Raw genomic sequence first — 57,671 nt, 5'->3', positions numbered from 1 at the left:
TCTATCAAATGGTGTTTCTCGTGGATGAATTTCCGTGAAGGAGACAGTGCTATGTCGCTCAGGTCCGAATCGTTAGTTCTAGCCGCGGAGAGCGACCAACTCTCAGAAGCGCTTTACGTCGAAGGCGAGACGCCTGACGACGGACGAATCGTCCTCGAAGTCGGGCTCCCCCGCGGCGGAGCAACCGTTATCCACGACCATTGCAGATACCGACGAAATCGTCGCCGGGAACGAACAGCGAGGCGAGATCAGGTTAGCTCGGAGTCAGCAGGTCGTCGCGTTTCTGTTCCCGATACCGGTTGATGATGATCGCGACGATCACGAGGATCCCGAAAAAGATGAAGACCTGATTCCCGCTCGCGCCGGACTGGACGAGTCCGGTCTGCAAGACGCCGATGAGCAGGGCCCCGCCGATCATGTTGACAACGGATCCGCGGCCGCCCGAGAGGCTCGCACCGCCAATCACGGCGCCGGCGAAGGCCATGAAAACGTCACCGTCGGCCATCCCGGGTGTCGCCGAATTGAGGTAGCCGGTATAGAGCAGGCCAGCGAACGCGCTGAGCATGCCCGAGAGGACGAACACGAGAAAGATCGTCCGAGTGGTGTTGATACCGACACGGCTTGCAGCCTCCTGATCGCCGCCGACGGAGTAGACGTTGCTCCCGAACCGCGAGTGACGCATGAGCACGTGGATGATCACCCCCGCGATCGCCAGAAGGAAGATGGCAATCGGGACGCCGGCGATCGAGTCACCGCCGATCGCCAAGTAGGCGTCCGGCAGGTCGCTGACGGGATTGAGACTGAGTTCAAAGGTCGCGTACTGGAGAATGAAGAACGTTCCCAGCGTCACCAGAAACGGGTTGAGATCCATGTAAGCGATGAAGTAACCGTTGACGGCGCCGATCACAGCGCCGACCAGCAGGATCGTCGCTACGCCCAGATACCACGGCATCCACGGCGCCCAGACGCTCAGGAGCATCGCGTTGAACATCCCCGCGAAGCCGGCCGCCTGGCCGACCGAGAGGTCGAAGTTCCCCGACACCAGACAGATACCCTCCGCGATCACCAGGAAACCGAGCATGACACTCGAGAAGACGATGAACTGGAGGTTAGACACGTTGAAGAACTGGGTTCCGTTGATGATGCCAAAGAGGACAGTCGTCGCGACGAGCAACACCCAGATGAAATTGTCGACGAGGAACAGCTGGGTTCGTGTAGATGTTTCTCCGTCCGTCAGTGAGCTGAGCCCGCGCAAATCAAATTGCATCTTTGGACCTATGGTATGGATTCACAAGTATCGTCAATAAACGTTTCCATCAAAGTTCCCAGACGTTCCCGTTGCTGAACTGACCGGGCGTCACTGAGACCTGACGAGATGCTGGCCGACCGTCGGACGGCGAAGTCCGGAGGCGAATTCAATGTGGCGTGGAAGGACAAGCCAATCCCCGTCCGCCCAGCGACTGCCAGCGATCGGGGCCGAACCATGGATACCGGGATCGGCATCACGAGGCGACTGTGGCACGGTTGCGTATCGAGCGCCCGCGGCCGGTCAGTCGTCGGCGAAGATGTTGCCCCAGTTGGCCTCGTCGTCGTAGTTGTCCGGCGTCAGCAGTCGGCCGTTGGTCTGGAACCAACGGTGGCCGTGTGACTCCCGAACTTCGGCCGGTGCCCAGTCCTGTTCGGCCCAGATGTCCGTCCCGAGGTGCTCCTCACCGGTGATCTCGAGGTCGTCGGTCGTAATTTCCTCCCCGATCTCCGGAAGGGCGTCATCGCCGTCGTCTCGGGCGACCTCGAGGTAGTGCATAGCGATAGGCAAATAGTACTGGGTCGGCTGGGAGAATCCGCGCTGGATCCAGCCCTCCTCCATCTGCTCGATCACGTTCGGTCCGCCGTCCATCGCAGCGACGAAGATGTCGCCTGGGTCCCCTCCGTAGTTATCGATGGCGTTGGTCGCACCGATGGCCATCTCGCTGTTGGCGGCGAAGATGGCGTCGACCTCGCCGCCCTCGGACTGGAGCACCGAGTACGTGTCGTCCTGAGCGTCTTCCCGACTAAACTCGGCCGTCTGCTCGATCACGTCGATGCCGGCTTCGTCCTCGACGGCGTTCTGGAACCCTTCCTCGCGTTCGATCCCGATGCTCATCCCAAGATCCCCCTGCAGGTTGAGGACTGTCCCGTCGCCGTCGAGTTCGGCAACGATCTCCTCGCCCAACTCTTCACAGGCCTGCTCGTTCCCGATGTAGACGCTCATCGTGAGCTCCTCGGTCTCGATATCGGAGTTGGCCGCGATCACCGGAATGTCGTCGGCGGCGGCATTTTCGACGGCGCTGGCCGGCGCCGTCGCGGAGACGGGCCCAACCAGGATACCGGCGGCGTCCTGCTGGACGAAGTTCTGAATGTGGTTGATCTGTTCGTCCTCCGCATCTTGGGCGTTCTGATTCTCGAACTGATAGCCGTGATCCTCGGCGTAGAACTCGCCGCCCTGAACGTACGCCTCTTCCCAGGCGCCGTACATTCCCCAGACCGTATGTGGATAGAACGGGCCGTCACCGTTACCGCCGAGGCAGCCTGCCATTCCAGCGAGTCCCGCCGCACCGACCCCCTTCAGGAGGTCTCGGCGCTCTACGCAAGGGGTGCTATTATCTGTCATAGACGTATATCGACTATCCGAACAGAAGCGTAAAAACTTAACGGTCGGTTAGGGCTATCTCCGGACCAAAATTTGTACATTAGAGACAGGGAATAGACGATAGGTCGGACGACTGAACTACTCGGGGAGCCCGGCCTGCATGTTCTCGAGATCGTTGACGTCCGTCTCCGCCTTCTTGACGTCACCGACCTTCTCGCCGCGAGAAAAGACCGTGAATCGGTCGCAGATATCGTAAGCGTGGGGAAGGTTGTGCGAGATGAAGATAACGGCCGTCCCCGACTCAGCCAGTTGCTCGATGAAGTCGAGGACTTTGCGCACGCCGGAGATGGCCAGCGCAGTCGTCGGCTCGTCCATGATGACGAGTTCCGCGTCGAAGTACATTGCGCGGGCGATTGCGACGCCCTGTTTCTCTCCGCCGGAGCAAAACCGAACCTCCTGTTCAGGAGAGGCGATGTCCAAGCCGAGACTCTGCGTGACTTCTTCCGCCTCTTCACGCATCCGTTCTTTGTCCAGTAACTGGACCGGTCCGACACCGGTGGCCAGTTCCCTGCCGAGAAAGACGTTCTGGGCGACACTTCGGTCTTCGACCACCGCCTGATCCTGGAAGACCGTCTCGATGTTCAGCGCTCGAGCGTCCCTCACCGACGTGATCTCGGTGCGCTCTCCCTTCCAGAACACGTCGCCCTCCGTAGGCTCGTGGACGCCCGCAATCATCTCGATTAGTGTCGACTTCCCCGCCCCGTTATCCCCGAGCAGGCCGAGAATCTCTCCCGGGTACACGTGCAGATCGACGCCCTTCAGCGCGTGAACAGAGCCGTACCACTTGTGGACGTCCTCCATCCGCAAAATCGGTTCGTCGGTGTCGAGTGCTGTGGCCATTGTAAACGTTCTCGTCATGAAGTCTGCCACCTCGTCTAATAAATATTTCGTCGTGTGGTATCACGTGACTATGTTCGGCGCGGCTGCCCCTCGAGCGCTTCGGTTGCATAGTCACAGTTCTAAATGAGTCCGCAAGCGCGTCGAAGCGGTCTCGACTGACAAATATCGGCAGTTCGGATGAAGAAACCGCAGCCTCGAGTGAGCTATCGGACCCGAGCGGCGACCTCGTCGGCGTTCAGTTCTATCCGGTCATATCCGGAACGTCGACGAACAAGCACCGGACCTTCGTTACGCCGTACTCGATTCGACGGTTGATCGCTTCCGCACACTCCTCGGGGTCGCCATCGAAGAGGGCGGTGTTCCATATATCGGCGTGGAACCTCGGACCTACTACCGGTCAACATTCTGTTCGAGCACCCAATTTATATGTAGATCCGCAATAGAGTGATTGGTACCTCACTCGAGACGTGGGATTGATCGATATATGAAAGCGATAGTCCAGACCGGCCCCCGGTCAGTAGAGCTGCAGAGCCGCGAGAAACCGTCGCCACAAGATCATGAAGTCCTGATTCGCGTCCACGCGGCGGGACTTTGCGGGAGCGACGCACATGCATACAAGTACGAAGACGGTTACGAGTGGATCCCGATGCCGCGAATCATGGGCCACGAGTACGCGGGCGAAGTCGCCGATGTCGGTGCTTGCATAACCCAGTTTGAACCGGGCGACAACGTCATCGAAGAGCCGATTCACCACTGCGGATCCTGTTTCCAGTGCAAGAACGGACAGTCGAACGTCTGTCAGAACTTCTCGATCACAGGAATGCACGGCGACGGCGCGTACGCTGAGTACACCACGGTGAAACCGGAACATCTTCACTCGCTTCCCGATTCAATCCCACTCGAGCACGCGAGTATCACGGAACCGACGAGCATCGCGACGCGAGCGGTGTTTACTCAATCGAACACGCAGCCGGGCGATACAGTCCTCGTCGAAGGACCAGGTCCGATCGGCGTCCTCGTCGCCGCAGTCGCAGACTCGATGGGCGCGGACGTGGTCGTTTCGGGCCTGGGGAAAGACACGAGCTATCGATTGCCGCTGGTCGAAGAGCTCGGAATCGATACGGTGGCCGTTTCTGACGACGACCTAGAGGACGTCGTCGACCGGCGAACCGATGGCGTCGGATTCGACATCGTCTTCGATACGACGGGTCACGAGAGCGGCGTCGAGACGGCCGTCGATCAGGTTCGCAAGGGCGGCCAAATCGTCGTCGTCGGTCTGCCGGGTGCACCGAGCGAACTATTCATGACGCCCGTAGTTCGCGGCGAGATCGATCTGAACACATCGTACGGCTCGACGTGGCGGAACTTCGAGCAGGCTATTCGTCTCATCGACGGGAACAAGATCGATGTCGAGACCATCATTGATACGTCCTATAGCATCGAGGATCCCGAAACCGCGTTCGAGAGCTTTCTAGCGTCGGAAACGTGTAAACCGATCTTCTCCTTCCACGACGTCTAAATGATCCCGATCAGCGGACTACACATCACCGACGCGCCATTTCCATTCACTCCCGTCTCGAAGTGATACCCTCGAGTACGGCCGTTTCACTGCAACTGAATAGTGCATACGTGGCAGTCATACGATCGAATAGTGCTAGACACCCCACATGCTCGCTTGGAGTTATCCGAACGATAAACACCCGTGGATGAACGATTCTGCGTCCGACAAGGCCGGACAAGTTGTGTGGATGTCTTCCATGGGAGTTGTTATGAAACAGCAGTGAATAAACCCGGTCGAGGCGGCCGCGACGACGTTCCGGATTATCAAAGCGCTTCACGAACGCAACGGTGCTGGAGTCTCCGAACTCGCTTGGGAACTTGATACGCCGAAGAGCACGGACGAGGGATCTTCATCAATAAGGCCAAAGGAGAAGACGCCATAACGCCGGATATCATATCGAAATGCGAGTTTCCCTCCCTGCGACAGCTCCGGGAAAAACCGATCCTGTCTCCTCCACGGAATCCGGGGTTACCGGAATTGTCGACCATCCGAGCTTTCGAGTGCGAGCGAATGAGCAATCACAGACAGGGGCGGGCCGAAAAGGCAACTCGAGCCGCTCGAGGAACAGGTTCGGGATACGCTGCCTAACACTCCGATCTGTGGCGAGGGCGGGCGCTCTTCTTAAAGCGATTAGCGTCTCCGAACCGACGGGTAGATTGTTCGAAGACATGTTCATAGAAGAAATTCCGGGGAGCGTCTTGAACTCCGCGAATGAACTCGAAGTCACTATGACGCACTCGTAGTTCGTCCGTTCCTACCGGACACCGGACAGGCGGCTCAAGTTTAGCGGGTCATCTCGGAAGCGCTGATATGCACTGTATTAAGAAACTATTACGGAAGTATGTTTGTAAATATACTTGGTTCGTTCTCCGGGAGTTCGTCCAGTTCGTGAAGCTATGGGCTATCACCCGCTATCGAAGATCATACAATCAGTAATCAGATCTCGATCAGCATTCGATGAAATCGTTCTGCAAAAATCGTCCGGTCACGCCGTACGTTAGTGCTATAATCCGATTAATGAATAATGGGAACAGATGAATAAACTAGTGGGAAGTGTGTAGTGGCGATCCAAGCCTGAACTGATGAGTGGATTCGGTAGCGGTCGACCGGCTTTACTCATCAGTCGACGTTTGGAGCGGTACTAATTAGGCCAGTTCGAGAAGCGAGCAGGTCGTAGAGTTGGTTTGCATAAAACTTACAGACCTGCTCAGCGAGTGTTACGCGGCGGAATTTGATGAATCTTAAGAGCGTGAGCGGAGTGGTGTTCAGATAAGGTTGAAGGAGTGAGGCGTGGCGTTTTCAAAGTGATTCGTGCCCGAAAACGCACGCCTCAGTTCTAGTATCGGCCAGATTGACTTGGATTTTGTGGAGCGAGAGACAACACCGCGACTGTTGATGAAGCTCAGTATTCAGCTTCATCTCGCTTATCTCTCGCTTTCAAATACTGTTTATATTCTCGAGAATTTTGGTGTTGAACGCGCTCGATCCACCGTCCATAACTGGGTTCACAAAGCCGATCTACAGCCAGATTCTGGTCGGAATCCTGATCAGGTTGCGGTTGACGAAACCGTGATCCGACTCAACGACGAGCAGTACTGGCTGTATGCTGCGGTTGATCCCGAATCGAGCGGATTACTCCGCACACACACACAGCTTGAACCGACCAGAAACAAAGTAATAGCAATTTCATTCATTGCGGAATTGTGCGAGAAACACGGCGTCGTCGACGTCGTGTTTCTCGTCGACGGCGACAAAGCACTGAACTACGCCTGCCAACGACATGATCTCGATTTCAGATACGAACGCCACGGAAATCGGAACAGCGTCGAACATGTCTTTCGAGAGGTGAAACGACAAACTTCTTTGTTTTTAAACTGTTTTAGTAATGCATACGCGGAAACAGCTGACGAGTGGCTCAGATCATTCGCCTTTGCATGGAATCAGCTTATCTGAACACGATACTTACCATCGATCGAATCTTCACGTAACCCGGTCGCAATATAGTCAATATTCTGGATGTATTTCACTTCCCAAAGAAACACCTGGCCGACTTCCCAACCTCCTGACCCATCCCCATAAATATATCCACTAAGAATTGTCCACTGAATCCCATCTTCAGAGCCTTTGAGCACCACTTAAGCGGCTCTATTTTCGCTCCTCTCGAGTGCTCCTTTCGCTCTGCCTACGGCTCGTCGTCACAATCACCAACTACGAGCAAGGGGACGATCCGATCCGTGGAAATTTTAATCGATGAGATGGGTTCTATGACACATTCTTTAGGTTGCCATCCTCTCCACCCTGAACAGTAGACACCGAACCTAGTTCACGACATTGCTGGTGAGATTGTTTATGGTCACAACAACTGAAGCAAAATAGGCCGTCATGCCGCGTCAACCCTTGTCTGTCCAGAACTCGGCTTAGATATTAAATTCTGAGGAGTGGGTACGAGAGAGGATTTTCTAGTACTCAAGATACCATCCGGTCACTTGTTTGAAGTTGGTCGGCTAGACTCGCATAGAACGAGGCACAGCTCTCGTCGGGTGATCGGTGCGGAGCGACTGTTCCCAGCGTCTCCCAATTACCGATTAGCACCAGCCGTTTTCGGGCTCGAGTGAGTGCAACGTTCAGTCGGCGAGGGCCTTCATCCGGGAATTCGAGAAAGCCGCTGTGTCCCTCGTCGTTGCTCCGGACGAACGAGACGATAATCGCTTCGCGTTCCCCGCCCTGGAAGGAATCAACCGTATCGACATCAACGCGTCTCGAGTTGTCGATCTCGAGCTGATTGACTCGATTGATTACTTCTCCGACTTGTCCACTGTAGGCAGTGATAACGCCGACATCACTGGGGTCCACACCGTTCTGAACCAAGAGTTTCACTTGTTTCGCGACCGCTCGTGCCTCCTCGAGATTATAGAGGGAGTTACCGTTCGTCTGGCGTTGCTCCGCTCCGGCGATGTCGATACCCATGATGGGGTTTAGCTCATCAACGGTCCACTCACGACATCGGTCGGCCGTTTGCAACTCACCGTTGTAGAACGCTTCGTTCGGAAACGTCGCGATCTCCTCGTTCATTCGATACTGTTTCCGGAGGAGAACGGAGATCTCATCCTCGTATCGGTTGAGGAGGTATTCGAAGAGGGAGATATGCATCTCCTCCTCTTGCATCGACTCGTCCGCGCAGTACGGCGGGAGTTGCTTGTGGTCACCCGCAAGGACGAGTTTGCGAGCGCAGTTGAGGACGATCGCCGTTGCCGGTCGGCTCGCCTGCGTCGCCTCGTCGACGACTGCCACGTCGAAGGCGTTCTGGTCAAACTGCGACGCCCCACTGGTCGTTGCGGCGACGACGTCGGCGGCCCCCGGCGATCGGTCGATGTAGTGCTCGTCCACGACCGGATTCCGGGTATTGTTCCCGACCCGTGCAATCGACAGCTCCGTCTCCGAATCCTGTGCCATCGCGTGCAGCGTGTCCGTCTCCGGCGCGTCTCGAGTGCTATCGCCGACCAGTAGATTGTCGACGGCCTGATTCGAGTGGGCCGTTACCAGTACCGACTGTCCCTTGTCGACGGCGTGTTGGACGTATGCAGTCAGGGTCCGCGTTTTCCCCGTCCCCGGTGGACCGTGAATACAGACGACATCGTTCGCTCCATCCGCCCAGAGTAACGCCTGATACTGATACTCGTTCAGTTCGATGTCGGGCGCTGGAAGCGCGTACTTGGTAACGTCGAATGCGACGGAACGGTTTCCGGTGAGAAGATCTCGCTTCGAATCGTTGGCCTCCACCTGGGTGATCGCTTTGAGACGCCGGTTAAACGGGATCGGGTTCAGCAGTTCTTGTACCCAGCATTCGATCTCGTCGCTAGCCAGGATCTTCTCGACGACAGCGCGATCACCGACGGAATCCCAAACCGGCTGGATAGTGACGTTCGGTCCGTCGATATCGAGGATCTCACCCTCGAGCGGGAACTGCTCGTCGTTCGCGTCGGTATCTACGATACAGAAGTTCCTTTCGAAGAGCCCCTCGTCGTCACGAAGGTCGATATCGCCGTCTCTATCGTCGTCCTCATCATCCGCGATCTGAAAGACGTAGGCCATATCTTTGGTTTTGCCACGTCTTGTGCGGAGAGGGAGAAACGGCCCGGAGACGTAATTCCGACGCACTGCGGTATCAAGACCGATTTCGGAATACGTCTTCCAGTTTGACTCGCGTTGCGTTTCGCGTTCGGTGCGAACGAATTCCTTCAGTTCTTCGAAGAACCCCGCTCGATCGTCAGTACTCAATCGATCGGACGGCTGGATCCGCTCCGGTGGGAATTTCGATTCGTCGATCGGTAGTTCCGGTTCCTCCCGATGTTCGGGAAGCCAGAACCGGAGACGATGACCGATCTCTTTCGTCCGCAATTTCTCGCAGGAGGTGAACCGTTCGGTTCCAGAGATACCGAATCCGCTGTCGAACCATCCGATGTGGTCCTGCTCCGGGCGATAGAGAACGTACTCGTTCGTCGGTACCGGGTCGTCAACCGCGAACAGGGGAACGACGTACTTGTCCCCATCCGGGGTTTTGATGTCGAGTAGCTCTTTTGCACGCTTTGCCGCTGTAGACACATCGACTGGGTCGTACTCGGTTCCACGAATGTCCGCGTGAAGGAGATTGGTATCCGCGTAGCGCCAATCGTTGAATAAATCGTTCATAAATTCACAAATTCTGATGGGTATTTAGTTTAAATGGTTGTGCAACTTGTGCTGTCAAATTTTGCCAGTGCCGTTAGCGAGGACAGTGGGACTGAATTTGACCGCGATAGACATATCAAAATACGACTCAATAGCGTGATGGATTTCTGCCTCATGACTGTATCCGTTCTAGGAACAAGAGACGATTCGCCTATCCTACGTTTCAGGTACCTAGAGGAATTCACCGCCTTCTAGCACACACCCAAAAAAGATGCTTTCGGTCGCCTCAATCGAGGTCTCGAGCACAACACTCAGATATCAGATAAAACGACCTGATAGCTGTAGGTGATGAGTCGGTTAGATCTGATGGCTAAGGTCTCCGATCCACTATTCACAACTAGGTGCAAAAGGCTGATCTACAGCCCTCCAGTGAAAAATCACCGGCTCACGTTGCCATCGTGGGGCAGTGATCCAACTCACCGACCAGCGCTATTGGCTGTCCGCTACGGTTCATCCACACACCAACGAGTTCTTGTACGTCAGCTCTTTCCCACTCGAAATAGGACTGGGCTCAACGCGAGCACGCCGATACCGACGGGGACGTTGACGTAGAAAATCCACTCCCAGCCGGGTCCGTCGGTGAGGAGTCCGCCGATGATATAGCCAATGACGCCGCCAACGGTGCCGGTAGCGAGCCAGAACCCAAGCGCTTTATTTCGTGCTGGTCCCTCTTCAAAGGTACTCATCAGAATAGAGAGCGCGGCTGGGAGCGCGATCGCCGCGCCCACACCTTGGAGGAAGCGACCCGCAATGAGCACGTCGCTGGACCAGGCGAGGCCACAGAGCGCCGACGTCGCGATAAAGACCACGGTGCCGATCATGAACACGCGACGGCGCCCGAAGAGGTCAGCTAACCGGCCGCCCAACAGCATCAATCCACCGAAGGTTAGCACGTAGGAGGTTGCCACCCAGTGCAGACTGCTGGCCGAGAATCCGAGATCCGTCTGAATCGTCGGGAGTGCGGTGACGACAGTCGATGAATCGAGGACGATCATGAAGGCCGCCGTGCACAGCAACAACAGGGCCGACCACTGGCCGGCGTCGAAGCTCTCGGCGGACGGATTTCCGCCCGTGAACTCGCTGGGCTCGGTCACGACTCCGACCACCTCTCGTACACGGCGGCGTCACTGTCATTGGTCGTTCGTGCTTCCTCGTCCCGTTCGATGAAGCTCGAGGCGTCGGTGGGCGGGGACGTTCGATCGGCTCCGACTTCCATCCGCCCCGATCAGTGTTGCGTTCCGCTCAAGCGGGGCGTCTCCGTCACGGATATCATCGACCGCGTGGAAGCCGCGACCCCGTCTCCGATCACGTCCTCGAACCGGAAGCAGTGGCTACTGATCGATCGCGCCAAGATTCTGATCACTCTCGAAGGACGCCGGGTCTGGTTCGATATGCGCGTATTGGACGGCCTGTCGACCGAGGGTCGCGACTCGCTCCTCGGTGCCGGGATCGACGAACGCGTTCTCTTCGAACGGGGTGTAGGAGTCACCCACCGCAGCCTGGTGTGGAATCACCCAGGCGTTGAGCGCCCGACACACCGAGCGCAGGTGCTCGAGGGTCGTCACCGGAAACGAGCCGCCGGCGACGGCGAGTAAGCCGACGGTCTTTCCCTCGAACTCGTCGAACCCGCAGTAGTCGAGCGCCGTCTTCAACGACGACGAGTACGAGCCGTGGTACATCGGTGAGCCGAGCAAGATGGCGTCGGCGTCACGGACCCGTTCGGCGAGCTCCGCGGCGTCGCCAGCCTCGGCCGGGTCGACGTCGGCGTCGTAGATCGGCAACTCGAATTCTCGAAGGTCGATCAGATCCGTCGTCGCGCCGACGTGGGCGGCTTCCTCGAGCGCTCTGTGCAGGGCGATCTGCGTGCAACTTCCCTCCCTGAGGCTACCACAGACCGCTGCCACTCGAATCGATTCAGCGGGACGTCGAACGGTCCTCGGTTCGTCCATACGCGGACCGAAGGGCCGTGTGCGAATCACAACAACCCCGCATAGTTCGGGACTTAATACAGATCGTCGTAGAAGTAGTGCTCGATGAGATGAGCCTGGCCGCGGTGTAACCGCTCGGCGAGTGCGGAGCGGGAGATCTCGAGCGACGTGGCGACCTCCTCGAGTGGCGCGCGCCGAGGAACGTCGAAGTAGCCCAATTCGTACGCGGCGAGGAGTGCCTCGCGTTGTTTTTCCGACACTCCAGGGACCCATCCGGTGTTCTTGTCTGCCTCGTAGAGTCGATCGAGGCGGAACTCGACACCCATGCTGACGCAGCTGTCGCGATAGGCTGCGAGTTCCTCGCGATTTGCGAACTGGTGTTTTAGATAATAGCCATCCGGGCCGACGCGTTGCCGTTCGATCAGCGTTTTGTTCAACGTGAGCTCGTCTACTTCCTTCTCGAACGGCCCATCCATAACGACGTGGTACGACCGCACCTGATCGACGTCGCTGATGAGCGTGAACCCCTCGACGTTCGCTGCGTCCTCGAGGGCGGCCTCGAACGCGTCGAACGATCCGCACGTGACGCGAATGACGCGCACAACTGGCCCGGAAACGGTCTGTTCGTCGTGTTCGATAATGAGCGTACAATCTGGCACCGCACGGACAACGTCGACCAGCTCCATCTCCTCCGACAGCAGTCGGAACTCCGCGGTCAGGCCCATACGTCTCACTCAGGAGCCGCCACCATAATCTGAACGGGTGGTCGTTCGCTCGAGGTTCGCACCCGACGGGAGAAAGCAACGCGTGGAGTGTGCCAGTTCCGAGATAGCACCGTCGCTTTCGTCCTTCGGGTTCTCGACTTCACCTCGAATGCAGTGCGCGCTCGTACTGATGGACGGACGGCCAATTCGGACACTACGTCTGGTTGCGAAAGAAGTACATCGTCGCAGTACCGAACACGGCGATGAGTCCCGCGGACGTAAGCAGGACGACGCCGACCTCCCCGCTCGTCGCAGTGCCGTGCATTAGCCCGCGCATCGCCGTAACGAGGTGGCTAAACGGATTGAGGTCGACGAACATCTCGAGCCAACCTGGCATCGTCGACGGATCGACGAAGGCGTTGCTGACGAACGTCAGCGGAAACATGATCATCATGCTCACGCCCATGAGCGACTCAGACGAACGCATGACGAAGCCGAGGGCGGTCCAGATCCACGAGAGGCTGAACGCGAACACCAGCAGGAGCGTTACCGCCGACAGCACGCCGATCACGCCACCGTCCGGACGGAAGCCGAGCAACAATCCGAGGGCGATCACCAGCGTGGCGGCGATCGTATAGCGGACGGCGTCGCCCAACAGCGCGCCGACGATCACCGAGGGTTGCCATACGGGTAACGTCCGGAAGCGATCGAAGACGCCCTCGTCGATGTCGTCGTTGAGGGTGATCCCGGTGTAGATGGTGATGAAGATAACGCTCATCGCCAGGATTCCCGGCAGGAGTTCCTGTAAGTAGACGCTCGTTGACCCCGCGAGCGCACCTCCGAACAGGTAGGTGAACATCAGCAGAAACATGATCGGGATGGCAGTCACGTCGAGCAGTTGCTCGGGGACGTGCTTGATCTTCAACAGCGCCCGCCAGCCGAACGTGATCGACGCCGAGAGGGCGGAAGGCGGCACGGGTCGGTCGCCGGTTCCAACGGCTGTTTGGATACGCTCGACATCGGGATCCGTCGGCGAGTCCGTCATCGGCGGTCACCCCCGGAGGGACCGCCACGTGCAGGCCGATCGGTCAGCGCGAGAAACACCTCGTCGAGGCTGGGCTGACCAAGCGCGAATTCGGACGTTTCGACGCCGGACTGAGACAGTTTCACGAAAGCGTGGGAAGCGCGCTCGGCGTCCAACACCCTCGCAGACAGCGACAACGGGTCGGAGCGGCGCTCGATGGGCGCCTCGAGCACGGACTCGAGTACCCGTTCGGCTTCCGCTCGCTGTTCCGGAGTCCGAACTCGAACGTTCAACACGCCTGAACCGACGGACGCTTTCAGTTCATCGGGCGTCCCTTTGGCGATGATCCGGCCCTCGTCGATGACGGCGATCAGGTCGGCCAACTGATCAGCCTCCTCGAGGTACTGCGTCGTCAGGAGCACGGTCGTCCCGTTGGCGACGAGCGCTCGGATGATCTCCCACACTTGATTCCGGTTGCGCGGGTCGAGTCCGGTCGTGGGTTCGTCCAGAAACAGCAGATCGGGTGTGACGACGATGCTCGCCGCAATATCGAGGCGGCGACGCATTCCGCCGGAATACGTCTTCACTTGACGTGTTGCGGCCTCAGTCAGTCCGAACACCTTGAGGAGATCGGCGCTTCGCGCTTTTGCCCCCGTCTGCGAGTAGCCGAGTAATCTCGCCAGGAAAATGAGATTCTCGCGACCGGTCAGATCCTCGTCGACTGAGGCGAACTGGCCGGTCAGACTCACTCGGCCCCGAACTTCGTCTCCCGCTTCCACAACGTCGTGGCCGAACACGCGCGTCGTTCCCGCGTCGGGTCGCAGGAGCGTTGCGAGCATGCGGATGATGGTGGTCTTGCCGGCACCGTTGGGACCGAGCAGTCCGTAGATTCCGCCGGTCGGGACAGAGAGGTCGACGCCATCGACCGCTTTCGTGTCGCCGAAATGTTTGACGAGTCCCTGGGTTTCGACCGCGTAGGTCGGTTCCGTGCCGGTGTTCTCGTCGGTGGATTTGTGTTGTTTTTGCATCTGATTCACATGTTACACAAAGCGAAGGAATCGAATCAGAACGACCCCGAATTCGCCGGGGTTTGATATAGGTCTGGTAGCAAAATACACGGAGAGATGGGATGTGCTCGCCGTAAGCGCTCGGCAAGCGCGGAACGGGAGAGTGTCGAGGAAGCAGCAACGTCGTCAAGCGGCAGTTCCTCCGATCAAAGCTGAAATTCGGCGGTTAAGGCCATACCGCCCACTCGGTGAAAACGCCGGTAAAATTTCGTAGCATCTCACGGCGTCAACGGCCGGTTCGGCGTGACCGCTTAATAGTGAACGACGCCGTCGAACCAATCTGCAAGCGACTCGTTCAACTTCCCAAGGCCTGTCGGTCGCTTTCGGGTGCAGATCAACTGCTGACTGATGGCTACTACACGCTGACGTCGAAGCAGCGTTCACGTCAATCGAGAAGACGTTCATGTTTTGGGTAATTCACGAGCATCGCATCACCATTATCGCTCAGAGATCACAGAGCGGAACCCCGCATCTTCAGGTACGAGAAGGAACCGATACTGCCGGATCTACCTACGTAGATCGATTGACATGGAATCACGCAGAAATTTCTACAGCGAAGTGCCATCGCCATCGAACCGATCGATCGTATCACCGTTAGAATTGATTGCTCGAAACCCCAGACACCATCGCCGAGGTAGAGGATGCCACCGTCGGGATCCGGTTCGCCGTCTCGAAGGCGACGCGTTCGTTTGTATTCGTGATCGTCGTGTTCGAACACGGTATTGACGTTGTACGCCTCAAACAGCGGTGTCCAGTGCTGACGAATATCGCCCCGCTCTTCGGCTTCGATCGGCTTTGCACAGGGATAGGCGAGAATATGGCTCACAGTCATCACGTGGGCGCGGTCGGTACGCTCGGACAGCGCGCGCTCGAGTCACTCGGTTTGGGCTCCCGCGACAGTGGTCGTGTGATTCGAATAAAGGAGCAGTATCGGGAGATCAGTCCCGATAAACTCCATCAGCGTACGCCAAGTCGCCGCCAACGAGCCCGAATAACGAATCCCACGACGACGCCGGTTTGTGCAGTGGCGGGACGCTCAACGACGTTCCGATATCACCGCCTTCGGCGAACGTCATGGTCTCCGTGATCTCCTCGGGAGCAGTTTAAACGCCGAGGCCGGTCGTCCGTTCGCTCGAGAAAGCGTCGCTATTTTTGGCCGAAACTTCGGCAGTCACCGGATCTGACTGTTCCGCTGTCGGTACGAGCCATTGTAGCGTGACTGAACTGGTTGGGTCGTTTCCCCGCCACGTCGCGATGAGCGTTGATAGCTCGGTCATTGGCGTCTTGTTGGTAAAGCCAAAGCTGGTACACCCAGCGAGACCAACAGTTCCAACACTGGCGACTTGGAGGAATCTCCGACGTGTCTTCCGTCGACGCACAGACGCACCCCGGTTGCTTTGGCAAGTATTCTGACCCATCAGTACTACTGTCCCTCCAAATCCTACCCAGACACACGAATCTGCTGATTATGAGCTTCGAACCGCATAGGCAAAGCCAAAAGATAGCGATCACTAACTGGCACCTCCGGAGTCAACTCACCGTTCGATCGGGGGATATTCTTAACCGAGTCGAACCTGAATATGGGAGTACGAACTGAGATGACCGACCTCACTGATCCACGACCACCGCTTCCAGCGTGGATTGTAGACGCCTACGAAATCCTCTCTACTCACAGTCACAACACAGCGGAGGATCAAGGCGGGCAGCCGATTCCACGTGAGCAAGCTCTCGAGGTCCTTCGTGACGCTGAGCAGTTGGATCTTGAAGCGGGGGATGCGACCCATGCACTGTCCCGGCTGATCGACCGCGGCTATCTCTACGAAGTAAACGGCGAACTCCGCATAACGATACCTGAAAACTAACGAGCAGGCGACCTGCGCTGATTCTGTCGAGCGGATCTAAAGCTTCTCTGAGATAGCTGTCTCCTCGAGCAATCCACGTCTTTCTCCGACGAGTTCTGACTGGGAACAACCGACTGGATCAAGGTCTGGCGACCGGTCACTACAGAGGAGGTCATAGAGGTCTATCAGTGGGATCGTGAACGAGCGGTCAAGGAACTCGAGACCAACACCAACATCTCTCGTACTCAAATCAGGGTCGGAGAATTCTGGCAAAGCAAATAGCGAGTTCTTTCGGCTCTGTTGGAACCTTTCCTTTTTCACGAACTAATTCTCGTGAAAACACTGCTCACTACACGACTGTACTGACCGACTACTACCCTTCGCAGATCGGCCCTTAGCCGGTCGAGGTGAAAACTATTCGGCGCATCCGTGATCCGTCGATATAGCGTCTCGAACGGGTCGCACTGCAGTGGTCGCTTTTGATCTTTGTTCTTGAAGGTGATGATGACACGTTGCTCCTGGACGTCGCTGATCCGGAACCGATTGTGCGACAGGGATGTGACGAGCGTCGCTCCATCCGAGATATCATCGAGTTCGTCGAGGAGAATATGCTAACCGACACCAAACAGCATAGCAAATGAGAGGTGGCCGAAAGTCCTTGAGAGACGGCTCGTGAAGTGACATTGCGCCACCGCCGATGAGATAGGCATCAACGTCTGTCTGGAGATGATCTGCGATTTCCTAGAGTTCGGCCTCGATATAGTTACGACCGAATCGTTCACGAAAACTCATACAGTGATCTCATAGTCTCTGGCTGTTTGTTTGAAGTCTTCCCATTTGGGTAGTTGTTCAGTTGTTGTGGCTCCGTCTGTCTCTACGTATTCGATGAGTTCGTCGACGATAGCGCGCAGATCGATCGTCGCTTCGGGGAGATAGTGTTCAGCACGCTCCCGCAATGTCGTTCGCTCAATATCCTGTTGTTGCATCAATAAGAGACAGTACGTTCGGTACCGGGGACCGTCATCGATCAGCAGTGTGTGACAGACTAATTCTGCGGGAGTGATCTTTGAGAGTCGGTCCGTCCGGACGTAGTGTCGCCGATCTCTGGTGAGAAGCGGGATATCGAACACTTCGAACAGGGCAGGCCCAGTCAGATAAAATCCGTCAGCAGTAACGTCACTGTCGCAGGCGAAGAGGAATTCGTCGTGTGTTTCCCAGAGAAAGTTGAGTCCACTCGCGTGTCGCTGTGCTTCACGACGATGTTTCTGGTGGAGCAGTCCTCGAGCGATCGGAGCCAACACTGCAAACGGATCATTGAGACGATACTGAGACTTCGATTTCCCAACGACACCAACGCGCTGAAAATCATCTAACCGACGGTATACCGTCGCCTGACTAACACCACTCCGTTCGGCTAACTCGGTTGCTGTCCGCCCTTGATCAAGATAATAGAGAACGAGTAACCCAGCGCCAGCGATGAGATCTGGCAGATCCATGTGGCTATATTCCGTGAGAAGTCCCTCGAGTTGCTCGATTGGTTCGATATCCGTCGGAGAAACTAACTTTTGTCGACCGTTTTGCTTGGTTTGGACGTAGCCGTAGGCTTCTAATTCGGAGACAACACGTGAGGTGTGGCCAGCGCTCCAATCGAGTTGATCAGCGAGCGTACTAAGACCCATTTCTGACTCAACCCCCTCTATAAGATGTGATAAGAGTCGAAGTTGACTCTTTGCTACCATGTTATCTCATATTACGCAAGTGTTTTATAAAACCCTTTCGTGATTTGAGACTATATAGTTAGATTCCAACAAGTCAGTTCTCAGATATTCGGAATGTAGGTGATGGGAAAGTAGTTCGGCCGATTACGGCCGAGAACTTTGAAATGGAGAAACGCACTCTGGGGGAAGTTCTCACCGACCAGAAGTTCAACGTACCAGAGTACCAGCGGTTGTATTCGTGGAAGAACATCCACCACGAACAGTATTGGTCGGACATCGAGCAGTTCGCTAATGCCGACCTGGTCGCTGATCGACGCGAGGTATCTGACGTGTTCTTCAGCTCAATGTACTTCGCGGTCAACGACGACAAGCAGGTGTACGAGGTCATTGACAGCTCGCTTCGACCCCACAGGGGTTCGTCTGTAACCGGATGCTCAACTCGAGAGCGGCGCGGAGCACCAGCTTCGACCCTACAAGGGTTCGTCTGTAACGCGGTATTGAGGTGCCGAGAGATGCTTATTAGAGTCCGGATCCCAGGGAATCGGCGTAGATGTACTCGACAACCTCAATGTATGCATGATTCGGCTCGCTAGGGTTGGCGGTGTGCATATACTTCCGCCAACTGACAACGAGCGAACGATGATTCGTGATACCGATTTGGGTCCTATTTAAACAAAACCTGGTCAGTGACTCTAGAGAAACACTCTAGATACCCTAATGCAGACATCAATTTATATGGGTTCGACGAAGCGGACGACACTTCGACTGAGCGACGAACAACAGCGACTCCTCGACGAAGCCAAGAAAATCGTAGCCAACGGCCGTTTGTGCGTTGTTGGCACAGGTAAAGATGATAGCGGTGCTTACTGGCCCCTATCATGTGGATTGGTGACTCTACCCAAATCCCTAGGCGAAGATTTTTATTCTTTGTCCCGAAGACAACAATAGCAGTTCATCGTCCCTCTCCGTATATCGAGTTCCTGACTAATTGTCATTGCAGGGCCCTGGACAGTCAGTGGCGGGGTACGTGATCACTGAAAACGACGAAATACCGACCAATCTATGAGCGACGATACGACCAATTCCGACGTACACAACCGAGTTGCAAGCGAAGTTCCTTCCCACTTAGATATCACTGATGTCCAGTATGAAGGACCAGATCTCGTAATATATACCGAAACTCCACGCGAGTTCGCAAAAGATGGTGACCTCCTTGGTAACCTTGCGAAAACGCTTCGAAAGCGGGTGACAGTTCGACCAGCACCGGGAAGCCAATCGAGTCCCGCGGAAGCTGATGCAAAGATCCGTGAAATCGTGCCTAACGACGCACAAATACAGGATCTCGATTTCTATCCGACGATTGGAGAAGTGCTTATCGAGGCGGAAAAACCAGGCCTCGTAATCGGCCAAGGGGGGAGTACAATTCGCGAAATAACTCGAGAGGTTGGCTGGAATCCGGAGATCGTTCGAACTCCTCCAATGGAGTCGTCGACGGTCGACAACGTTCGCAATTTTCTGACCCAAGAGCGCAATGATCGGCGCGAATTCCTCACCGATGTCGGCGAACAAATACACGGCGACCCGCTAAAAGACGTAGACTGGGTTCGTCTCACAACTCTCGGTTGTTGTCGCGAAGTCGGCCGAGCGAGCTTTGTTCTCCACACCCCCAACACGAGGATCCTCATCGACTGCGGGGACAAACCTGGTGCGGAGGGAGAAGTACCGTATCTTCACGAACCGGAAGCCATGCCGCTAACGGACCTCGACGCTGTCGTTCTAACGCACGCTCACCTCGATCACAGCGCGTTGATCCCGTTGTTGTTCAAATACGGATACGACGGCCCGATATACACGACCGAACCAACACGGGACCTGATGGGCTTGCTCCAACTCGATTATCTCACTGTCGCTTCGAAAGAAGGGAGAACGCCACCGTACTCGAGTGAGCAGGTCCGGCAGGCGATCAAACACACGATCCCGATAGAGTATGGTGATGTCACCGATATTGCACCGGACATCAAACTGACAATGCACAATGCAGGTCACATTCTGGGGAGTGCATCTGCTCACTTTCATGTCGGAGAGGGGTTCTACAACGTTCTGTTTTCTGGTGATATCCATTATGAGCCGACACGACTGTTCAACGGCGCAGTCAATGACTTCCCGCGTGCGGAGGCGATGGTTATGGAATCAACGTATGGTCGACGAGGCGACTACCAGACGGATACAGACGAGAGCGAGGAGAACGTTCACCAAATCATTCGAGAAACGTACGACGAGAACGGGATCGTCGTAATCCCCGCGTTCGCCGTTGGTCGCTCACAGGAATTAATGCTCGTTCTCGAGGAGGCGATGCGAGAAGGGACGATCCCAACGATGCCGGTGTACCTCGATGGAATGATTCGAGAGGCGACGGCGATCCACACAGCCTACCCCGAGTATCTTCGTGACGGACTTCGACAGCGTATCCTCCACGAAGATGAGAACCCGTTCCTGGCTGAACAATTTCGGCAGGTCGACGGCGGACAGGAAATGCGTGAAGAGATTGCGAGTGGTGAGCCCTGCGTTATTCTTTCGACCTCCGGAATGGTGACCGGTGGCCCCATTATGACCTGGCTTGAGCTACTTGGTCCGGATCCAGACAACACGCTCATGTTCGTCGGATACCAGGCTGAGGGGACGCTCGGCCGAAGGATCGAGGGCGGGCACACGGAAGTCCCGTTTGAGGGACAACGAGGGCACGGTGACCGGCTCACACTCGCTTTCAGAATTGAATCGGTGAGTGGCTTTTCCGGTCATGCCGACCGAGCAGGTCTCGAGCAGTACGTCCACGAGATGAATCCGCGACCGGAAACGATCCTGTGTGTTCACGGTGACGATCAGGCAACGGACCAGCTTTCATCTGCACTGTACCAGAATCATAACATCAGGACTCATCAACCGAAGAATTTGGAAACGTTCCGGTTCCCGTGATACGCTCACGTGCATAAAAATTCGAGTTGACAATTGTAATTCGGAATCTCTTTACTCGGATCGTCAAAAAGTCAGTGCGTGAACGACAAACGGGTACAGTTTTGGGTACTCTATCTCACCCGTTTCGCCGAAGGATTCGGGTTCATAACCCTGATCACGCTTCTTCCGTACTACATCAATACTCTCGATCCGTCTGGTACGACACTTTTCGGGCTTACTATTAGTGCGGGTATCGTCGTCGGTATGTACACCTCGGGGTTCACACTAGCCCAAACTGTCGCTGTCGTGCCCCTCGCGTGGGCTGGTGACCGTTTTGACAAGCGGACGGTTCTTCTCGGAGTACTCGCGATCGGTGCCGTCGCCTATGGGCTGTTCCCAGTGGTCGACTCAAGCGCATCGTTCATCGCTATTCGGGCTCTCCAAGGTATCGCCGTCACCGGTACCGGACTGATGGCGTTATCGCTCGTTGGCCAAATTGCAGACGTTGGGACGCGAGCAAACTACATCGGGAAGGCAAACGCAGCGAGCTTTGCAGCGTCAATTATCGGGAGTATTAGCGCGGGAGCACTCTACGATTTGTTCGGCTTTGGACCTATCTTTCTCGTGATCGTGTGTATTATGGTCGCCGTATGGCTCGGGACGTTCTGGTATCTGGATCCAGACGAAACACGGATCGAGGGGTTTCCATTCACAGGACTCGCCTTCAACCGGCGTATTCTTACGCTCTCGAGTTTCCGGTTTCAGTACGCGTTTTCGGTCGAAATGGTTCGTACCTGGGTCCCGATTTACGCGGGCGTCGCTGCGGCAGAAGGTGGTCTCGCGTACGGTGGCATTGCTGTCGCGCTCGTCGTCGTTGCTGAAAAGTTCACGAATATGTGTTTCCAACCGTTTACTGGCCGGCTTTCCGATGTCTACGGTCGAGCGCTGTTCGTGTTCGCAGGTGGAGCAGCGTATGGGATTGTCGCCTTGTTTGTTCCGCTTTCTCCAGTTATCGGAACGACACTCGGGCTTCCGTCGGAACTCGTCGTTTCTATCCCAGCTGCCATTGCAGGTATTGCACTCCCGATGTGGATACCATACGAGACGGTCCCGGATCAACTCGTGATAGTCGGCGACATCTCTCCTGCGTTTTTCCCACTGCTGGTTCTGTCTGGGTTATTGGGTGTCGCAGATAGCTTTCGTGAGCCAGCGAGTATGGCGTTGTTCGCCGATGAAGGCACTGAGGATGGTGGTGTTGCCTCGAGTTTCGGTATCCGCGAACTCGTCTGGCGGCCGGGAAGTGTAATTGCTCCCTTGCTTGGGGGATGGCTTATGATCGAGGTGAGTATGGCGTCCGTATTTTATCTCGGGGGCGCATTCGCATTGACCGGTGTTTTTACGTTTCTTGTTATTCTCGTGTGGTTTCACGGACGGCGGGCGCTCATTGAGTGGTGATCAACAGGAGGTGACGGCGTAAGCTGCGTTGGAAACGCTCGAGGTTCATCGCTCCAATCGATCTCTCCCTCTCTTACTGCAAGGGAATTCACAAAATCATCAGGCTCGGTACATGCTGTGAGTTTCGACTGGATATCATCCCACGACGAAGCGAGTTGGAATTCTGCGAGAATCTTCGATTCCCGAACGACTTGCCCCCGAGGCAGTTGACCCGTAGTCACTATCTGTGAGGTGCAATTAAAAGCGTCCGCTTCGGTTACGTGCATTGCGATACTCCGCGGTAATTGAACCGCCAGCTGTTTCCTCGATCCAGACGACACCGTCGACGAGCTCTTTCAGCGCAGACAGTGTCGTATCGTCGTGTTTCGTGTACTCGAAGCCTATGACAACAAGACCCGGTTCGGGTTGATGATGGTCAATAAGTTGTTCAATTCCACGAATAGTGCGTTCAAGATCCCCCTCCGTAAGTAGCGGTGTAAGTGATTGAATGGTAAGGTGTGCTGTATGACTGGTTGGTGATAGCGTCTTATCAAGTTCCCAGAGGGCAAGCACTAATCGGGTGAGTTCGATTGGATGTGAGAGAGATACTACCGGATACTCCTGGAACGGTGCAGAAGGTTGATCTGTTGGACTTGCATCAATGATCCCTAACCGCCCGGATTTGAGAGACGGTGTGAGCGTAGTTTGTTGTTGAATCATCTTTTCAGCACTGGTGGATGTTGTCACGGCAATTCGACACTCCGCGGGGGATGCATAGCGGTCCAGGATACGGATTTCCGGTAACGAATCCTCGAGCGGTGACGGTTTTGCAACGAGAAGCGCTGAACTCTCGGAGATGTTGGCGGGGAGTTCGTCGATATCGAAATGCATGCAGGGATTATCGGATTCAGATGAGGTCATGTGTGAGTGTGATTGGACAGGTAATTTTGAATTGATCTATGACCGGTAATTTCATCCACGGGTGAATTCATCACGGTCTGCTCAGGATAGTGCCGCTCACCACATGAACGACACACAGTAACGGCGACAATGTCGGTATGCGCCACTGAAGTACATAGATCTTTTGTGGGTACTCGTACTTCTTGAAGGTCACCTCCACATGCCGACCACGGTAATTCGAATTCTGATGTCATGGATATTGTCTGGGAACGGTCTCATACAGTGGCAAAGCCCCGAACGGTCTGGTATTACTGGAACGCCCGATCTCGTTTCACCAGATAGGGACAATCGCGAGCAGCAAAGGAATCAAGACCGCTGATCGGAGTTACCTACAGATATTTCGTTATCTCATAAATGTCTTTCGTAATTGGTTACGTTTTGGCATCTGTCAGAGATATATTCACGTTTCGTGTATTTACCGCATCATCACGAAAATTCGCCGAATTAGGCTATTATTGTGAAAACTCAACCGCTGGAGATATACGTCTGGACCACAGCTATATCAGTATGGGTTTTGGAAGCTACGATGAATCCGAGCAGCAGCATCAGAACAAGGACACAGAGGATAACGAGGATGCCGCAGTAAACGTTCACGAACACGAGCATGAGGGAACGATGACTGTCGAAACTGGCGGCTCAACTGATGATCTACTCGGGCAACTTCAGGATATCAAAGAAAAGAAAGAACACGACGAGTAATATCGGAGTTCAGTTTCGGCTTCTCTTATCTGCTTCTGGTAGAAGAGTACCACTCTTTCTTTACTGTCGATACTGAAATTGGAGACTTGTGGATCCCTATACTGCGGCGACTCGCAGTGTGAAACTATAAAAGAGGTTTCTTCGGAGAGAGGTCTATAAAGCGCTGTTCAGACGAGTTGGATAATATTTCCGTTCGACGTTGGATGGAGATCGCGTCCGACTTTGTATCCCTTCTCCGAAGCAAGGTCGAGATATCCCGAGAACCCCTTCATGTCTTGGTGGGCAGGAATGATATGTTGCGGCTGGAGTGCCTCGAGCATCGTGTAGTGACCTTCTTGACAGAGGTGCCCTGACACGTGGATATCAGAGTAGACGCGCGCACCCTGCATGCCAAGCAGTTGTTCGGCTTGGTACCGTTGCCCTTCGTTAGTTGGCTCCGGAATAACGCGGGCGGAGAAGACGACCTTATCACCCTCGTCGAGTTCGTAGGAGGTCCCACCGCGTCCCATCCGAGTGAGCATCGCACGCGGTTCGCCCTGATGACCGGTGACCACGGGAAGGAAATTCTCCTTGCCTTCGTTCATGATCCGTTCGAGCGATTGATCGATAGCGTTCCGATATCCAAACATGCCGAGATCATCCGGGAAGTCGACGATATCGAGTCGTTCTGCGGTACCAGAGTACTTCTCCATCGATCGTCCTAACAGGACTGGTTGACGACCGATATCGTTCGCAAACTCGACCAGGGACTTGACGCGGGCGATGTGGCTCGAGAATGTTGTTGCCACGATACCGCCGTCGTAGTCTTCCATGCTGTAGAGAACATCTCGAAGATGTTCTCTGGCGACGTTTTCGGACGGTGTTCGGCCTTTTTTGTTCGCGTTGGTACAGTCCTCGATGTAACAGAGGACTCCTTCACCTTCGCGTCCGATCTCACGGAAGCGCTTCATATCGATCGGATCGCCGATTACCGGCGTATGGTCCATTCGTTTGTCGAGCCCGTAGACGATTGCCCCCTCGGGGGTGTGGAGAACGGGATTAATTGCATCGATAACAGAGTGGGTGACGTTGACGAACTCGAGTTCGACGCCGCCGTCCCCGATCGTCATCGAGTCACCAGCATCCATCTCGAGCAAGTCGTTTTGGACACCGAACTTCTGTTCGTCTTCGAGTTCCTGTTCGACAAGTTCGAGGGTAAAGGGTGTCGCGACGACGGGAGCATCATACCGGTGAGCGAGTTTAGATATCGCACCGATATGATCAAGGTGACCGTGTGTGGGAACGATCGCCTGGACGTCCCCCTCGAGATCGCTCATAATCCGATCGTCGGGAATCGCACCCATGTCGATCAGATCGAGACTGTGCATTCCCTCAGTTTGAATATTGTCGTGGATAAGAACCTTCGAAAGATTCAGACCCATGTCGAAAATGACGATATCGGTACCAGCGCGGACAGCAGTCATCTGTCGTCCAACTTCTTCGTAACCGCCAATAGTTGCAATTTCTATTTCCATAGATCAGGCCGATCATAGCGTTCCGTTCACAAGTGTGGCATCCGCGATGGATGCAATAGGAGCGATGAGCGGTACGATGTCAGCAATACGAATTCACACCAGTACCGTTCAACCGTTATCCATGCAAAGGACAGCGCATCTTTCGGTTGAGTAACAAGTGATGCTTCAACCCTATATACCCCCTGATTGTCTTCGGAAAGACGGCATGGAGTTCCAACTGAGGACGATTGAGTACGAGATCACCAACACGGAGGCAACTCTTGGAATCACCTTCATGATTCGGTAGACAACCCTCAACGAAGGATATCGAGATTCAGACGAGAAATCACTGAACAAATAAGGAATCTATGGGCGCTTGAGAGCACCCTCGGCGTCAAAGAGACTGTGACTATCTTTTGGCTGTCCTGGATGTTCTCGAGCAGCTTCCGCGTCGAATTCGACACCGAGACCTGGCTTATCAGGAACGGCGATCGATCCATTTTCAACCTCGAAATCGTGGTCGATGATCTCATCGCCCCACTCGACATCTCGACTCATGTGCTCGAGCACTTCGAGGTTCTCAATTCCGGCACAGAGGTGAAGTGCAGCTGCCGTACTGACACCGGCGTTCGGATTGTGCGGTGCAAACGTCATATATCGTGACTTTGCCATCGCGGCGGCATGCTGAAGCTCCTGGAGGCTCCCATAATTTGTCACGTCAGGTTGAATGATATCACAGGCCTGCGTCCGAATAAGGTCCGCCATCGTTTCGTTATTGTAAATTCGCTCACCCGTCGCAACCGGCATATTCACCGTCGAATTGATATCTGCCATTACCTGTCTATCCTCGAGTTCAACGGGCTCCTCGAGGAACATGATATCGTACTCTTCGAGAGCGCTCGCGACCTCGATTGCTCCCCGTCGAGAGAACCGGCCGTGACAGTCGAGCGCTATCCCAACGTCCCAACCGACGGCATCACGAACCGCCTCGAGGAGCTCCGCTACCTCCTCGAGTTGTTCGTTGGTAAGTGAATACTCGTAGTGAGCGAAGGGGTCGCATTTGAGGGCCGGATATCCCTGCTCGTCCACCGCTTTCTTCGCGTGGTGGGCGTAATTCTCGGGCGTTCGTTCACCAATATGCCACCCATTTGCATAAACAGGAATCTCGTCGTGTACTTTCCCTCCAAGTAATTTCCAAACGGGTTCGTCGTAGTACTTCCCAGCAATATCCCACAGCGCGATATCGAACGCGGATGCAACTGCGTTGATGAGCTTTCCTGCTCGCCATGCGAATGGATCACGACGGCATCGCCGGTTGATCTGTTTACGGTTGAGTGGGTCTTCTCCGATAAGATAGTGTTTGTGTGCCTTTGCGGTCTCTTCGAGGGCAGCAGTCAGGCCTTCCCCACTCAATGCTTCCCCAACGCCCGTTATTCCTTCATCAGTATGTACCTGAACGAAGAACCAGTTTCTCCAATCTGCATCAACAACAAACGTTTCTACGTCAGTTACTCTCATACGAGTAGCTTTTCACACGTATACAAAGAGCTACTGAATGTTGCGTCTGCTCGCATAGATTGGTGGACGATCCGCGTTTGACCCCCGTTCTGTAGGGTATTAACCAACTCGAGCGACGACTCGATTACTAATCGATTGCTAACCCACTACCGGTTGAACGTCCCCTCCGGAGCAGGAACCAACCCGGTGTGGATTTTGAAATCGACGCGTCGAAGATGTTTACAGCCACCTGTTGGTTGGCGATTTTTGAAGTCCGGACAGATGCATGTCTCCGCTTCGATATCGACGTTGTAGGTATTCGCGCTCTCACTGAGAATGACTGCTGTCTCGGTGTCGACTTCGGCTTCGTTGGTGGCAGGTTTTCGACCCGTTTCGGCTCCAATCCTGTCTCGCTCCCGTGGCCCGTGTTCGACGGCACAAAGACAACATCTCTCAGATAGTAAAATCGTGATTAGTAAAAACTAGAATAAGATAATATACAAATTTATCTCGGTGGGGCACAAACCGTGGGTATGGCAGTATCGTCGTTCGTGAATAGACAGGAAGAGCTCAACACCCTCTCTTTAGGGTTTGAAAGTGATTCTGCGGAATGTATCGTCGTTTATGGCCGGCGACGACTCGGAAAGAGCGCGCTCGTCCGAAAAGCGATCGAGGATCGAGAAGATGCAGTGTACTGGCAGGCAACCGAGGAGACATCGGACGTGCAACTTTCCGATTTCGTCGATACTGCTAGTGACACGTATCCTCTCATAGAAGACATACAACGCGACTGGGAAGCTCTCCTCCGGGCACTCGGCCGGGAAGATGCAATCGTCGTGCTTGACGAGTTTCCGTATCTAATTGAGTCGGATGACGCTCTCCCATCGAAAGTCCAGCGAGTTTGGGATCTCCACTTGGAAGATACCGAAATGACTCTCGTTCTCGTTGGATCATCAATCTCCATTATGGAAGAGAAAGTCTTGGGAGGCGGAAGTCCGCTCTACGGTCGTCGAACAGCAACAATCGACTTACCGCCTCTCACGCTCGATGAGGCACAGGTATTGTATCCTGTTAATGAGCCAGATAAAGTCATTCAATCGTGGGGGGTATTCGGGGGAACACCATACTACCTTCAGGCGTTAGACCAGGATACATCGCTCTCAGAGAACATCCAGTCTCTGATCCTCTCCGAGCATGGCGTGCTTCATAACGAACCCGAGTTCCTGCTTCGGACGGAATTCGGGATTCGTGAACCCCAGACGTACTACACGATTCTCCGAGCGATTGCGACCGGGAAACGCAAAGCGAACGAGATCGCATCGTTCGCCGGCGTCGATTCGAACTCGCTTGGATCCTATCTCTCGAAGCTTCGGCGGCTCAGACTCGTCGAACGCGATATTCCGGTGACTGCCAATCCGAACGCGACGCGAAAGAGCCGATATCGGTTGAAGGAGCCGCTATTCCGGTTTTGGTTCCGGTATGTCTATGGACAAAGCGGCGAACTCGCTCAGCTTGGTAGTAAGGCATACGAGGAGGTTGTAGAACCAACCTTCTCGGATTATATGGGTTCGATGTTCGAGCAAGTGTGTCAGAACGCGCTCCCGGATCTGGTGCCGAAGACCTACCGTGGGATCGGCTACTGGTGGCACCAACAGCACGAACTCGACGTCGTTGGGCTCGCAAGCGATGGAACGCTCGTCGCAGGTGAGTGTAAATACACAACCCGAGAAATGCACGAGGGTGATCTCGCCGATCTCGAGCGAAGTGCCAATCAGATAGAGTGGACACCACCCGGAGGGAATTCCCTCGCGTATCACTACTGCTGTTTCTGTCGCTCAGGATTCTCAGCGGGTTTGGAAAACGCAGCTGCGGAACGGGACGATGTTTCGCTCTTTGCACCTGCTGATATTGTCCACCTCAACGGCACTGATTGACGGCCCCCGTTATACAACGGAGTTCGGTGGCATACAGTTCGATGGCATACAGTTCGATGGCTGTTGTCGACCTCTCGATGGCGTTAGTGAGATCGGCTGGATGGCAGCGTGTATCGACGAGTAGGGTGGAAACTCCAATTGAAGCGTGGCATCAGGAGAGTCTCACCGTGGAGCAAATAGCGAGTCTGGTCAGATTCAACAGTGTATTACTACACTCGTAGGTTGGCTTTTCAGGTGTTCTGTCCGATTGAGGGGACCCACCCCAACAATTAGGAATGTGCTTAGTGAACAACAGGCATAATGACCATCGCCGAATCGATCGATTACGTTCTCGTGTTCGTCTCATTGGTGAGGAACACGACCAATTTCGGAAACAGTTAACGGTAAAAGACGAGCTATGTCACAATACGATCCGGCGGAGACACCCGATTCACATCACGTCCACGGTGAGCAACAGCGGACCGAAAAACCGACCGACCGCGATTGTCCGTGCTGCCGTGTCTGTGAATTAACTACAGAACGGGCTGATGAGCCGCCGGTCCGACACGACCGTCAGGAGGATAATCACGAGGAAGGTGCGCACGAACCGCCCGATCACGCGCACGAAGATCGCGACGGCCACGACCACGAGGCCCACGTCGATCACGCTGGACACGAGAAACTGTTCAAACGACGCTTTTTGGTCTGTCTCGTTCTGTCGCTTCCAGTGTTGTACTACAGCGAGATGCTCCAGGAGTGGTTCGGATATACGGCGATAGCGTTCCCCGGGAGCGAGTCCATCGCACCGGTTCTCGGGGCCGTCGTGTTCATTTACGGCGGCGTTCCGTTTCTGCGAATGGGCGCGATCGAGGCGCGCAACCGCGAACCCGGGATGATGCTGCTGATCTCGCTGGCGATCACCGTCGCATTCGGTTACAGTATCGCCGCGGTCGGATTCGACATCGGGGAGCCGCTGTTCTGGGAGCTCGTCACGCTGATCGTCATCTTCCTGCTCGGCCACTGGGTCGAAATGCGAAGCGTTCGGCGGGCCTCGGGCGCGCTCGACGAACTGGCCGAGCTGATGCCAGACACAGCAGAACGCATCACCGAAGACGGTGAGGTCGAAGAAATTCGTCTCAACACTCTCGAGGGCGACGACCTCGTACTCGTGCGACCGGGGGCCAACGTGCCTGCCGACGGGGTCGTCGAAGAGGGGGAATCGAACGTCAACGAAGCGATGATCACCGGCGAATCACGCCCGGTCAAGAAGGAGCCCGGCGACGAGGTAATCGGCGGGACGACGAACCGCGACGGCAGTCTCCGGGTCCGCATCACTGCCACAGGTGAAGAAACGACGCTTTCGGGGATCATGCGACTGGTCGAGGAGGCCCAACAGAGCCGCTCTCGGACGCAAGTGCTCGCTGATCGGGCGGCAGGGTGGCTGTTCTACGCGGCGATCGCCGCCGCGGCTGTCACCGCCGTCGCGTGGACCGTCGCTATGGGGTTCGGACTGACGGTCGTCGAGCGTGTCGTCACCGTGTTGGTGATCGCGTGCCCCCACGCGCTGGGACTCGCCGTCCCGCTGGTCGTCGCTATCAATACGACGATGGCAGCGCAAAACGGGATGCTCATCCGCGACCGAATCGCGATGGAGGAGGCTCGCAATCTCGACACGATCGTCTTCGACAAGACCGGAACCCTCACGAAAGGCGAACAAGGCGTCGTCGCTGTCACTACAACCGGCGAGTGGGACGAGAACGAACTACTGGCGGTGATGGCCGCCGCCGAAGGGGACTCCGAACACATGATCGCCGAAGCGATTCGTGAAGAAGCCGATGAGCGAGGACTTTCCGTGCCGAGCGTCCGCGAGTTCGAGGCGCTCGAAGGTCGAGGGGTCCGCGCAACCGTGGGAGGCGAAGCCGCTGCGGATCCCAGCGTGGACGGAGACAGCGTACAAGACGGTGAGACGGTCTACGTCGGTGGGCCCAACCTTCTCCGTCACCTTGACGTCGAACCCGAGCCCGGCCTCGAAGCGTTCGCGGGCGAGGCTGGCAAGCGCGGACAGGGGGTCGTTTACCTGCTTCGAAACGGGGATGCAGTGGGCGCAGTGGCGCTCGCGGACGTGATTCGCGAGGATAGTTACGAGGCAATCGAGGCCCTCCACGGGATGGATGTCGAGGTAGCAATGCTCACCGGAGATTCCGAGGACGTTGCCCGCGCTGTCTCCGAGGAACTCGATATTGACACGTACTTCGCTGAAGTCCTCCCGGAAGACAAGGACAAGAAAATCATCGAACTGCAAAAACAGGAAAAGCTCGTGGCGATGGTTGGCGACGGGGTAAACGATGCACCCGCACTGACGCGTTCCGACGTTGGAATCGCCATCGGCTCGGGGACCGATGTCGCCGTGGAATCCGCGGACGTCGTCCTTGTGGAAAACGATCCGCGAGACGTCGCGCATCTCGTTCGGCTGAGTCGGAAGAGCTACCGAAAGATGCAGGAAAACCTCGTGTGGGCGGCCGGCTACAACGTGTTCGCACTTCCGCTCGCCGCGGGTATCCTCGCCCCGATTGGCATCCTGCTTTCACCTGCTCTCGGAGCCGTCCTGATGTCGGCGAGTACTGTCATCGTCGCAATCAACGCACAACTCCTGCGACGGGCTGATCTCACGTTGTGAATCGATACTTATCAGATGGTGTAAACAGATTATAATTCGAAGATGAACAGAGTAGACGCTCAGTCATTTATCAGCGGTACAGGAGAATACCTCGGGGTCGTTCGGAAGATCTTCGATCTTCCGTGACTGAGCGAACCGGAACGAAGCGGAAACATAATTCCCGCGAGGTCAGCGGGGACTTCGTTCCGCCAGAATTAGCGATGTCCGCGAACGTAAAGTGTTCGCTTGATGACGAGAATCTTCGATTCTCAAACCACTTGATCTCGAGGCGGTTCACAAGTAGACTTATCAGGCTCTGTTGAAATCCTCTTTTTTAGATGCCTGATCTCGTGAAACTACTGCTCACTATAAGTGCGGATAGAGCACTACTAAGAGGGTGCAAGCGCTATCGTTTTTCCTCCCTTTATCCACAGTCTGTTCATGAGTGAACAGGAGACGTGGCTGGGGCTCCAGCGGCGCGCTAAACCACTAGTCCAAGCCGGAGTTCTTCTCGGGTTAGGGTTGGGTGGGTTTTTCGATGGAATCGTTTTGCATCAAATCCTCCAGTGGCATCACATGCTGTCCGCCCATCCCGACCCGACTATCGCGGGAGATTTGCAGTTAAACATGATGGTTGACGGACTCTTCCACGTCGCAACATACGTGTTTACGGTTGCTGGGATTATACTGCTCTGGCGGGCATGGCAAAACCCCGCTGTCCCACCCTCGGGGCGAACCCTGCTTGGGTCTGCAATCCTCGGATGGGGGATATTCAACCTCGTCGAAGGGATCGTGAATCATCACCTCCTCGGCATTCATCACGTCTGGCCGGACGGCCCCGGGAGCGTTCTCCTCTGGGATATCGCGTTTCTCGTCTGGGGGATACTCTTCATTGTCGGCGGGTATGCCATCGTTCGCAGCGATGATGCTGTCTCGCCAATCCCTGAAGAACTGGAAGATCGCCCCGGACAAGAAGGGAGACAGGTTGAGAAACGTGACCAGGATGAAGAAGAGGTCGATTAAAGTTTCAATTCTCTCTACCAACTGCTATGTGGGTGTACTGTATTGATCATTAGAGGGTTCGGTCGAGATTATGGGGTCTTGCGTAATTCATCTGGGGGCGTCTGCTCGAACATGGCTAGCCGTTCGTGGACGCGGTCCATGATTTTACTGGGCCTTGTTTGAACGCGTGATTTCACGGCTGTGAGTCCTCGATGGCGCGTTCGATGTTGCGGACCGCGGATTTCATGACAAGTTCACGGAATTGACCGGTAAGTAGGTCTGCGAACTGGACGTGAGAGGGTGGTGGAAGAGCCTATCAGTCACTAGCAGCGAGTACGTGACAAATTCAAGATCCTCGACTGTCTCGGACGCCACGTAACATAGTCAAGCCTTGTTCTCGTGGCGCTCCTTGCAGTTACACCGGGAATGCGCATCGGCGAACTCGACAGCGTACGAGTGGACCTCCTCAGCTAGCTCGTGCATCCCGACTGCCAGACCTCGACCGGGTCGATCAATATCGTAATAGATCCGAGCACGATGCTCCGATCGGAACGCATCAATTCGAGCAGGTACACCTGTATCAGAGAATACCCCGCGACTCTCGATGTCCTCGAACACTTGCTCATGCTTTCGGAAATCAGACGATTCAGCTGCAGTCCGATCCACCAAGTAGAACTGGAACGACCGTTCGATCGCGTTGAACGACAACTCGACGATACTGACGTAGTTATTGGTTCCGCTGCGTAACTGACGGCACGTTCCTAGCATCGCACACGCTTTCCCCAGTTGTACGTCAGCATCCGTTTGCTGCCACGACAACGAATCTTGAACGGGGCCTGTCTCCTCGTCGGCTAACAACGACTCAACGTGTTCGACAGCGTCAACAACGTCTTCAAGTCCCATCCGCGAACACCTCCTGTTTCACCGCGTCAAGGACCGGGGCGTCGTGAAGCGTGATCCCTTCCACGAGTACGTCACGGATTCGGTCGTGCGTTGCTGCTGAGTCGCGCGTTTCGACCACGATGTGCGGTTCGAATCGATCTCCATCGAACTGTTCCGACTTGACATCTTCCTCAATGCCGTGAGCCGCTCGTTGCGCCGCCATTCGGCCATCATTGACAACGACGAATACGTCGATATCGCTTGCCCGGTCGGCGTCGCCGCGAGCGACACTCCCGAACAACACGATCGCTGCATGATCGCCGACACGGTCTATAAGCCGGTTCCGAACAGTTCGCACTGGGTCATGGAACTCGGATTGCGGAATTGTGGTAATCGGATCATCACTGCGAACGAATCTCTCCGGGTTGATCTGTACGGCATTTGACCTACCGTCGCGATCAACGTGAATTATACCGAGGGCTTCGAGGGAGAGAACAGCTGCGTTCACGTTTGACATTCCTCTTTCCGTCAATCGGTGGAGTTCACGGTTCGAGAAGGCCGTGTCTGGATTATCAACAAGTACGTGGAGGATGTCAGTCGCTGCGCGGTGCCGGAACGCCTCACGGTCACCGAGCGGAATCGGGAGGCAAACGTACGTTCCTTCACATCCATCCAATGACCGAACGGTATCGCCGTTCATGAACTGATAAGCGGTTCAGTCGCTGTTAAGTGTTCTGATCACGAGCACCACTTCTGGTATGCTCTTCGAACCGGTGATCGGTCGATGAATTCCCTGTACTGACCGCGATTTACACGCCTAACTCTGAATAAAGAAACCGTATTACCAACTACTGTTAATTAAGCGATTCGATAAAATACCACCTATGAACACTTGCAATCTATGCCTTGGAACGAGTCTTCTATGGCTCCTTCAGATAATCAACCCCACCATCGAACGAAGCTCCGACTCGATCATAGAGTACTCTTTTGTATCCCATTCAAACCGTTCTTCGACCCCGGTATCGGTGAACCGAAGTGAGGCACGGACATCACGATCGGGATCATGCTGTAACAGAGCCAGCGCATATGCGAGCATCTGGGGGCGATAGTGCTCTGCAAGTTCAGTGCTCGTCGTCGATGAGAGGTCGTTCGATTTGTAGTCGATGATATGGAAACCGTCCGGAGTAACGAGCAGCCGGTCGATATCACCGACGATCCGTGTCTCATCGATCCGGGCGACGACAGAGTACTCGTCGTAAGTCGCCTCGAGTGTGGAAGTAGCCTCAACCGCGTCCACAAAGTCGACTGCATCAGCGGCGTGTTCAACGGCTTCCCGAAGATCAGTCTCCGTGGGTTCTTCACCAGCCATCTGGCTCAGCCGGCGAATTATTCCCTCCCATTCGTCTCTCGGCGGACGAAGTTCGTTGAGACGGTGGACAACCGTTCCGAAGGTGGTCGGGCTCAAGCCAGTCGACTCGTCGCTATCGCTGTCACTGTAACTGTGACCTCCTTCGGAGGCGTCTGCAACCTCGTTCACGAGCGTTGTCGCAGCGACTCGCATCGCCGACGTGTGAGTAGATGGCGAGGGAATCGATATCTCCGGCACCGAATCTCCGGCGGGTTCCTCACGCTGCCAGTCTACGGGGCGAGGTGGAGTCCGAACAGTGTAGTTCGTGTCGCCGAGCTGGCTGTGTGCTTGGTCGCCCCGAATTGCCTGTTCGAGCAGCTCACCATCCTCGAGGAGGATCGGTTGGAGCCAGTCCCGCCATCGATCGGCTTCAGCAAATTCCGCCGGTTCACCGAGCGCCACGCCTCCGGACTCGTCGATGTCGATATCGTGAGTGCCACAGAGGAGGAGATGATCCCGTGTCCTCGTACACGCCACGTAAAGGAGCCGCTTTGCCTCCGCTCGTTCTTGGGGGCGGTATCGTCGATCAGCGTACTCGTGAACAGCCGTCTTTTCAATCGCGAAGGCATCGTTCGGATCTGGACCACCAACCGCTGGAATCGGTGGTGCGTCATCGGTGCCGTCGACAAGCCGGACGTAGCCATGGTCGTCGATGGAACGACCAAAGTTGAGATCACTACCCAGGTCAGGCACTGTGACGATCGGGAACTCGAGTCCCTTGGCGGTGTGAACCGTTAGTAGGCGTACGCCTTCGGTGTCACCTGGGATATCGGCTTCCCCTTCACGCGGGTCGGTCTCGACCTGTCGGTCGATTCGGTGAAGTAACCCGGCTGCCGTGTGGACGCCGTTCTCACTCCAGGTTCGGACTTGGTCCCGAAACTTCTCGACGTTCGCGACGGCCTGCCGACCGCGTTCGTCAGCACTAATTGAAGTCAAATATCCCGAATCGTCGATCACACGGGTCAAGAGTTGGTTCCACGGAAGGACGCCGTTATCGGTCGGCGTTGCACAGCCACTGAGCGTCCGCCACGTCGACAAGAGATCGAACGCATCCGCGAGCTGTGGATCGTCCGTCTCGGCGAGTGCATTCCAGACTGAATCGGCGTCTGCGATCGCAGGGGCGAGACGGTTATCGGTAAATCCGAACAACGGCGAGCGAAGCACACCGTAGAGTGAGACATCGTCCGCTGGGTCACCGAGCGCCCGAAGGAGATTCGTAAGTGCCTGCACCTCGGGCGTATCGTAAAATCCGACGCCGCCAATGACGGTGTAGGGAATATCGTACTCCTCGAGTGCCCGCTGATACCGATCCAGATGCGTTCGCCGGCGGAGTAGGATTGCGACGTCGTCAGGCGTTGCTTCTCGGTGGTCACCCGTATCGGGATCCTGGACTTCCGGCGGGTCATCGAACAGATGCGTTAACCGGGCGGCAAGCCCCTGTGCTTCAGCTTCGATAGTGTGATCGAGCGCGCCGTCTGCAACGGGATGATCCGCGCCGAAGATCGTTTCTGCAGTCTCGGCATCGTCCGGGACGACGAGATATTCGACGCTTCCCGTCAACCCCTCGATCTCCTCGACGCGGTCGCGTTCCGTAGTCAGGCTTTGTGGCGGGGCTTCGAATGGTGCATGGGCGTCACCTTCCGGCTGGAATAGGTGCCCGAAGAGTTCGTTGAGGAACGACAGGGGCTCGTCTAACGTTCGGAAGTTCCCCGAAAGCTCAAGGGCAGTCGGATGTGCCGCTTCACTCTCGGGAACGGTATCGACGCCACGCGATGCATTAACCGACTGGAGATCGGCTCGAGCATCACCGAACGTCGTTACGTCTGCCCCACGAAACCCGTAGATGCTCTGTTTTTCGTCGCCGACGAGGAAGACGTTCGACGCCGTTTCGCCGTCGACGTCGCTGAGGAGTTTTACCAGTTCCCACTGCCGCGGATCCGTGTCCTGGAACTCGTCGACCAGTACGGAATCGAACTGCTCCTGAAGGCGCTCCCTGACGCTCTCGTTGGCTCGAAGAAATTGCAGTGTGGTTTCGATCACATCGGGAAAATCGAGCGTATCCCGACGGTCCTTCTCCGCGTTGTAGGCCTCCAGAACGTCCTCGAATACACGCAGTAAGGCGAGTGCGTAGTGAGCGCTATGTTCCTCGAGTTCGCCGGGCGTGGTCTCAACCCCTTCCTCGTGAGGTTCGACTGCTTCGATAACGGTGTTGATGACGTCTTTCAGGTCATCGTAGACGGAACCGTATTCCCCCCAGTCGTCTTTGTCGCCGACGACGTAGCCTGAGCTGCTATACAGGCCGCCATTTTTCTTCTCACAGACCTCATAGAGATCGAGGATCGCCCGTTGACAGGCGCGTGAGTCACTCGTACCTGAGTCTGCGGGAAGCCGTTCGACCACATCCTCGAACGTCTGATAGGCCTGGAGTCCGTCTTCATCGGCAATCGTCGCCTGTGTATCCACTCGACTAACAACCGTTCGCAACTCGTCCAAGAGCTCGTTGTCGTAGAGCGTTTCGCGGGCGGCTACAGCGTCTAAGTCACAGACGGTCTCCCAGAGAACGTCAATGTAGTCCGTGACGTCGGCATCCTGCCATGCGTCTAGGACAGCCTCGCTCTGTGGGCGTTCATCGAGCAACCCTGCGAGAACATCGATTAGCTGATCGCGACTCCATAGCTGGGCAAGGAGTGTGATATCGGTATCGTCCTGATTTCGTTCGAGGAATTCAGTCACAACCTCCCGCTGGAGTGTCGCCGCACCGTCCTCATCGACCACGTCGAATCCAAGCGAAACTGGAGCCTCGACAGCCCGCTCTCGCAACAGGCGTGTACAGAACGCATGAATCGTGTGGACGTACCCGTCCTCGAGATCGTCGAGGACGCCCCGCCAGCGATGATACTCGTCCCCTGAGTTGACGGCCTCGAGTTTCTCGTATACTTCCTCTCGAACGCGCTCGGTCAGTTCCGCGGCCGCTTTGCGAGTAAAGGTGATTGTGACGATATTTTCGGGCGTGAGGTCGGGATTCTCGTCCAGTATCGTCACGTACCGTTCGGCCAGCGTCGTCGTCTTGCCGGTGCCAGCACCAGCAGTGATCGCGACGTTTCGGTCCTGGATCAGTGCGTCTTGCTGTTCCGCTGTCAGCTGAATGGTCTCAGTTTCCTCAGTCATCGCTCATCACCGCCTGGAGATCTTCGTCGTCTCGAACACGGAGCGGCACGTATGCGGCGTCATCCTTGCTGACCTCGTCGACGAACTCGCGCTTGCGATGGTGGCGAACGTCACACGCTCGACGGTAGTCACAGTACTGGCAGTTCGCGTCTCGAGGGGACTGCAACGTCGTGTGGAACCGTCCGTTGGCGAGTGCCTCGTCGATCTGTCCCAGCCACTCGGGAACGACATCCTCCAGGAAGCGCCGAAGATCGGCCTGTGAATCGAATTTCGACTCGACGCCGCGAGGAACCTTGAGGTCGTTCGGCGGCCGCACTTGATAGTACGTCGCTGAGAGGCTCCCCTGGTCGAACAGATCTCCATCGATGACCTCGTCCGCGGCGAGCAGATAGATGGGGAGCTGGAACGTCGTCCCGCCGGTCGTTTTCGTCATGTACGGTGCCTTCCCTGTCTTGTAATCATAGAGCGTGATCTCCGAGTGCTCGCCGTTCCGATTCACGTCAATACGGTCGATATAGCCGCGAATCGCAACCGTCGATCCATCTGGGCGTTCGATTGAAAACGGTCCGGAATCTGCCTCTGGAAGTCCCTCACCGAACGGAGCTTCGAACAGGTGTGGGGACGCAAAATCCCCTCTGGAGAGTTCGTTGTCGAGGAACGTCGCGAACAGTCCCTTTTCGGGCGCATCGTGAGGTTGCACGCCGGATTCGAACGGAACGGAGTCATCGTCGCCCAACCCCGCAAAGAGTTTCGCTTTCCATCGCTCGTAGAACAGGCCGTCATACTCGAAATCAGCTTCATGGAGTTCTGCAACGGCAATCTCTCGGAGGTGAGTAGCGAGCACACCTCGATCGTCGTCGGTGAGGTCTACGCCATCCTCGAGGTTGTCCTGAAGGTCTGCATAGAAGCGCTCGAGGACGTCGTGGACGTACGAACCAGTCTCGAGGGGCGTGGGGGTGACCTCGACATCGTCGGGATCCTCGATCCCGAGAACGTTGTCAGCGTAGAATTTGAACCCACACCTGGCGTACTGCTCGATCCGACTCGCACTGTAGGGTTCCCGATCTGCCGGTGGGTAAACTGCCCCAACAGTGTCGGAATCCAACAAGCCGTCGTGCTCAGCGAGACTTGTTGTTCCCCTCTGTTCTGCACACTGGAGGCCCCGATCTGTTCGCTTTGTTTGTGCAGGCGAAAGATCACCGCGATCACCGGCACGACTGACCGCCACACGTCGATCAGCGGCGGTCGCGATGTGACGCTGGAGATCCTCACGGGAGCCCACGCGATCGTCGACGCCAGCTTCCGGTTCGATTCCGGTGACACGCTGTAGTTCGTCAAGTACCGGCGACCGGACGACGGCAGATTCATCACCACCCGTCTCCGGAGTGGTGATCGTGAGCGCGTCGACGTTCGCGAGCAGGGTCGCAAACAGGTAGCGGCCACGGAGTCGCTCGTCGGCGGTGTCGAACCGTGGGTGGGACTCGGTCATCTCCTCGAAAAAGGCCGGACGTTCCGGCGTCGTCGGGAAATGCTCGCTCGTCAGGCCGACGAGAAAGACCTTCTCGAAGGATCGCATCCGGGCGTCGAGCATCCCCATCACTTCGACATGGCCGCCAGCAGCGCTCTGTGGAACTCGAATCGATACGTTACTGAAAGCTCGAGTGAATAGCGCTAATGGGGATTGGGCGCTACGTACGCCCTCCAGGGTCTCGAAGGAACTGAGTAGCTTGCCAACGCTCTCATAAGCTTGTTGTTCAACAGCCTGTTGTGCACCGCTGGCGTAGTTCTCGGCAGCCGCCTCGAGTTCGAGCCGGTCGTCCAGTAGTCGGCGTAGTGTGTCGGTTGCGTCTCCAACGGTTCCTGTACGGAGTGTCTCCAGCGTCGCTAACAGGTCCTCGATCAGTGTTTCTGTTTCGGCGTCGACGGCATCGAGAAGTGGCGTAACTGAAACCGTATCGTGCCGCCGAGCAGCAGCCGTAATAATATGGGCTTGATCAGTATCGACGACGTCGACCAGCGGATTCGCCAAGAGTGATGTGAGGTCTTCAGCACGCGGATCAGGTTCGGCGAGGTTCAGAAGGTCGTACACGACGCTTCCGGTGAACGTCTGATCCAGTTGTGATGCATCAGTTGTAACGTGTGGAATATCGAACGTATCGAGTGTGTTCTCTACGTAGCCCGAATACGACTCAGTGCCAGGGATGACGACGGCGAGATCATCGGGATCTCGCCCGTCCGCTAACTCGGTTCGCAGTTCGCGGGCCACAAAGCGAATCTCACGCTCGGGTGTGGGGAGTTCCCGCCACTGGAGATGATCCGGGGTTGGAATGGCCTCTGGATCTGGCCGATAAAGGGCGTTGGTAATCGTCTTAAACGTTCTCCCGGCCTCGTCCACTGGCTCGAGGTGCACCGTCTCGAAGTCCAGTGAGTTGTAGACATCTCTCGCGGCGGTTGCGACGGCATCGGCCCCAGACCGGCCATCCTGATGGAGCGGCAGTAGTGCGATCGTCGGAAAGTCCTCGACGATACGCGCGATGAGGCGGCGTTCAACCGGGCGAAATTCGTGGTACCCTGAGAGGATCACGATGTCCAATTCGGACGAGACTGTGGATAACGACTGGTCCGCTGTCGCGACGGCATGGAACATTTCGCCGCGGGTACAGACCCATTCGTCGACGTAGTCGGTATGGAAATCGCGGTAGTGACGATAGGCGTCGACGGTAGCTGTTGCGATCCGATCATCGAGCGCAGACCCCTCGAACTCTGTCTTGAGTGCGTCGGCAGTCCTGACACCAGCGTCATCGAAGAGCGAGAACCGGCTACTGAACGAATCCGCAAGCGCGGCAGACGCCGGTTCGCCGGCGAGAGCGCCTGTTGTCTCGGCCGTAGTTTTGTCGAGTGCGTACTCGGTGAGTCGCCGATCCAACTGCCCAGAAAGTGGTTGGACAGGACCGTGGAGGTTTTCGTACCAGTCCCGAACGACCGTATCAAGCGTCTCGGCTCGAAGGCGAAGCGGCTTGTGCGACGTGGCCCAGCTATTTTCAACCTCGCTTCGGCGAGCGTCGTTTCGAGTAATGTAGAGGATACTCCCCAGCGAATCGGTGGCAATATTAGCAGCCCGCTGAAACGCCTGGTGTTCCAATCGGGCGTGTTTCGGACCGGTAAGGAGCGTTGAATCCATCGAACACTCTATACCAAGATATCCACCTCACTTGACTTTTGTCAACACTGATAGGTGGCGCTCTCAGGCGTCTCGCGTAACCGTGAGAGTTCGTCTTTTCGGTCCACGAAGTGTTCCATAGGCCTACTCTAACCCAGTGAAGAATCATACTTCCGAATAGCCTATTCTGAAATAGGCTAATCTGAGATTGGCTATTTTCGAATACCTATGTGGCTCGTGAAGTACCTCGCGCACGGTGGGGCGGGGAACTCGCGCTGCCTTTAGTTTAGACCATCAGCAGGACACACAGAGATTCCAGGATGTTTTATAGGAACATACGACGGAAACCCGGGGTGGGATTACGGAAACGACGGGAACGAGGGGGATCGAAAGATCCTGGAATAGTCATCCAGATGATCCACGTTCTTCCGGTCATGTAGGTAGCGTTGATCTCAGACCGATCTGATTCCTATCTCTATTGGTCATCGATAGCGCCTACGCAAGAGTATAATAATTTGGATGTGCGAATCGCTCACCATCTATCTTTCTCACGCGACTTTTCAATTTCGACATTATTTTGGTTTATCAAACTCTCTTTTAGAATCGCATGTCAGGTAAGAACAAAGACAAATATATCAAAGAGCTAGAAAATAGGGTAGACGAGTTGGAGGATAGAATGAGCGCTATCGAAGACATATTCGCCCCAGCTATTCTCGATCGACAGACCGCACACATCGAGGCGAAAGAAGGGGATGCACGAGATACGCTGTCCGAGGGTGATGTAAAAACAATCAAAATTTTCGATCCGCCAGGTCACGGAAGCGATCCCGATAGCGGAGTCGGAAAGATAGACGGCATCGTGACGTTCGTCAACTGTGACGGACTCAACGTAGATGAGGGCGATGTCGTCCACTGCCGCATTACGAATGTATTGCCGAACGCAGCGCATGGCGTTGCGACGCAGATGGCAGAGTACGACGAGTAGACAACTTCTGCGTACTCTCCTTTGAAGGGGGTTGGTGAATCGCAATACGGCATGAGGTTGGGAGGTCTTAGCTAGACTGTGACGGAGTCTACTCGCTTTCTTATCGTGGAGTCTTCTGAGATTGTGGCTGGAATTGTCCAGAATAGCGCCTCTCGGGCCTGCTCTCACCCATAGAAATCGACGCCGTCTAGTGATTCACCAGAGCCATATCTTGTACTATCTCGTAATGATCTGATCAACATTCTATGTGAAAGGTTGAGTGTACCAACACTATGAAAGTCGCTCCAGTGGATTCCAGTTATGCACACGATCGGTCCGTATGGCCCTCGAGAACACCGGCGTCGCCGTCGACCACGTCGTCCTCGGCGCGAACGGGCGACCCGACGAGCGACGGCCGCTGTACGGCAGCGTCTCGGAGACGGTCGTACGGCGCGTGCCGGTGCCGGTGGTAGTGACAGTCGTTCGGTGACCGACCGAGGAACACAAGACGAGCGCCGATGGACGACACCTGTCGGCCGTTCGGTCGCCCGCCCTGACCGCACCTAGTACTATCCCGTCCCCCGTGGTCGGACCGGTCGATGCGGTACCTCGAAATCACCGTGCCAACGGACCGGCGGGAGGCCGTCCTCGACGTACTCGACGACGAGGGGGTCGAGTACGTCGTCACCGACGAGGCGACCGGTAGCGGAACCATAGATGCGGCGGTCGTTCGCTTGCCGCTGCCGACTCGGGCCGTCGAACCCGTTCTCGACCGGCTGGCAGACGCCGGACTCGAGGACGCCAGGGTCGTCGTCATCGATGCCCAGACGGTCGTCTCGAAACAGTTCGACGAGTTGCTCGACGAGTACAGCCACGGTGGGACCCGCAGCGAACGTACCTCGAGACAGGTGTTGCGGACGAAAGCCGACGAGTTCACGCCCTCGATCACGATCTACCTCGTCATGCTGTTGATCAGTGCGGTCGTCGCGACCGCGGGGCTACTCTCGGACTCGCCTGCGGTCGTCGTCGGGTCGATGGTGATCGCGCCGCTTTTGGGACCGGCACTCGCCGCCAGCGTCGGGATCGTCACGGGCGACGACGAGCTGCGGACGACGGGGTTCCGGTACCAGACCATCGGCATCGTCGTCGTGATCGTCGCCTCGATCGGTCTCGCAACCCTCGCCCGCCTGGGCGGGTTCGAACCTGGCGGCGTCGACATCGTCGTCGTCGCCGAACTCGAGGAGCGGGTCTCGCCGAACCTGCTGTCGATCGCCGTCGCGCTCGGGGCCGGGATCGCGGGCATCCTCAGCCTTACCCGGGGGTTCTCGGAGGCGATCGTCGGCGTGATGATCGCGGCGGCGTTGATCCCGCCCGCGGCGGCCGTCGGTATCACGACCGCCTGGGGGATGTACGGTGCGGCACTCGGCGCGCTCGTGCTCGTCGTCGTCAACGTGCTCTCGATCAACGTCGCCGCCCTGGTTACGCTGTGGGTCGCCGGCTACCGTCCCCAGGGGCTGTTCGACGTTCCGCCGACCCGGAAACCGACGTACACGTACGGTGCGGTCTTCGGCGTCGCGTTGCTGTTATTGGCGGCCCCGCTCGCTGGCGTCACCCTCGTCGAGTTCCAAGCGACGCAACTCACCTCGACTGCCAACGACGCGGTCGACGAGGCCCTCACCGAACCGGCCTACGCGGACCTCGAGCGCGAGTCGGTCGAGGTAACCCTCGACGACGACTATCCGCTTCGCTCGATCGACCGGGTCGTCGTCACCGTCTCCGGGACGAACCCAACCGACAATCCGGGACTCGCAGATCGGATCCAAAACACCCTCACGACGACTACTGACGAACCGGTCACTGTCGAGGTCCAGTACGTCGTCGCCGAGGAGAGCGGCCCGGACACCGAGGAATCCGCGCCGTCGCTCTCGAACGCCCAGTCTCGGTCTACAGGTGTCGCCGCCTCGTCGGAGCCGACAGCCGAGAGCGAACGGACAGGACCGTCGCTCGAGACCGAGCGGAACATGTCGCAACTCGGGAGTACGGCCCGGTAGCGGTTTTCCTGTGCCGAGTCACGTCCGATCATCGACCGGAACGCACAGAACCGGCTGATCGGCACCACGGACGACGTTCTCGGTGACACTACCCAGCAGCCGGTGACCGGCTCGCGAAGTTATTGTGTCCTCCGTCGATGAGTCAACCATGACGTTCGTCGTTCCGTTCGACAGATCGGGACTCTCGAAAGCGGCTCTTGTCCGGGCCGGCGAGTACAGCCAGGCACTCGAGGAACCCGTCACGGTCGTTCCCGAGCGAAAACGGTACGCTCGAGAGAAGGGGTAGATCGGGCCGGACGAATCGTACGATATCGAACGCATCCGCGAGTTTCCGCCGAGATACTGGTTGTATACCGTCTCGAATGCACCAGCCCATTCAACGACTCGAGATGGTGTCGACCCAACGTAATCGCCAGTTACAGCGAAAACAGTGCTGTCTCGTACATCTCGACCGACCCGCGCCGGCTCCGATCACCAGAAATCGACCCACGAACGATGACGTAATAGCCAGTCCCCAATGGCGAAACCTCAGTAAACGAACCCAACTCATCGATGATCTCTCGAGCCTCTTCGCTCGGTGATCCCGCCTCCGGATCACGACAGTCGCCCAGGTCAATTCCAACGAACGAATCTTCCTCCGTGAATACGAACCCAATACCGGCAGCATCTCCACGCTCGAGATACTCGAGTGTCTCGTCGAACGAACGCCACATATCCGGATTAGTTACCGAAGTAAGCTCAGCTACACCAGGTACAATAGGCACCTTAGTTACCTTTTCTTCTCGGTCCTTGCTCTGCCAGCACATCCACTGTTCTCGAGTCTGCTGGGTCTCGAGAATCATGACTGTGCCTCCGTGATCTTGAGTCGGACCTGATCCTGGTGCGAAATGGCACAAGCTGGCGAGCAGTATACCGTTGATGTTGGGTTTTCACAGACCAGATTGAGGCATGCTGTCTTTACGGGATTGGCAGTACGTATCGTTCGGTGTTTCATTGGGTTTTCACGCAGGCAGTTCTCTGATGCGCCTGCCCCCTGTTCAGGCGCACAGAACACAACACGAACACGAGTGTGGAGTTGCCCAAATACTGATATGAGTTCCTTCGAAATGTACTGTAGATCTAGAAATGGCGTCTAAACGGCTCCGAAGCATCGTTCCGATGTTTGGGGGAGCGACAAGCTACGTTGAGACGCTCGATGAAATCATCGAGTACGTCAATGCTCAACAGCCAACGACGGACGAACTTGTTGGCTGGCATCGGGGAAGGTTTGAACGGGTCTCGAGCCGGGATTCAATCTTGAGACGGTGTGACTATCTCGAGGACGTCGGCTTCCTCGAGGTTCATGCCGATGAGTGGGATCTTGGCCCTGAGGGCCAACGGTATTTGGCTAATCGATCAACTGAAACCCTCCTCGAGATCATGTGTCGCCGAAATCTCGGGCTTCGGAGCTTGCTCTACGCGCTGTCTGTGGGGCCAATGTTGATCGACGATGTAAATCGACAACAACTCAAAACGCATCCCGAACTCGGTTGGAATCCATCAAACTACGATATGGCGCTACAGCGGGTTAATTGGCTCCGTAGTCTTGGTGTCGTTCAGAAGGATGGAGACCAGTACACGCTGACAGCTGAGGGACGTCAGTTCACCGATAATGCAGTAGAGGCGTGGGCAGACTCAACGACGATTGATGAGTCTGTCGCGTCGGATCCAATGATGGCTGGTACCTACGACACCACAGTAGAGGCCAGAGCAACCGATCCCGAATTCCGAGCGACTGCGCTCTATCAGTTCGATCAGACCTGTGCTGTCTCTGATGTAGACCATCCAGCTTTGTTGGACGTTGCCCATATCCTTCCTTGGTCAGATTATCCAGAGTATCGAGCTGATCTCCAGAATGTACTCCCGCTGAGTAAGATCCATCATGCAGCATTCGATCGGAAGCTGTTCACGATCGATGCTGAGTTCCATTTGCAAGTGAACCCCCAGTTTGAGACAGACAGTCAGCTGCTTCGTGAGACGATTTGCGATCGTGCTGGTGAGCGGATTTCACTTCCCGAGAAAGCGGTCTCCCCAAAATACTTGAACAGACATAATGCGAGGCTCGAGTGGGTTTGATATGAAATTCACCCGTATATTGCTACTCTAATTCTATTGGTGGTAGAAGGATTACGGAAAGGTTCTCTGGGGACTAGCCAAGGAACACAACCATTAGATGACATCAAATACTTTGAGACCTGGGTGTGTGCGTACCGATATGGCTACGTTCGAGGGGCCAGATTTCCAGGAACTTGAGCCCCAGGATGTTCGAGAGTACTGGACTCATGAGGCTCACGAGTTCACACCTTGGTTAGCTAATGAGATACGTTCAGAAGATGCTTCCCATCTCGAAGATGTTCTGGGATTAGATTTGGAAGTGATTCAGATGGAGAAGAGCGTTGGTAAGTACAGCGTTGACATTTTAGCTGAAGTCGTTGAAGATGGTCGACAAGTTGTCATTGAAAACCAATTGGACCAATCTGACCATGATCACCTTGGGAAGTCAATCGCATATGCTTCTGGTGTCGACGCAGACATAATCGTCTGGATTGCACCCAAATTCAACGACGAACATCATGACGCGTTTCAATGGCTCAATCGAAACAGCCTAGAGGGGATTGACTTCTTTGCTATTAGGTTGGAAGTGTGGCGAATCAGTGACTCTCCGCCCGCCGTTCGACTGAATCCGATTGAGGACCCCAGTGAATGGAAGGAAAAAGCTCAGCGTGCCGATAATGAACTGACGGATACAAAGCAGCTTCAAGAAGAGTTCTGGACTGAATTTAGAGACCAAATTCAAGATTCTACAACGCCACTTCGGGCTCGTAAGCCCCGTCCTCGCCACTACTATACGAATCCAATCGGAAAGACCGGGTTTGAACTGTCATTTGTCAATGTCTCTCAAGAGAATACACTACGCGTTGATCTCATAATCCAAGACAACGAAGATGCGTTCTGGGAGTTAAAATCAGAGGAAGAAATGATAGAAGATGAACTCGGAGAGGAGGTTATCTGGAGAGAGCCCCGGGAGACTCAATCCGGAAATATGCGTAGTAATATCAGTGTGATCCATAATGCCGATATAGAATCGACTGAGCAGTGGGACCAGTATTTTGATTGGATGATGGAACAAGGAGAACAATTTCACGAGGTTTTCTACGATCGGATCCAACAACTCTAGATATTATTTGAAAGAGTGATTGTATAGACAATTGAAAAGTCAAAAAGCCGTGGACTTAGTTTGTCGATCCCGTTTGTATATAGTGTCTGTGGGCCTTGTTTGAACGCGTGATTTCACGGCTGTGAGTCCTCGATGGCGCGTTCGATGTTGCGGACCGCGGATTTCATGACAAGTTCACGAAATTGACCGAACCAGGTTCTCAACCAGAGCGTATCGCCGTATCTGCGCCGGAGACCGAAAAACACCGATTCAGCGTTCGAGCGAAGGTGGTACGCCTGATCCTTGATGAGCAAATTTCTCGCCCATCCCCGCATCCCAGGATCTCGCTGCGGAATCAGCGGCGTGATACTTTCCGCACGCAACCTCGTGCGAAGCTCCTCCCAATCGTAGCCCTTATCGGCAGCGACAGTCGCCAAATCGCCGAGATTCCGTACTAACACCTGCCAGCCGATCTGTGTATCGTGCGGTTGTTTCATCGAACAGTGTATATCAAGAATCGTACTAGTTTCATGATCGATGAGCAGCGTCGTCTTCACCGCCTCGAACGTGTAGTCCGTCCGTTTTGCGTAGTGCTGGCTGGCCTGGACGCGATCGACACCGGTTGCGTCGATCGCCTGCACATTCCCGAGATCATACAGTTCGACGGACTAATCGAGGATCGCTCGCCACCGCTTCATCGGAATCGCCTGCTTTCGCGTACACACCGTTGAGAAGTGTGGGACCATTTCAGGCGTCAATCCGAGTGATTTCGTCACCCTCGTCATCTCGCGGAGGACGTCCATCAGCTTCCGGTACGGATGGCCGAGATACTCTTTCAGTCCCTGAACGGCGAGAATCACTCAGTCAGCGTAGCCTTCTTCTCCCGGACGGTAAGCCGGAGCTGGCTGTCCAACGATGGCTTTTTGAGCGAGCGACACAATCCTCTCTGTGAAGCGGGAGGTCTTCATGTGCACAACGAACCCGTCCCGTTACTTCCTAGTAGATTTGGTATTTCTCTCGAGCTACTAGTACGACGATACGAGTCCGATCGACTCTGCACTGCTAACGTTTGAACGTCTAAACAAGGCCCAATCACTTCGCTCATGGTACGACGGCGAGTTTTCACACTCGGGACACTGCTTGGCGATGATCGGCGCCCAGATCCAGATCGCCGATTCGCCCTCTTTCACGTGCCGGTCGAACTCCGTCTGCCACGTCCGATAGCCGGCGACTCGAGTTGCCTCAGGACACTGGCGAGTAATGAGGAGTGTATTTCGATAGGAGTAATCGTGGAAGTGGCTCTGGACGTTAAGCCACTCCTGGAACTGGTCGCTCGAGGCCGCCTTGTCGACTTGCTCGATAAGGTCTTCGGCCCATGCTTCCATCGTACTGTGCATCTCGTCCCGTCTGGTATCTGAATCATCGAAAGATACCTGAGAGCAGTCGCTCGAAGTCATTGTTCTCGACGAGGGACTAATTGTGAGAACGCCCCTCACCCCTCAGGGGGTGACAAACATCTCAGTTCGAATTGGACAGGACTGCTGACTGTCGATATCCAGCCTTTCTTCCTTACTCCTAAGCCACAGGAATCCACGAATCACCGTGTACTATCGTGATTCACTTACTATTTTCTGGATTACTTATGAAAAGGCTTCAACACAGTCGACTAGGTCGTCCTCAGTCGTCCACTGGTAGAGACGTCCAACATCGTCAAGCATTTCGAAGATTGCTGTCTGCATCCCACTATATGGACTTTCGATGTCAATTTCCGTATCAATCGAATCTATATCTATCCTGTCGTATTCACGTTTAAATACATGTGTCTTCTCGAAATACTCCTCAAGAGCAGTGAAATAACCTTGTTCGACGAGGAAACCACCCTGAGAATGTTCTGCGACGCCTATGATGAAATCCGTATAATCAGCGAGCAGTCGGAACTTGAGGTAAGTATTCGTCCACTCGCTTCGGATGTCGACCATTAGGAACGCGTACGCGTCGGGCTGCCTATTGAGTCGATCTTTCATCAATTGCAGACGACGGATTTCGGGTCGCCCGTAACTTCCGAGGACGAAGTACGAACTCTCAGACGAGAAAATCGGCGTGAGTTCGGCCACGCTCTGCTTAAGAGTTTCGTACTCTGCCGGCGTAAGCGAGGCATCATGGAGATACTTCTCCGCTTTGTCGGCGAGTTCCTCGACAGTGACTGGATCCTTACTCATCTGGTGAGGAATACTCTTGTCCCCTGCTTCAATGTGGCGACTGCATCGTGTACCGTATCGCTCTATACTAATTCGCATTTGAACGAAACGCTTTTGCACGCACCACTCGAACAACAAGATAATGAGCGCATCCGATCACTCACCAAGCGAACTCGAGTCCGTGCGAGAGCAACTCAACATTGTTACCCAGGAGACGCGATTTGCGCTCCTCCAAGATATTCTTGGGCATCCTTCAGGGTTACCAACTCTGAAGGAACTCAACTATGTCAACCCGAGCAAGAGTCAGACGACGATTCGCCAGCACCTCCAGCAGCTCGTCGACGCTGGCATTGTTGACGAAGTACGTCTCTCCGAGGATCATCGGCAGAACGATCTGCCGTATACCTTCTATGGAATCAGTGACAGCGGTCAGCAGTTCCTCGAGAACCACAAATTACTCCGAGCACAAGACACACTTCGAGAGATCTACGATCGGGTGGAGAAAACCGACGACATTACACGGTATGAGACTGCGCCACGACCAGAGCGCTGAGAACTCTTTTCTTCTTAATACTTCCACGTTATTCGTCCTCAACTGATGTCGAAAGAATGCGCTCGAGGCGCGTACTCGAGGCCCTCGAGCGGGCTATTCAAAGATCAGGCGACCCGACCTCACAGCCACACGGAGAGCAGATATGCTCCGTCGGCCCACGGCTCGTGAGCCTGGTAACGGGCGTGCCACACCGCGGACAGGCTGGCAGTGACGACGCTTCGCGGTCGTCTGGCTCCGATGGTTGCTCGCTCATCGATCCCTCGAGCGCAGCTTTCTGGGAGCCCCAGCTAGTTGATACCGATACGGCTGTCGTGCGAGACGTTTATATCTCGGTAGAATCAACGCAAACATGGTTTCAACCCTTACCCGGTTAGAAACCGCGCCTCGGGTGTCCTATCACCCGGGGCATTTCAGCGCATGCCCCCTGCGGCTGGTCGGAGCGTGCTTTCCATCTTGATTGTTGTCGGGTAGTCACTTATATATAGGGATTACGACAGCCAGAAACAGTTCAGAGCCATATTCATTCTACTGGCTTTTACCCCAAGTCTCTGGCTCTGCCGAGACTGTGCGCTATGCTCTCTGACAAAACACTCCCTGAATTCACGTGATGATGGGAGTGGACAGAAAATTTTGAGAAGAAGTTATAGAACAGTTGCTGTGTGTCGTCTATGGCCGCGATTAGCTTTTCGACATCTACAATTGGTTCTTGAGGGCCGTGGTGAATCGCCAGACGTAGCGTGATTTCACGGTTTCACCGCCTGCTTGATGTTGTGAACCGCACACATCAGGACGAGTTCACGAAATTCACCGTACCAAGATCGCGCACGCACGGCATCGCCGAGCGTGCGCTTGATCGTCGAGAAGACCGTCTCACACATCACTCGTTGGCGGTAGCGAGGCCCATCGATCCGCGCGTTATGCGCGTGATCGATGGGCCGGAACTCACGATGCTTGATCAGCGGTCTCACGCCGTCTTCACGGAGTTTCTCGCGTAACTCCATCCAATCATAGCCTTTGTCCGCAGCGAGGCTGGCGAGGTCGCCCGCATTGCGGCGGGCGACCTGCCAGCCGAGCTGTGTGTCGTGACGTTTCTCGGTCGTACAGTGAACGTCCAGAATGGCTTGCGTTTCTGTATCGACGAGAGCAGTTGTTTTGAGCGTCTGAACACGGTAATTCGTCCGGCGGCAGTAGTGTTTGCTGGCGTTTTCGCGGTCGAAAAACGTCGCGTCGATCGCGGCGTGACCGCTCGGGTCATGCAGCTGCGCCGACAGGCGCAGCAGCACTCGCCAGAGTGCTGTCTTGATCCTGTCAAACCACTTCACTAGCGTCGAGTGATGCGGGAGATCGGCCGCGTCGAGGCCGATCTCCCCGAGAATATGTAGCATCTCGCTCAGCAGATCTAACGTCTCTCGATAGGACTTCTCCAAGTAAACTCGAAGACAGTGGAGCGATACGACAGCGTAGTCGGCGAAGCCGCCACCCCCTTCGGGGGCGGCGACTTCGCCTCGGCCACCGACAGCATTTTTAGCTAACTGAACCGCTTTCTTCGTGAAGCGGGAAATCTTCGACATAGGCATCGGCGGTTTCCCGCTTCATTCCACTAGTTCTGACGGTCGAATCCGACGCTGTCCAGCGATTCACCAGAGCCAACTCAACTGATGTTTGGTACCTAATCTTCTGCCTAAGTAGCTTGGACAGATACTCGAAACAGTCCGAAATGGCTCTGTTGAAATCCTTGACTGATGATGAGTTTCAGTAGTTGTGCTGACTACAGAGCGCGAATGTTGCACAAGATTCGGCTTGATTTGCGCCAGTGAAAAGCGGTCAGTGCAGAATAAACACGAAGTACACTACCGCTCTACCGCTGTAACTCCGCTAGTGTTTTCATTCCGAATAGAGCCAGTAAAATCCCGATGACAGCGGCTGAGAGTGTCGTTTCGTGATACTGATGAGCGGCTGGTAATTGTATGATGACGAGTATTCCCGCTATAATTCCGATGACTCCGACACCGACGTCCACTTTCGTCTTGAGATTCTGAGCCATATCTACTACACCCCGTGGCCAGTTAATAGATATCAGACAAGATCAAACGTTGCCTGTTGCCTCTTCGATAACTCAGTGTACAGTCAGCATGAGCAGTTGCCTGAAATCCACAACGGATCGGAAGTTAACACATATATCCGACACCCGTGTATCCTACTTTATATGCAATTCTGTGACGAGTGTGGTTCGATGATGCACACGGAGGGCGACACGTGGGTGTGTCGCTCCTGTGAGAACGAGGAGACGCGGGACTCGCAAGCAGAAGCCGCGATGGCGACCCAGGATGGACAGCGGGACGACGGGGCACCCGCCGTGGCCGACGCGACCCAGGGCTCCACCGAGACGATGCAGGAGCCCTGTCCGGCGGACGACTGCGACAGCGACCGGGCCTACTACGAGTTGATGCCAAAGCCGGGCGGCTCCTACGAGGTTCGGCTGTTCACCTGCGTCGAGTGCGCCCACAAGTGGCGCGAGTCCTGACGGCGCATCTCGTGAACCCCGCCGCTTACATATGCACAGACCGCCACAGCAGACTCTCAACTCCCGGGGTTACTCGGTCTCAAGTGGAGCCACACATCGACTCCAAACCAACTCCCACAACGTTCTTGAGGCTATCAACAACCTCTGTTACAAGAGCCTTTGTTGGGATGTTCATTCCCCCGATTATCGGTGCGGTAATCGTTGGAACACTCTCTCTCCAGAAACGGAACCGAAGACGGGGCAGTGTTCGGACTCCTGGGTAACCCAAAACACTCAATTCACACGTGTAGTGAGCAGATGGTTCACCACTTTTTGGGTGAAGCAGCCGGAACTGTCGTGTTGCATCCATCCTCTGTATTCAGCAGTCAGTGCGTATCAGCTGCAGAGGGTTTCAACAGAGCCTCCGAAATCAAAATAGCGTCCACACAACCGTTCTAAAAATGGACGCGATTCTTGGAAGCATTCCCGGAGCGATGTCCACAGCCGTCAACACCTCAACGTCCGCTTCAGTGGACTGTAACAGGTGATCCGCGCTAGCCGCCTCGAGATTAGCCACAAACTGTGAGCCGCTTAGTCGTCCGAACTCATCAGCCTAATGCAGATTGGAGTTCGTTATCCTAGAAAGCGCCCTCCTCCGTGTCGAATTTCTATGTACTTGGTTGGGAACGGTTTCGAAGAAACACATCGATAGAGGAGTGTGATCGATATTCGCCCCTAATATCACCAAGTGAAATTAGCTTCTCGAATTCAGACCTTACGAATTGTTCCGGGTCTGAGCCTTGACCACGCTTTCTACCTCTTCGTGGGAAACCATATCGATCCTCGAGTCTTCCTGGAGCGTCTCGAGGATCGTTTCAGGACGTTCCGCGAACTGAAACTCGAGGAACATTCCAGAGCTTGGCCCGTGACTTCGGCGCTCGAAATCGACGAGCGAGTACGTCGTCATCTCCTTCATCTTATTGACATAGGTCTCCTGATGGTACTGATCAGCACCAATCGATTCCGTAAGGAACTGATACACGCGGTATCCGGTGGTGCTTCGAGCTGTTTCATCATCCGCCTCGGCCGCAACGGCCGCAGTTGCGTACAGGCAAAGCTTCTTTTGCGTACTAATACCCCGGACGACCTCGAGAACTCGGTTCTTCTCGACTTTGTCCTGTGCTTCGCGAACGTGGTCCTCGCGAACGCGATCGTCACTCTCCCGTTCCGCTAGCTCGCCGGCTACTCGTATCAAATCGATCGCTTTCCGTGCATCGCCATGTGTCTGTGCCGCGAATGCTGCGACTAGTGGAATAACGTCGTCATCGACGACGTCCTCGAAGAACGCATCCTGTCGGTGGTGGAGGATCGACTGGAGCTGATTCGCATCGTAATCATCAAAGTGGACGTCTTCCGGAGTAAACGAACTCAGGGCGCGACTTCCGACAGACTCCATCATTTTCGTGTCGTTGGAAATGGCAACAACGGAAATGTGAGCGGTGAGGTCATTGTTTGCTCCGGCTCGAGAGAGTTGGTAGAGGAGCCGGGAGAAGGCTGGCTCTTGTTTATCCCTCCGACCGACAAGCATGTCGAGTTCGTCGAGAACGAATACGGCGGAATCGAAGTTTTCGTTGACGATACGATACAGCTCATCCCACTTTTCTTTCGTCGCAACACCATGTTTCGGGACTGTTACCTCGGTATCAGCTTCCTCCGCTGCCTCACATGCGAGTTCGTAAATAGCGACCCCAAGCGTATCTAGGTCTTGGCAATTAACCTCGATTGTCCCAAATCGAAGATCTCGCTTTGTACAGATCTGGCCAATATTCTCACAGACAGCCTTCGTGATGAGGGATTTTCCGGTCCCCGACGGGCCGTAGAGAAAGAGGTTTGGGGGACGATTATCACCAAGAGCGACACGGAGCATCTTGGTAACTTCCTGAAGTTGGTGATCTCGACCAACGATTCGATCTTCGGAGACGACGTGGTTCGGATCGAGGAGAGACCGGTCACGGATGAGTCCCGCTTGTTCATCGAACTCGAGTAACATATCTTCGATCGATTTCGGATCGGCGTCCGTCTCACCGCTCGTAGATGATGAATCGTTCGTGGATGAACCGCTCGTAGATGATGGGGTGGAAGATGATGGGGTGGAAGATGATGGGGTGGAAGATGATGGGGTGGAATCGGTTCCTTTCTGGTCAGACAAGTTAGTGGAGTTCTCAGAAGGGACATCATCCTCCTGTTCCTCCGTTGTAGTATCTGAGAGAAAATCAGATTGCGTCGTCTCCGTGTATTCTGAAAGCTCCTCTTTCTCTCGAGAGCTCTCAGAGTCGTCAGTGACCATGCTATGGTACAGTTCGTCAAGGGTCAAAAGTGTTGCCAACCTCTATCGATGTGTGATTCGGTGTTTGAGTGCGTCGTTTCACCAGATACAGGAGTTTTAAAACTGGGATATATACCATACACACGCTGTTAACGATGTGTCTGCCAAGACGGATCGAGACGAGAGAGTAGTAGGGGAGAGACACCCCTCTATCGATGTGTTTCTCTCTAGAATTCCATGGGGGCTAAATCGAGTGGGAGGGACTGTTTTTTCAACGCCACTCGGAACGATTTCCCCTGTATCGGTTGGAGAACCTATAATCCACCGATATTGGAGTGTATTTTATATCCATTCAGTTAGGATTGTAGAGTTGTATGGAGATATATCACGAACATATCGAACACTTCGATAGAGGTGTGTGTGAGTGTTGTTCTAGAAAGCTAGAAGAAGAAAGAGAAAATAAGACTGCCTGATACAACCTCTTAGGATGTCTTGGCGTCAATTACTGTCTCTGAGCATCTACAATGGTATTTTACTCGCTCCCGTCGGCAAACACCCCACCCCTTTCTCGAGGCCGCGAACACATCGATAGAGGGGTGTGTCTCTGGCTTCGTCAATATCTCACACAGTTTGACGGTATGTTCTTGGTTCATCTTGATATCCTCTTCCGCTCCAATGAATCACCTACGTTCTGGGGACAGTCCCACAACATCGGACTGGTGGATCGCTAGCAGTGCCAAACCGTCGTTCCCCCTCTCTTCGACCGTATAGGGATTCCCGGTGTTGTTTTTGTCACAGGGACTCCGGCAGGCGTCGACAGACTCGAGGGTATCGTTTTGCGTGCTTTGATACTGCCGGCTGTACGTCGTTTACAATTCTCGTCGCCCTGGTGGTGCGAGAATATTCACGGAGTTACAGCCGGCAGTATGAGCAGTCGGGACGTTGACACACCCCTCGAGGATGTGGCGTTCACCGCCTACTTTTTCAGATACTGTCGTCCGAGAAGCTTCATCGCTCGTAATCAAGCAGAACCTTTGGTTTCGCGGACATCGCGAAGTCTGGCGTGACGAAGTCCTGTTGACCTCGCGGGAGCTGTGCCCCCGCTTCGCTTTGCTCAGTCGCGAAAAACATCGATTTTCGAGCGACCCGCGTATCCATGGTGTGAACACCGTGGTATCGCGCCCAATTCAGCCTCCAATCGCTGACCGAAAACACATCGATAGAGGTGTGTCCCCGGTACCCTCAAGGATATTTGTGAAATTATTAGTTGTTAAGCTCTCTCCCCTTTCTCAGTCACTGATGGTAACCGAAGAATGGGTTGAATATATGTCGGTAATTTACACTTTGATACGTCCTGATAGAATTGGTTATTGAGCATCAGTGTATTTGGGTGTAATTGACAATGATGGCGAAGAATATCCCTGAATGAAACACATCGATAGAGGTGTGTCTCTGGTGACCTCGAGGACGTTCTCTAAAACACCTCAAATGTGATACTTATGGAGTTTATTCTCTCATATATGTGGTTATATAAAACGTACCGTAGTGTATTACGATTCTTCGCGAGTCGCTAAGATTTGCTCCGGGACTTCATCAATGTGATCGAGCGCTACCTTTAGCAATGCGTCATGGACTTCTCGAGTCTCCTCGTCTCGGATTTCCATCCGGCGAAGTTCTGGCGTCACCCTGATACCGAGTTTGTCCTCGAGTTCATCCCAGGTTTTGTCGCGGGCATACAGTGGCTTCTGGCGAACTTCGCTGTACTCGAAGCCCGGGCCCGACTCTTCTGGGGGCTTTGATTTTGTGGTTGTCTCTTGTACAGACTCGGTTTGTGCTGGTTCAGTTTGCGTCGTTGTGGCAGTGTTGGAACTTGAGTTGGGCTCACTCTTGTTTTCGGTATCTTCAGTTTCGTTGCTCTCGAGATCGTCAAACGGATTACTCATTTCACCTGCCCTCCGTTTGCGACTATTTTGGCGAGTTCCTGATAGTACGGTATCTGGTCGCTGTCCGGATCGTAATCTTGCAGTGGTTGATCTTCCTGTAGTGAACGGGATAATGCAGATCGGTGTCGAATCCCGGGCTTTGGAGTTTGCATTTCACCGGCATCGATTTGCTCGAACTCATCAGCTGTAATCCGAGCAAAGGATGGGACTGCCTCTTGGAGCGGTTGCCCCTCATTGACTTCGTAACTCGCCGTATTCAAATTCTCGAGGAGCTCACGATCCTCCGTTTGTTGGTCGATTCGGTCCGAGAGTTTGTTTGGAATTACGGCGAGTACGTCAACATCGATGTACTCGCGTGCGGGTTCGATGAGTCGCTCCATCGTTCTTTTGTACCCGCCGATTGCGCTCGACCCAGGTTCGATCGGTATCATGACGTTTCCCGAGGCGACGAGCGCATTGTTGTTAAGCATGCCCGGGTATGCTGGACAGTCAAATACCACGTAGTCGTATTCGTCTCCGAGAAGTGGATCGACTATTTTCGACTTGACTCGAGCCGACCCCTGCATTGCTCCTGCGAGATCCTTTTCGACGTCTTCGAGGGTATTTGATGATG

The 57,671-nt window shown here is 55.1% G+C and carries 44 protein-coding genes and 4 pseudogenes (1 of these 48 running past the window's edge); 19 read left to right on the top strand and 29 right to left on the bottom strand.

Annotated features, from left to right (window positions below):
• Positions 1 to 253: 253 nt before the first annotated feature.
• The 3 genes from ACYQ14_RS19315 to ACYQ14_RS19305 form a co-directional block, all read right to left on the bottom strand.
• A complete protein-coding gene (locus tag ACYQ14_RS19315) occupies positions 254 to 1,267 on the bottom strand; it encodes an ABC transporter permease (RefSeq protein ID WP_459890558.1) in 1,014 nt (337 codons plus the stop codon).
• A gap of 282 nt (positions 1,268 to 1,549) precedes the next feature.
• Positions 1,550 to 2,650 (bottom strand): sugar ABC transporter substrate-binding protein, encoded by a 1,101-nt coding sequence (locus tag ACYQ14_RS19310; protein ID WP_459890556.1) that lies wholly within the window; start codon positions 2,648 to 2,650, stop codon positions 1,550 to 1,552.
• A 117-nt stretch (positions 2,651 to 2,767) separates the two neighbouring features.
• Entirely contained in the window at positions 2,768 to 3,529 is a 762-nt protein-coding gene (locus ACYQ14_RS19305) for an ATP-binding cassette domain-containing protein (protein ID WP_459890554.1), read from the bottom strand.
• A 484-nt stretch (positions 3,530 to 4,013) separates the two neighbouring features.
• Between ACYQ14_RS19305 and ACYQ14_RS19300 the strand changes: the two genes are divergently transcribed.
• Both ACYQ14_RS19300 and ACYQ14_RS19295 read left to right on the top strand, forming a co-directional pair.
• On the top strand, positions 4,014 to 5,048 hold the full coding sequence (locus tag ACYQ14_RS19300; protein ID WP_459890552.1) for a zinc-dependent alcohol dehydrogenase: 1,035 nt from the start codon (positions 4,014 to 4,016) through the stop codon (positions 5,046 to 5,048).
• A gap of 1,353 nt (positions 5,049 to 6,401) precedes the next feature.
• Positions 6,402 to 7,043 carry an IS6 family transposase gene (locus tag ACYQ14_RS19295; protein ID WP_459890551.1) on the top strand — a complete coding sequence of 214 codons (642 nt, stop codon included), beginning with the start codon at positions 6,402 to 6,404 and terminating at the stop codon, positions 7,041 to 7,043.
• A gap of 513 nt (positions 7,044 to 7,556) precedes the next feature.
• Here the strand turns inward: ACYQ14_RS19295 and ACYQ14_RS19290 are convergent.
• From ACYQ14_RS19290 to ACYQ14_RS19260, 7 genes are all read right to left on the bottom strand, one after another.
• The gene (locus tag ACYQ14_RS19290) at positions 7,557 to 9,779 is read right to left on the bottom strand and encodes a DEAD/DEAH box helicase (RefSeq protein ID WP_459890549.1); all 2,223 of its coding nucleotides are present in this window, start codon (positions 9,777 to 9,779) and stop codon (positions 7,557 to 7,559) included.
• 518 nt (positions 9,780 to 10,297) lie between these two features.
• Complete coding sequence (locus ACYQ14_RS19285) at positions 10,298 to 10,912, bottom strand: MFS transporter (protein WP_459890547.1); 615 nt, start codon at positions 10,910 to 10,912, stop codon at positions 10,298 to 10,300.
• Positions 10,909 to 11,034, bottom strand: a complete 126-nt coding sequence (locus ACYQ14_RS19280) for a hypothetical protein (RefSeq protein WP_459890545.1) — start codon at positions 11,032 to 11,034, stop codon at positions 10,909 to 10,911. Before ACYQ14_RS19280 ends, ACYQ14_RS19285 begins: the two co-directional genes overlap by 4 nt.
• 115 nt (positions 11,035 to 11,149) lie before the next feature.
• The gene (locus tag ACYQ14_RS19275; RefSeq protein WP_459890543.1) at positions 11,150 to 11,767 is read right to left on the bottom strand and encodes an NADPH-dependent FMN reductase; all 618 of its coding nucleotides are present in this window, start codon (positions 11,765 to 11,767) and stop codon (positions 11,150 to 11,152) included.
• Positions 11,768 to 11,820: 53 nt separating this feature from the next.
• On the bottom strand, positions 11,821 to 12,471 hold the full coding sequence (locus tag ACYQ14_RS19270) for a helix-turn-helix domain-containing protein (protein WP_459890541.1): 651 nt from the start codon (positions 12,469 to 12,471) through the stop codon (positions 11,821 to 11,823).
• A gap of 193 nt (positions 12,472 to 12,664) precedes the next feature.
• A complete protein-coding gene (locus tag ACYQ14_RS19265; protein ID WP_459890539.1) occupies positions 12,665 to 13,495 on the bottom strand; it encodes an ABC transporter permease in 831 nt (276 codons plus the stop codon).
• Positions 13,492 to 14,502 (bottom strand): ATP-binding cassette domain-containing protein, encoded by a 1,011-nt coding sequence (locus ACYQ14_RS19260; protein ID WP_459890537.1) that lies wholly within the window; start codon positions 14,500 to 14,502, stop codon positions 13,492 to 13,494. Before ACYQ14_RS19260 ends, ACYQ14_RS19265 begins: the two co-directional genes overlap by 4 nt.
• A 227-nt stretch (positions 14,503 to 14,729) precedes the next feature.
• Here ACYQ14_RS19260 and ACYQ14_RS22110 point away from each other — a divergent pair, with 227 nt between their 5' ends.
• Positions 14,730 to 14,957, top strand: coding sequence for a DUF8154 family protein (locus ACYQ14_RS22110; RefSeq protein WP_488193336.1), 228 nt, complete (start codon positions 14,730 to 14,732; stop codon positions 14,955 to 14,957).
• A 35-nt stretch (positions 14,958 to 14,992) separates the two neighbouring features.
• On the opposite strand, the gene ACYQ14_RS19255 is transcribed toward ACYQ14_RS22110, so the two are convergent.
• Positions 14,993 to 15,373 (bottom strand): hypothetical protein, encoded by a 381-nt coding sequence (locus tag ACYQ14_RS19255; protein WP_459890535.1) that lies wholly within the window; start codon positions 15,371 to 15,373, stop codon positions 14,993 to 14,995.
• A gap of 766 nt (positions 15,374 to 16,139) precedes the next feature.
• Here ACYQ14_RS19255 and ACYQ14_RS19250 point away from each other — a divergent pair.
• Complete coding sequence (locus ACYQ14_RS19250) at positions 16,140 to 16,403, top strand: hypothetical protein (protein WP_459890533.1); 264 nt, start codon at positions 16,140 to 16,142, stop codon at positions 16,401 to 16,403.
• A 365-nt stretch (positions 16,404 to 16,768) separates the two neighbouring features.
• Here the strand turns inward: ACYQ14_RS19250 and ACYQ14_RS19245 are convergent.
• Positions 16,769 to 16,990, bottom strand: a pseudogene (locus ACYQ14_RS19245) (DUF7983 family protein); the annotation flags it as partial.
• Positions 16,991 to 17,170: 180 nt separating this feature from the next.
• Positions 17,171 to 18,061: a helix-turn-helix domain-containing protein gene (locus ACYQ14_RS19240; RefSeq protein WP_488193335.1), complete on the bottom strand. Its 891-nt coding sequence runs from the start codon at positions 18,059 to 18,061 to the stop codon at positions 17,171 to 17,173.
• A 203-nt stretch (positions 18,062 to 18,264) separates the two neighbouring features.
• Here ACYQ14_RS19240 and ACYQ14_RS19235 point away from each other — a divergent pair, with 203 nt between their 5' ends.
• The 3 genes from ACYQ14_RS19235 (at position 18,265) to ACYQ14_RS19225 (ending at position 22,507) form a co-directional block, all read left to right on the top strand.
• On the top strand, positions 18,265 to 18,693 hold the full coding sequence (locus ACYQ14_RS19235) for a GmrSD restriction endonuclease domain-containing protein (RefSeq protein WP_459890529.1): 429 nt from the start codon (positions 18,265 to 18,267) through the stop codon (positions 18,691 to 18,693).
• 469 nt (positions 18,694 to 19,162) lie between these two features.
• Positions 19,163 to 21,073: a beta-CASP ribonuclease aCPSF1 gene (locus ACYQ14_RS19230; RefSeq protein WP_459890527.1), complete on the top strand. Its 1,911-nt coding sequence runs from the start codon at positions 19,163 to 19,165 to the stop codon at positions 21,071 to 21,073.
• A 78-nt stretch (positions 21,074 to 21,151) separates the two neighbouring features.
• Positions 21,152 to 22,507 carry an MFS transporter gene (locus ACYQ14_RS19225; RefSeq protein WP_459890525.1) on the top strand — a complete coding sequence of 452 codons (1,356 nt, stop codon included), beginning with the start codon at positions 21,152 to 21,154 and terminating at the stop codon, positions 22,505 to 22,507.
• 237 nt (positions 22,508 to 22,744) lie between these two features.
• On the opposite strand, the gene ACYQ14_RS19220 is transcribed toward ACYQ14_RS19225, so the two are convergent.
• Positions 22,745 to 23,407, bottom strand: a complete 663-nt coding sequence (locus ACYQ14_RS19220; protein ID WP_459890523.1) for a DUF7504 family protein — start codon at positions 23,405 to 23,407, stop codon at positions 22,745 to 22,747.
• Positions 23,408 to 23,953: 546 nt separating this feature from the next.
• Here ACYQ14_RS19220 and ACYQ14_RS19215 point away from each other — a divergent pair.
• A complete protein-coding gene (locus ACYQ14_RS19215) occupies positions 23,954 to 24,145 on the top strand; it encodes a DUF5786 family protein (protein WP_459890733.1) in 192 nt (63 codons plus the stop codon).
• A 167-nt stretch (positions 24,146 to 24,312) separates the two neighbouring features.
• Here ACYQ14_RS19215 and ACYQ14_RS19210 read toward each other — a convergent pair whose 3' ends face one another.
• Complete coding sequence (locus tag ACYQ14_RS19210; protein ID WP_459890521.1) at positions 24,313 to 25,659, bottom strand: RNase J family beta-CASP ribonuclease; 1,347 nt, start codon at positions 25,657 to 25,659, stop codon at positions 24,313 to 24,315.
• 345 nt (positions 25,660 to 26,004) lie between these two features.
• On the bottom strand, positions 26,005 to 27,156 hold the full coding sequence (locus ACYQ14_RS19205) for a mandelate racemase/muconate lactonizing enzyme family protein (RefSeq protein WP_459890519.1): 1,152 nt from the start codon (positions 27,154 to 27,156) through the stop codon (positions 26,005 to 26,007).
• A 512-nt stretch (positions 27,157 to 27,668) separates the two neighbouring features.
• On the opposite strand from ACYQ14_RS19205, the gene ACYQ14_RS19200 reads away from it, so the two are divergent.
• The 3 genes from ACYQ14_RS19200 to ACYQ14_RS19190 all read left to right on the top strand — a co-directional run bounded on the left by ACYQ14_RS19200 (position 27,669) and on the right by ACYQ14_RS19190 (position 32,727).
• Positions 27,669 to 29,069 carry an ATP-binding protein gene (locus ACYQ14_RS19200; protein ID WP_459890517.1) on the top strand — a complete coding sequence of 467 codons (1,401 nt, stop codon included), beginning with the start codon at positions 27,669 to 27,671 and terminating at the stop codon, positions 29,067 to 29,069.
• 397 nt (positions 29,070 to 29,466) lie between these two features.
• A complete protein-coding gene (locus ACYQ14_RS19195; protein WP_459890515.1) occupies positions 29,467 to 31,725 on the top strand; it encodes a heavy metal translocating P-type ATPase in 2,259 nt (752 codons plus the stop codon).
• 420 nt (positions 31,726 to 32,145) lie between these two features.
• Positions 32,146 to 32,727, top strand: a complete 582-nt coding sequence (locus ACYQ14_RS19190; protein ID WP_459890513.1) for a DUF2243 domain-containing protein — start codon at positions 32,146 to 32,148, stop codon at positions 32,725 to 32,727.
• Positions 32,728 to 33,090: 363 nt separating this feature from the next.
• On the opposite strand, the gene ACYQ14_RS22105 is transcribed toward ACYQ14_RS19190, so the two are convergent.
• The 4 genes from ACYQ14_RS22105 to ACYQ14_RS19175 all read right to left on the bottom strand — a co-directional run bounded on the left by ACYQ14_RS22105 (position 33,091) and on the right by ACYQ14_RS19175 (position 41,345).
• A complete protein-coding gene (locus ACYQ14_RS22105) occupies positions 33,091 to 33,609 on the bottom strand; it encodes a DUF8154 family protein (RefSeq protein ID WP_488193334.1) in 519 nt (172 codons plus the stop codon).
• Positions 33,599 to 33,946, bottom strand: coding sequence for a nucleotidyltransferase domain-containing protein (locus ACYQ14_RS19185; protein WP_459890511.1), 348 nt, complete (start codon positions 33,944 to 33,946; stop codon positions 33,599 to 33,601). The genes ACYQ14_RS22105 and ACYQ14_RS19185 overlap by 11 nt, the downstream gene beginning before the upstream one ends.
• 573 nt (positions 33,947 to 34,519) lie before the next feature.
• Complete coding sequence (locus tag ACYQ14_RS19180) at positions 34,520 to 38,164, bottom strand: UvrD-helicase domain-containing protein (protein ID WP_459890509.1); 3,645 nt, start codon at positions 38,162 to 38,164, stop codon at positions 34,520 to 34,522.
• Positions 38,157 to 41,345 (bottom strand): PD-(D/E)XK nuclease family protein, encoded by a 3,189-nt coding sequence (locus ACYQ14_RS19175; protein WP_459890507.1) that lies wholly within the window; start codon positions 41,343 to 41,345, stop codon positions 38,157 to 38,159. The genes ACYQ14_RS19180 and ACYQ14_RS19175 overlap by 8 nt, the downstream gene beginning before the upstream one ends.
• A 586-nt stretch (positions 41,346 to 41,931) precedes the next feature.
• Between ACYQ14_RS19175 and ACYQ14_RS19170 the strand changes: the two genes are divergently transcribed.
• From ACYQ14_RS19170 to ACYQ14_RS19155, 4 genes and pseudogenes are all read left to right on the top strand, one after another.
• Entirely contained in the window at positions 41,932 to 42,309 is a 378-nt protein-coding gene (locus ACYQ14_RS19170) for a TRAM domain-containing protein (RefSeq protein ID WP_459890505.1), read from the top strand.
• A gap of 319 nt (positions 42,310 to 42,628) precedes the next feature.
• A complete protein-coding gene (locus ACYQ14_RS19165; protein ID WP_459890503.1) occupies positions 42,629 to 42,778 on the top strand; it encodes a universal stress protein in 150 nt (49 codons plus the stop codon).
• Positions 42,779 to 42,887: 109 nt separating this feature from the next.
• Positions 42,888 to 44,339 carry a TIGR00341 family protein gene (locus ACYQ14_RS19160; protein ID WP_459890501.1) on the top strand — a complete coding sequence of 484 codons (1,452 nt, stop codon included), beginning with the start codon at positions 42,888 to 42,890 and terminating at the stop codon, positions 44,337 to 44,339.
• 148 nt (positions 44,340 to 44,487) lie between these two features.
• Positions 44,488 to 44,622: pseudogene (locus tag ACYQ14_RS19155) on the top strand (universal stress protein); the annotation flags it as partial.
• A 133-nt stretch (positions 44,623 to 44,755) separates the two neighbouring features.
• Here the strand turns inward: ACYQ14_RS19155 and ACYQ14_RS19150 are convergent.
• On the bottom strand, positions 44,756 to 45,181 hold the full coding sequence (locus ACYQ14_RS19150; protein ID WP_459890499.1) for a hypothetical protein: 426 nt from the start codon (positions 45,179 to 45,181) through the stop codon (positions 44,756 to 44,758).
• 316 nt (positions 45,182 to 45,497) lie between these two features.
• Here ACYQ14_RS19150 and ACYQ14_RS19145 point away from each other — a divergent pair, with 316 nt between their 5' ends.
• Entirely contained in the window at positions 45,498 to 46,454 is a 957-nt protein-coding gene (locus ACYQ14_RS19145; protein ID WP_459890497.1) for an HNH endonuclease, read from the top strand.
• Between the two features lie 139 nt (positions 46,455 to 46,593).
• Complete coding sequence (locus tag ACYQ14_RS19140) at positions 46,594 to 47,556, top strand: DUF4268 domain-containing protein (RefSeq protein ID WP_459890495.1); 963 nt, start codon at positions 46,594 to 46,596, stop codon at positions 47,554 to 47,556.
• 113 nt (positions 47,557 to 47,669) lie between these two features.
• Here the strand turns inward: ACYQ14_RS19140 and ACYQ14_RS19135 are convergent.
• The 3 genes and pseudogenes from ACYQ14_RS19135 to ACYQ14_RS19125 form a co-directional block, all read right to left on the bottom strand.
• Positions 47,670 to 48,503 (bottom strand): annotated as a pseudogene (locus ACYQ14_RS19135) (IS5 family transposase).
• A 123-nt stretch (positions 48,504 to 48,626) separates the two neighbouring features.
• A pseudogene (locus ACYQ14_RS19130) lies at positions 48,627 to 48,992 on the bottom strand (ArdC-like ssDNA-binding domain-containing protein); the annotation flags it as partial.
• Between the two features lie 183 nt (positions 48,993 to 49,175).
• Complete coding sequence (locus ACYQ14_RS19125) at positions 49,176 to 49,754, bottom strand: DUF8170 family protein (protein ID WP_459890493.1); 579 nt, start codon at positions 49,752 to 49,754, stop codon at positions 49,176 to 49,178.
• Between the two features lie 121 nt (positions 49,755 to 49,875).
• Between ACYQ14_RS19125 and ACYQ14_RS19120 the strand changes: the two genes are divergently transcribed.
• Positions 49,876 to 50,286 carry a winged helix-turn-helix domain-containing protein gene (locus ACYQ14_RS19120; RefSeq protein WP_459890491.1) on the top strand — a complete coding sequence of 137 codons (411 nt, stop codon included), beginning with the start codon at positions 49,876 to 49,878 and terminating at the stop codon, positions 50,284 to 50,286.
• Between the two features lie 743 nt (positions 50,287 to 51,029).
• Here ACYQ14_RS19120 and ACYQ14_RS19115 read toward each other — a convergent pair.
• Entirely contained in the window at positions 51,030 to 51,857 is an 828-nt protein-coding gene (locus ACYQ14_RS19115; protein WP_459890489.1) for an IS5 family transposase, read from the bottom strand.
• 635 nt (positions 51,858 to 52,492) lie between these two features.
• On the opposite strand from ACYQ14_RS19115, the gene ACYQ14_RS19110 reads away from it, so the two are divergent.
• A complete protein-coding gene (locus ACYQ14_RS19110; protein ID WP_459890487.1) occupies positions 52,493 to 52,810 on the top strand; it encodes an RPA12/RPB9/RPC11 RNA polymerase family protein in 318 nt (105 codons plus the stop codon).
• Positions 52,811 to 53,564: 754 nt separating this feature from the next.
• On the opposite strand, the gene ACYQ14_RS19105 is transcribed toward ACYQ14_RS19110, so the two are convergent.
• The 4 genes from ACYQ14_RS19105 to ACYQ14_RS19090 all read right to left on the bottom strand — a co-directional run.
• Positions 53,565 to 54,839 (bottom strand): orc1/cdc6 family replication initiation protein, encoded by a 1,275-nt coding sequence (locus tag ACYQ14_RS19105; protein WP_459890485.1) that lies wholly within the window; start codon positions 54,837 to 54,839, stop codon positions 53,565 to 53,567.
• A 1,284-nt stretch (positions 54,840 to 56,123) separates the two neighbouring features.
• Positions 56,124 to 56,273, bottom strand: coding sequence for a hypothetical protein (locus tag ACYQ14_RS19100; protein ID WP_459890484.1), 150 nt, complete (start codon positions 56,271 to 56,273; stop codon positions 56,124 to 56,126).
• Between the two features lie 392 nt (positions 56,274 to 56,665).
• The gene (locus ACYQ14_RS19095; RefSeq protein ID WP_459890482.1) at positions 56,666 to 57,058 is read right to left on the bottom strand and encodes a DUF7970 domain-containing protein; all 393 of its coding nucleotides are present in this window, start codon (positions 57,056 to 57,058) and stop codon (positions 56,666 to 56,668) included.
• Positions 57,055 to 57,671, bottom strand: partial view of a ParA family protein gene (locus tag ACYQ14_RS19090; protein ID WP_283838573.1) — the 3' portion only. The gene runs 274 nt beyond the window's last position; only the last 617 of its 891 coding nucleotides appear in the window; its start codon lies beyond the right edge, outside the window; it ends in the stop codon at positions 57,055 to 57,057. The genes ACYQ14_RS19095 and ACYQ14_RS19090 overlap by 4 nt, the downstream gene beginning before the upstream one ends.

Source organism: Halostagnicola bangensis (assembly GCF_054653435.1).
This window is presented reverse-complemented; position numbering and strand designations above follow the sequence as displayed.

What these genes read in the sequence shown, in the direction of transcription:
- ACYQ14_RS19280 (WP_459890545.1), bottom strand. Translation starts at nt 11,034, where the DNA reads ATGGAAGTCGGAGCCGATCGAACGTCCCCGCCCACCGACGCCTCGAGC.
- ACYQ14_RS19240 (WP_488193335.1), bottom strand. Translation starts at nt 18,061, where the DNA reads ATGGGTCTTAGTACGCTCGCTGATCAACTCGATTGGAGCGCTGGCCAC.
- ACYQ14_RS19255 (WP_459890535.1), bottom strand. Translation starts at nt 15,373, where the DNA reads ATGACTGTGAGCCATATTCTCGCCTATCCCTGTGCAAAGCCGATCGAA.
- ACYQ14_RS19145 (WP_459890497.1), top strand. Translation starts at nt 45,498, where the DNA reads ATGTTTGGGGGAGCGACAAGCTACGTTGAGACGCTCGATGAAATCATC.
- ACYQ14_RS19270 (WP_459890541.1), bottom strand. Translation starts at nt 12,471, where the DNA reads ATGGGCCTGACCGCGGAGTTCCGACTGCTGTCGGAGGAGATGGAGCTG.
- ACYQ14_RS19110 (WP_459890487.1), top strand. Translation starts at nt 52,493, where the DNA reads ATGCAATTCTGTGACGAGTGTGGTTCGATGATGCACACGGAGGGCGAC.
- ACYQ14_RS19095 (WP_459890482.1), bottom strand. Translation starts at nt 57,058, where the DNA reads ATGAGTAATCCGTTTGACGATCTCGAGAGCAACGAAACTGAAGATACC.
- ACYQ14_RS19220 (WP_459890523.1), bottom strand. Translation starts at nt 23,407, where the DNA reads ATGACCTCATCTGAATCCGATAATCCCTGCATGCATTTCGATATCGAC.
- ACYQ14_RS19210 (WP_459890521.1), bottom strand. Translation starts at nt 25,659, where the DNA reads ATGGAAATAGAAATTGCAACTATTGGCGGTTACGAAGAAGTTGGACGA.
- ACYQ14_RS19195 (WP_459890515.1), top strand. Translation starts at nt 29,467, where the DNA reads ATGTCACAATACGATCCGGCGGAGACACCCGATTCACATCACGTCCAC.
- ACYQ14_RS19235 (WP_459890529.1), top strand. Translation starts at nt 18,265, where the DNA reads ATGGAGAAACGCACTCTGGGGGAAGTTCTCACCGACCAGAAGTTCAAC.
- ACYQ14_RS19100 (WP_459890484.1), bottom strand. Translation starts at nt 56,273, where the DNA reads ATGGATACGCGGGTCGCTCGAAAATCGATGTTTTTCGCGACTGAGCAA.
- ACYQ14_RS19140 (WP_459890495.1), top strand. Translation starts at nt 46,594, where the DNA reads ATGGCTACGTTCGAGGGGCCAGATTTCCAGGAACTTGAGCCCCAGGAT.
- ACYQ14_RS19105 (WP_459890485.1), bottom strand. Translation starts at nt 54,839, where the DNA reads ATGTTACTCGAGTTCGATGAACAAGCGGGACTCATCCGTGACCGGTCT.
- ACYQ14_RS19115 (WP_459890489.1), bottom strand. Translation starts at nt 51,857, where the DNA reads ATGTCGAAGATTTCCCGCTTCACGAAGAAAGCGGTTCAGTTAGCTAAA.
- ACYQ14_RS19265 (WP_459890539.1), bottom strand. Translation starts at nt 13,495, where the DNA reads ATGACGGACTCGCCGACGGATCCCGATGTCGAGCGTATCCAAACAGCC.
- ACYQ14_RS19200 (WP_459890517.1), top strand. Translation starts at nt 27,669, where the DNA reads ATGGCAGTATCGTCGTTCGTGAATAGACAGGAAGAGCTCAACACCCTC.
- ACYQ14_RS19315 (WP_459890558.1), bottom strand. Translation starts at nt 1,267, where the DNA reads ATGCAATTTGATTTGCGCGGGCTCAGCTCACTGACGGACGGAGAAACA.
- ACYQ14_RS19170 (WP_459890505.1), top strand. Translation starts at nt 41,932, where the DNA reads ATGTCAGGTAAGAACAAAGACAAATATATCAAAGAGCTAGAAAATAGG.
- ACYQ14_RS19165 (WP_459890503.1), top strand. Translation starts at nt 42,629, where the DNA reads ATGGCCCTCGAGAACACCGGCGTCGCCGTCGACCACGTCGTCCTCGGC.
- ACYQ14_RS19150 (WP_459890499.1), bottom strand. Translation starts at nt 45,181, where the DNA reads ATGATTCTCGAGACCCAGCAGACTCGAGAACAGTGGATGTGCTGGCAG.
- ACYQ14_RS19120 (WP_459890491.1), top strand. Translation starts at nt 49,876, where the DNA reads ATGAGCGCATCCGATCACTCACCAAGCGAACTCGAGTCCGTGCGAGAG.
- ACYQ14_RS19250 (WP_459890533.1), top strand. Translation starts at nt 16,140, where the DNA reads ATGACCGACCTCACTGATCCACGACCACCGCTTCCAGCGTGGATTGTA.
- ACYQ14_RS19215 (WP_459890733.1), top strand. Translation starts at nt 23,954, where the DNA reads ATGGGTTTTGGAAGCTACGATGAATCCGAGCAGCAGCATCAGAACAAG.
- ACYQ14_RS19290 (WP_459890549.1), bottom strand. Translation starts at nt 9,779, where the DNA reads ATGAACGATTTATTCAACGATTGGCGCTACGCGGATACCAATCTCCTT.
- ACYQ14_RS19260 (WP_459890537.1), bottom strand. Translation starts at nt 14,502, where the DNA reads ATGCAAAAACAACACAAATCCACCGACGAGAACACCGGCACGGAACCG.
- ACYQ14_RS19160 (WP_459890501.1), top strand. Translation starts at nt 42,888, where the DNA reads ATGCGGTACCTCGAAATCACCGTGCCAACGGACCGGCGGGAGGCCGTC.
- ACYQ14_RS19310 (WP_459890556.1), bottom strand. Translation starts at nt 2,650, where the DNA reads ATGACAGATAATAGCACCCCTTGCGTAGAGCGCCGAGACCTCCTGAAG.
- ACYQ14_RS19300 (WP_459890552.1), top strand. Translation starts at nt 4,014, where the DNA reads ATGAAAGCGATAGTCCAGACCGGCCCCCGGTCAGTAGAGCTGCAGAGC.
- ACYQ14_RS19190 (WP_459890513.1), top strand. Translation starts at nt 32,146, where the DNA reads ATGAGTGAACAGGAGACGTGGCTGGGGCTCCAGCGGCGCGCTAAACCA.
- ACYQ14_RS19230 (WP_459890527.1), top strand. Translation starts at nt 19,163, where the DNA reads ATGAGCGACGATACGACCAATTCCGACGTACACAACCGAGTTGCAAGC.
- ACYQ14_RS19125 (WP_459890493.1), bottom strand. Translation starts at nt 49,754, where the DNA reads ATGAGTAAGGATCCAGTCACTGTCGAGGAACTCGCCGACAAAGCGGAG.
- ACYQ14_RS19175 (WP_459890507.1), bottom strand. Translation starts at nt 41,345, where the DNA reads ATGGATTCAACGCTCCTTACCGGTCCGAAACACGCCCGATTGGAACAC.
- ACYQ14_RS19305 (WP_459890554.1), bottom strand. Translation starts at nt 3,529, where the DNA reads ATGGCCACAGCACTCGACACCGACGAACCGATTTTGCGGATGGAGGAC.
- ACYQ14_RS19275 (WP_459890543.1), bottom strand. Translation starts at nt 11,767, where the DNA reads ATGGACGAACCGAGGACCGTTCGACGTCCCGCTGAATCGATTCGAGTG.
- ACYQ14_RS22105 (WP_488193334.1), bottom strand. Translation starts at nt 33,609, where the DNA reads ATGGGACTTGAAGACGTTGTTGACGCTGTCGAACACGTTGAGTCGTTG.
- ACYQ14_RS19205 (WP_459890519.1), bottom strand. Translation starts at nt 27,156, where the DNA reads ATGAGAGTAACTGACGTAGAAACGTTTGTTGTTGATGCAGATTGGAGA.
- ACYQ14_RS19180 (WP_459890509.1), bottom strand. Translation starts at nt 38,164, where the DNA reads ATGACTGAGGAAACTGAGACCATTCAGCTGACAGCGGAACAGCAAGAC.